This is a genomic window from Anaerococcus sp. C0059F3 (assembly GCF_056590475.1).
Genome location: NZ_JBWPWE010000013.1, coordinates 1 through 48,039, shown reverse-complemented (window position 1 = coordinate 48,039; position 48,039 = coordinate 1). Strand labels below are relative to the sequence as shown.

At 32.8% G+C, this 48,039-nt stretch carries 45 protein-coding genes; 7 read left to right on the top strand and 38 right to left on the bottom strand.

What is annotated here, in order from left to right:
• Nucleotides 1–122: 122 nt before the first annotated feature.
• Genes AC1EJ5_RS08805 through efp form a run of 16 tightly spaced genes read right to left on the bottom strand, consistent with a single transcriptional unit; the run spans nt 123 to nt 12,711 of the window.
• The gene (locus AC1EJ5_RS08805) at nt 123–2,192 is read right to left on the bottom strand and encodes a bifunctional 4-hydroxy-3-methylbut-2-enyl diphosphate reductase/30S ribosomal protein S1 (RefSeq protein WP_479815753.1); all 2,070 of its coding nucleotides are present in this window, start codon (nt 2,190–2,192) and stop codon (nt 123–125) included.
• Nucleotides 2,179–2,784, bottom strand: coding sequence for a lysophospholipid acyltransferase family protein (locus tag AC1EJ5_RS08800; protein ID WP_479815751.1), 606 nt, complete (start codon nt 2,782–2,784; stop codon nt 2,179–2,181). Before AC1EJ5_RS08800 ends, AC1EJ5_RS08805 begins: the two co-directional genes overlap by 14 nt.
• Entirely contained in the window at nt 2,774–3,427 is a 654-nt protein-coding gene (cmk, locus tag AC1EJ5_RS08795; RefSeq protein ID WP_311486182.1) for a (d)CMP kinase, read from the bottom strand. Before cmk ends, AC1EJ5_RS08800 begins: the two co-directional genes overlap by 11 nt.
• The gene (locus AC1EJ5_RS08790) at nt 3,424–4,638 is read right to left on the bottom strand and encodes a BaiN/RdsA family NAD(P)/FAD-dependent oxidoreductase (RefSeq protein ID WP_479815749.1); all 1,215 of its coding nucleotides are present in this window, start codon (nt 4,636–4,638) and stop codon (nt 3,424–3,426) included. The genes cmk and AC1EJ5_RS08790 overlap by 4 nt, the downstream gene beginning before the upstream one ends.
• A gap of 27 nt (nt 4,639–4,665) precedes the next feature.
• Entirely contained in the window at nt 4,666–5,361 is a 696-nt protein-coding gene (locus tag AC1EJ5_RS08785; RefSeq protein ID WP_479815747.1) for a pseudouridine synthase, read from the bottom strand.
• A complete protein-coding gene (scpB, locus tag AC1EJ5_RS08780; protein ID WP_479815745.1) occupies nt 5,351–5,875 on the bottom strand; it encodes an SMC-Scp complex subunit ScpB in 525 nt (174 codons plus the stop codon). Before scpB ends, AC1EJ5_RS08785 begins: the two co-directional genes overlap by 11 nt.
• On the bottom strand, nt 5,872–6,570 hold the full coding sequence (locus AC1EJ5_RS08775; RefSeq protein ID WP_223420429.1) for a segregation and condensation protein A: 699 nt from the start codon (nt 6,568–6,570) through the stop codon (nt 5,872–5,874). Before AC1EJ5_RS08775 ends, scpB begins: the two co-directional genes overlap by 4 nt.
• Nucleotides 6,560–7,108: an NUDIX hydrolase gene (locus AC1EJ5_RS08770; protein ID WP_308749147.1), complete on the bottom strand. Its 549-nt coding sequence runs from the start codon at nt 7,106–7,108 to the stop codon at nt 6,560–6,562. The genes AC1EJ5_RS08775 and AC1EJ5_RS08770 overlap by 11 nt, the downstream gene beginning before the upstream one ends.
• A complete protein-coding gene (recN, locus tag AC1EJ5_RS08765; protein ID WP_308749146.1) occupies nt 7,101–8,789 on the bottom strand; it encodes a DNA repair protein RecN in 1,689 nt (562 codons plus the stop codon). Before recN ends, AC1EJ5_RS08770 begins: the two co-directional genes overlap by 8 nt.
• Complete coding sequence (locus AC1EJ5_RS08760; protein WP_223420432.1) at nt 8,789–9,241, bottom strand: arginine repressor; 453 nt, start codon at nt 9,239–9,241, stop codon at nt 8,789–8,791. The genes recN and AC1EJ5_RS08760 overlap by 1 nt, the downstream gene beginning before the upstream one ends.
• Before the next feature lie 8 nt (nt 9,242–9,249).
• Nucleotides 9,250–10,080 carry a polyprenyl synthetase family protein gene (locus AC1EJ5_RS08755; RefSeq protein WP_223420433.1) on the bottom strand — a complete coding sequence of 277 codons (831 nt, stop codon included), beginning with the start codon at nt 10,078–10,080 and terminating at the stop codon, nt 9,250–9,252.
• Entirely contained in the window at nt 10,070–10,255 is a 186-nt protein-coding gene (gene xseB / locus AC1EJ5_RS08750) for an exodeoxyribonuclease VII small subunit (protein ID WP_223420434.1), read from the bottom strand. The genes AC1EJ5_RS08755 and xseB overlap by 11 nt, the downstream gene beginning before the upstream one ends.
• The gene (xseA, locus tag AC1EJ5_RS08745; protein ID WP_479815741.1) at nt 10,248–11,432 is read right to left on the bottom strand and encodes an exodeoxyribonuclease VII large subunit; all 1,185 of its coding nucleotides are present in this window, start codon (nt 11,430–11,432) and stop codon (nt 10,248–10,250) included. The genes xseB and xseA overlap by 8 nt, the downstream gene beginning before the upstream one ends.
• Nucleotides 11,429–11,815, bottom strand: a complete 387-nt coding sequence (locus tag AC1EJ5_RS08740; protein ID WP_479815739.1) for a transcription antitermination protein NusB — start codon at nt 11,813–11,815, stop codon at nt 11,429–11,431. The genes xseA and AC1EJ5_RS08740 overlap by 4 nt, the downstream gene beginning before the upstream one ends.
• Nucleotides 11,815–12,144, bottom strand: coding sequence for an Asp23/Gls24 family envelope stress response protein (locus AC1EJ5_RS08735; protein WP_223420437.1), 330 nt, complete (start codon nt 12,142–12,144; stop codon nt 11,815–11,817). Before AC1EJ5_RS08735 ends, AC1EJ5_RS08740 begins: the two co-directional genes overlap by 1 nt.
• Nucleotides 12,145–12,153: 9 nt before the next feature.
• Nucleotides 12,154–12,711 carry an elongation factor P gene (gene efp / locus AC1EJ5_RS08730; RefSeq protein WP_223420438.1) on the bottom strand — a complete coding sequence of 186 codons (558 nt, stop codon included), beginning with the start codon at nt 12,709–12,711 and terminating at the stop codon, nt 12,154–12,156.
• A 155-nt stretch (nt 12,712–12,866) separates the two neighbouring features.
• Between efp and AC1EJ5_RS08725 the strand changes: the two genes are divergently transcribed.
• Nucleotides 12,867–14,030, top strand: coding sequence for a tRNA(Met) cytidine acetate ligase (locus AC1EJ5_RS08725; RefSeq protein ID WP_479815737.1), 1,164 nt, complete (start codon nt 12,867–12,869; stop codon nt 14,028–14,030).
• Nucleotides 14,031–14,045: 15 nt separating this feature from the next.
• Here AC1EJ5_RS08725 and AC1EJ5_RS08720 read toward each other — a convergent pair whose 3' ends face one another.
• The 11 genes from AC1EJ5_RS08720 to AC1EJ5_RS08670 all read right to left on the bottom strand — a co-directional run bounded on the left by AC1EJ5_RS08720 (nt 14,046) and on the right by AC1EJ5_RS08670 (nt 31,779).
• The gene (locus AC1EJ5_RS08720) at nt 14,046–14,531 is read right to left on the bottom strand and encodes an ATPase (protein WP_223420440.1); all 486 of its coding nucleotides are present in this window, start codon (nt 14,529–14,531) and stop codon (nt 14,046–14,048) included.
• 8 nt (nt 14,532–14,539) lie between these two features.
• Nucleotides 14,540–15,022, bottom strand: a complete 483-nt coding sequence (gene coaD / locus AC1EJ5_RS08715; protein ID WP_223420441.1) for a pantetheine-phosphate adenylyltransferase — start codon at nt 15,020–15,022, stop codon at nt 14,540–14,542.
• Entirely contained in the window at nt 15,019–15,561 is a 543-nt protein-coding gene (rsmD, locus tag AC1EJ5_RS08710) for a 16S rRNA (guanine(966)-N(2))-methyltransferase RsmD (RefSeq protein WP_308749142.1), read from the bottom strand. Before rsmD ends, coaD begins: the two co-directional genes overlap by 4 nt.
• Entirely contained in the window at nt 15,561–17,552 is a 1,992-nt protein-coding gene (locus AC1EJ5_RS08705; RefSeq protein WP_479815734.1) for an ATP-dependent DNA helicase RecG, read from the bottom strand. The genes rsmD and AC1EJ5_RS08705 overlap by 1 nt, the downstream gene beginning before the upstream one ends.
• Nucleotides 17,545–19,113 carry a DAK2 domain-containing protein gene (locus AC1EJ5_RS08700; protein WP_479815732.1) on the bottom strand — a complete coding sequence of 523 codons (1,569 nt, stop codon included), beginning with the start codon at nt 19,111–19,113 and terminating at the stop codon, nt 17,545–17,547. Before AC1EJ5_RS08700 ends, AC1EJ5_RS08705 begins: the two co-directional genes overlap by 8 nt.
• 7 nt (nt 19,114–19,120) lie before the next feature.
• Nucleotides 19,121–19,474 (bottom strand): Asp23/Gls24 family envelope stress response protein, encoded by a 354-nt coding sequence (locus AC1EJ5_RS08695; protein ID WP_223420445.1) that lies wholly within the window; start codon nt 19,472–19,474, stop codon nt 19,121–19,123.
• Nucleotides 19,475–19,664: 190 nt separating this feature from the next.
• Nucleotides 19,665–23,192, bottom strand: coding sequence for a pyruvate:ferredoxin (flavodoxin) oxidoreductase (nifJ, locus tag AC1EJ5_RS08690; protein ID WP_479815730.1), 3,528 nt, complete (start codon nt 23,190–23,192; stop codon nt 19,665–19,667).
• A 308-nt stretch (nt 23,193–23,500) separates the two neighbouring features.
• Nucleotides 23,501–27,025: a pyruvate:ferredoxin (flavodoxin) oxidoreductase gene (gene nifJ / locus AC1EJ5_RS08685; RefSeq protein WP_479815728.1), complete on the bottom strand. Its 3,525-nt coding sequence runs from the start codon at nt 27,023–27,025 to the stop codon at nt 23,501–23,503.
• Between the two features lie 132 nt (nt 27,026–27,157).
• Complete coding sequence (gene hprK, locus AC1EJ5_RS08680; RefSeq protein ID WP_223420448.1) at nt 27,158–28,159, bottom strand: HPr(Ser) kinase/phosphatase; 1,002 nt, start codon at nt 28,157–28,159, stop codon at nt 27,158–27,160.
• Between the two features lie 3 nt (nt 28,160–28,162).
• On the bottom strand, nt 28,163–30,013 hold the full coding sequence (gene uvrC, locus AC1EJ5_RS08675; RefSeq protein ID WP_479815726.1) for an excinuclease ABC subunit UvrC: 1,851 nt from the start codon (nt 30,011–30,013) through the stop codon (nt 28,163–28,165).
• Nucleotides 30,010–31,779, bottom strand: coding sequence for an aminopeptidase P family protein (locus tag AC1EJ5_RS08670; RefSeq protein ID WP_479815724.1), 1,770 nt, complete (start codon nt 31,777–31,779; stop codon nt 30,010–30,012). Before AC1EJ5_RS08670 ends, uvrC begins: the two co-directional genes overlap by 4 nt.
• 197 nt (nt 31,780–31,976) lie before the next feature.
• On the opposite strand from AC1EJ5_RS08670, the gene ychF reads away from it, so the two are divergent.
• Together ychF and AC1EJ5_RS08660 are read left to right on the top strand one after the other, a co-directional pair.
• Nucleotides 31,977–33,074: a redox-regulated ATPase YchF gene (gene ychF / locus AC1EJ5_RS08665; RefSeq protein WP_479815722.1), complete on the top strand. Its 1,098-nt coding sequence runs from the start codon at nt 31,977–31,979 to the stop codon at nt 33,072–33,074.
• The gene (locus tag AC1EJ5_RS08660; RefSeq protein ID WP_479815720.1) at nt 33,067–33,693 is read left to right on the top strand and encodes a thymidine kinase; all 627 of its coding nucleotides are present in this window, start codon (nt 33,067–33,069) and stop codon (nt 33,691–33,693) included. The genes ychF and AC1EJ5_RS08660 overlap by 8 nt, the downstream gene beginning before the upstream one ends.
• Nucleotides 33,694–33,724: 31 nt before the next feature.
• Here the strand turns inward: AC1EJ5_RS08660 and map are convergent, their stop codons facing one another.
• Together map and AC1EJ5_RS08650 are read right to left on the bottom strand one after the other, a co-directional pair.
• Nucleotides 33,725–34,531: a type I methionyl aminopeptidase gene (gene map / locus AC1EJ5_RS08655; RefSeq protein WP_348938260.1), complete on the bottom strand. Its 807-nt coding sequence runs from the start codon at nt 34,529–34,531 to the stop codon at nt 33,725–33,727.
• A gap of 41 nt (nt 34,532–34,572) precedes the next feature.
• Nucleotides 34,573–35,370 carry a nitroreductase family protein gene (locus AC1EJ5_RS08650; RefSeq protein ID WP_479815718.1) on the bottom strand — a complete coding sequence of 266 codons (798 nt, stop codon included), beginning with the start codon at nt 35,368–35,370 and terminating at the stop codon, nt 34,573–34,575.
• Nucleotides 35,371–35,466: 96 nt separating this feature from the next.
• On the opposite strand from AC1EJ5_RS08650, the gene AC1EJ5_RS08645 reads away from it, so the two are divergent.
• A complete protein-coding gene (locus tag AC1EJ5_RS08645) occupies nt 35,467–37,263 on the top strand; it encodes an ATP-dependent helicase (RefSeq protein ID WP_479815716.1) in 1,797 nt (598 codons plus the stop codon).
• Between the two features lie 56 nt (nt 37,264–37,319).
• Here AC1EJ5_RS08645 and AC1EJ5_RS08640 read toward each other — a convergent pair whose 3' ends face one another.
• On the bottom strand, nt 37,320–38,594 hold the full coding sequence (locus AC1EJ5_RS08640) for a bifunctional folylpolyglutamate synthase/dihydrofolate synthase (RefSeq protein WP_479815714.1): 1,275 nt from the start codon (nt 38,592–38,594) through the stop codon (nt 37,320–37,322).
• Nucleotides 38,595–38,656: 62 nt separating this feature from the next.
• Between AC1EJ5_RS08640 and AC1EJ5_RS08635 the strand changes: the two genes are divergently transcribed.
• Together AC1EJ5_RS08635 and AC1EJ5_RS08630 are read left to right on the top strand one after the other, a co-directional pair.
• Nucleotides 38,657–39,364, top strand: coding sequence for a heparan-alpha-glucosaminide N-acetyltransferase (locus AC1EJ5_RS08635; RefSeq protein WP_479815712.1), 708 nt, complete (start codon nt 38,657–38,659; stop codon nt 39,362–39,364).
• 82 nt (nt 39,365–39,446) lie between these two features.
• The gene (locus tag AC1EJ5_RS08630) at nt 39,447–39,578 is read left to right on the top strand and encodes a glycerol-3-phosphate transporter (RefSeq protein ID WP_311486159.1); all 132 of its coding nucleotides are present in this window, start codon (nt 39,447–39,449) and stop codon (nt 39,576–39,578) included.
• 72 nt (nt 39,579–39,650) lie between these two features.
• Here the strand turns inward: AC1EJ5_RS08630 and AC1EJ5_RS08625 are convergent, their stop codons facing one another.
• The 8 genes from AC1EJ5_RS08625 to AC1EJ5_RS08590 are packed head-to-tail and all read right to left on the bottom strand — an operon-like array spanning nt 39,651 to nt 46,469.
• Nucleotides 39,651–40,247: a DUF4230 domain-containing protein gene (locus AC1EJ5_RS08625; RefSeq protein ID WP_479815710.1), complete on the bottom strand. Its 597-nt coding sequence runs from the start codon at nt 40,245–40,247 to the stop codon at nt 39,651–39,653.
• Between the two features lie 54 nt (nt 40,248–40,301).
• The gene (gene trmB / locus AC1EJ5_RS08620) at nt 40,302–40,928 is read right to left on the bottom strand and encodes a tRNA (guanosine(46)-N7)-methyltransferase TrmB (protein ID WP_479815708.1); all 627 of its coding nucleotides are present in this window, start codon (nt 40,926–40,928) and stop codon (nt 40,302–40,304) included.
• Between the two features lie 42 nt (nt 40,929–40,970).
• The gene (locus AC1EJ5_RS08615; protein WP_348938247.1) at nt 40,971–41,858 is read right to left on the bottom strand and encodes a DegV family protein; all 888 of its coding nucleotides are present in this window, start codon (nt 41,856–41,858) and stop codon (nt 40,971–40,973) included.
• Nucleotides 41,859–41,909: 51 nt separating this feature from the next.
• Complete coding sequence (gene brnQ / locus AC1EJ5_RS08610) at nt 41,910–43,253, bottom strand: branched-chain amino acid transport system II carrier protein (RefSeq protein ID WP_479815705.1); 1,344 nt, start codon at nt 43,251–43,253, stop codon at nt 41,910–41,912.
• A 56-nt stretch (nt 43,254–43,309) separates the two neighbouring features.
• On the bottom strand, nt 43,310–43,660 hold the full coding sequence (locus AC1EJ5_RS08605) for a Spx/MgsR family RNA polymerase-binding regulatory protein (protein WP_479815703.1): 351 nt from the start codon (nt 43,658–43,660) through the stop codon (nt 43,310–43,312).
• Between the two features lie 46 nt (nt 43,661–43,706).
• Nucleotides 43,707–43,991, bottom strand: a complete 285-nt coding sequence (locus tag AC1EJ5_RS08600) for a DUF503 domain-containing protein (RefSeq protein ID WP_223420706.1) — start codon at nt 43,989–43,991, stop codon at nt 43,707–43,709.
• Between the two features lies 1 nt (nt 43,992).
• A complete protein-coding gene (locus AC1EJ5_RS08595; protein ID WP_479815701.1) occupies nt 43,993–45,771 on the bottom strand; it encodes a phosphatidylglycerol lysyltransferase domain-containing protein in 1,779 nt (592 codons plus the stop codon).
• The gene (locus AC1EJ5_RS08590; protein WP_223420465.1) at nt 45,768–46,469 is read right to left on the bottom strand and encodes an alpha/beta fold hydrolase; all 702 of its coding nucleotides are present in this window, start codon (nt 46,467–46,469) and stop codon (nt 45,768–45,770) included. The genes AC1EJ5_RS08595 and AC1EJ5_RS08590 overlap by 4 nt, the downstream gene beginning before the upstream one ends.
• Nucleotides 46,470–46,565: 96 nt before the next feature.
• Here AC1EJ5_RS08590 and AC1EJ5_RS08585 point away from each other — a divergent pair, with 96 nt between their 5' ends.
• Nucleotides 46,566–47,933, top strand: coding sequence for a leucyl aminopeptidase (locus tag AC1EJ5_RS08585; RefSeq protein ID WP_479815699.1), 1,368 nt, complete (start codon nt 46,566–46,568; stop codon nt 47,931–47,933).
• Nucleotides 47,934–48,039 lie beyond the last annotated feature (106 nt).

Below are 48,039 nucleotides of genomic sequence, written 5' to 3'. Positions count from 1 at the left end.
CTAAATCCCTCCACCTGCATAGCAGGTGGTTTTTTGTTTCGCTCTCTTTCGTTCGCTCAACTCACTAAAGTAGACAAGTAAAAAAAGAGATGAACTAAGTCATCCCTTTTTAATTATTAATTTTACTCAGCGTCTTCTTCGATAGAACCTAGTAAATCTTCAGATCCTTGTTCTGATAAAGCTTGAGCAAGCATATCACCAAGGTTGTTGTTTAGGTCATCATCACCAAAGGCTTTTGAGTTATCTCTTTCAACTTTTCTTCTTGGTTTATCGTTGGTTCTAGCTTGTTTTCTTGGCTTTCTTTCTGGTCTTTCTGGTGCTTCTTTAAGAGCCTTAATAGAAAGTCCAACTTTTTCTTCTTCTTTATCAATTGAGATTATTTTAACTTCAATTGTATCACCAACATTTAATTCATCTGATGGTTTTTCTACGTGTTCCCAAGAAATTTCAGAAACGTGTACTAGACCTTCAACACCATCTGCTACTTCAACGAAAGCACCGAAGTCAAGTAGGTTTACAACCTTACCTTCAACTACATCGCCAACTTCGTGTTCGTTAACAAATTTTTCGAATGGTTTTTCAAGAAGTTGTTTACGTCCAAGAGAGATTCTGTTTTTCTCTTTGTTTAGTTTTAGAATCTTAACTTCAATGTCATCGCCTACATTTAGAACATCTGATGGATGTTCTACTCTTGTCCAAGCAATGTCAGAAACGTGAAGTAGACCATCAAGACCATTTACTTCTACGAATGCACCAAAGTCAGTTAGTCTTGCAACTTTACCTTCCACTACTTGGCCTTCTTCAAGCTCTTCCCAAAGGTCATCTAGTTCTGCTTCTAAAACATCTTTTCTAGATAAAACTAGTCTATTCTTTCTTTCATCGATGCTGATAATCTTAAGATCCCATTCTTCACCAACGAATTTCTTTAAATTTTTAACGAAATATGTTGCAATTTGGCTAGCTGGTACAAAACCATTTACGCCATTAACTTCAACTGTAAGGCCACCCTTATTAAAGCTTGTAACTTTACCGTGAACTAGTTCATCATTTTCGTATTTTTCAGCTAGTTCTGTCCAAGCTTTCATTCCTTCTACTCTTCTTGTAGAAAGGGATACATTGCCTTCACCGTCGTCAAGTTTGATAACATATACATCAATGTCATCGCCAACTTCAAAACTGTTTTTTGGATCTTGTTTTTCTTCTTCAGTCATTTCGTCTAGTTTAACAATACCATCTGCACGATATTGGATGTCAACAAATACTTCATCATCCTTAACGTTGATTACTGTACCTTTGATTACCTCTTTTGGGTAAACCTTCTTTAAACTATCCTCTAGACTGTTCATAAATTCTTCTTTTGTGAATTCATCCATACTACTTACTACCTCCTCGATAATCGACTCAGGCGTAGACGCTCCTGCGATTATTCCTAATTTTTTAAATTTAGAGAGCTTTTGCAAAGGTAGATCTTTAACAGTTTCAATCCTAAAAACATTTTTGCAAAACAAACTAGCTACTTGATATAGCTTGTTTGTATTAGAACTATTAAAACCACCAACTACAATCATGCAATCCACTTGACTCGCAAGTTTTTTTGCTGAGTCTTGCCTTAACTTAGTTGCATTGCAGATTGTGTTTTCTATTACTACACTATCATTATTTTCTTCTAACTTGTTAGCAATATTTCTGAAAAACTCTAACCTATTTGTGGTTTGGCTTACCACATATAGCTTATCATAATTCTTAATATTTTTTGCTTCAGTCTCATCTCCAACTATTATACCCTTATTTATGCAAGAGTCCATAGCAATTATTTCTGGATGATTTTTATCTCCAACAATTATTACTTGATAGCCTTCATTTTCTTTTTCTGTAATTTTTTTATATATATTAGTAAGAACAGGGCATGTTGCATCGTAAAGCTCATTTCCATTTTCAATAAGCTTTTCTTTTAGAGCTTTACTTTCTCCATGGGCTCTAATAACAATCAAGCTATCCTTGATATTTAGAGCTTCCTCGTGATCAATAACAGTTAGGCCTCTCTTTTCGAAATCTTCAACAAGCTGGGGATTGTGTATTAAAGGACCCAGGCAATAAGCCTTTTTCCCACTTTCAAGTGCCTTTTCTGCTAAGTCCACACTTCTTTTTACGCCAAAACAAAAACCAGAATTTTCTGCTTTAATTATTTCCATTATTTTCTCTTCCTAAGACATTTCTATGTTCATAAATATTTTCAAATATTTCATCACTTATCATACTCATAGCTTCTTTATTTTTTATTTCCTGAAATTTTATAATCTCTATAGGCTCTTTCACGTATATATCCACTCTAGAAAACAACTTATAATTTGTAACAATCTCAATTGGAAGTATATCTGCTTTGGCCTTTAGGGCAATAAAGCCAACACCTTCGTGCATATTTTCACGAGAAATTTGTTTTACTCTTGTGCCTTCAGGAAAAATCCCTAGAGTCTTCCCGTCTTTTATTAGTCCTATTGCATATCTTAAAGCTTTTAGGTCATTACCATGGCGATCGATAGGAAAAACTCCCGCTGCCTTTAAAATATTTCTTAAAACTGGAATTTCAAATAATTCTTTTTTTGCCATAAAATTAAATTTTATGGGCAAGCCTAAGGCTAGAAAAAAAGGATCTAGGTTTGACCAATGATTAGCACAGGCAATTATAGCTGGATTTTCTGGTATATTTTCCTTACCATGAACCTTTATCCTAAAAAATGGGAAAAATAATACTCTTAAAATAGCAACTACTATATTATAAAACATCATCTTTCTCCATATACGATAGTATTTTATCAACTGTTTGATTAATGTCTAAATTAGAACTATCTATAACCACAGCACCTTCAGCTATTTTAAGTGGTGCAACTTTCCTATTTGAATCATAATTATCCCTTTTTATGATAGCTTTTTCAATTTCCTCAACAGTCATGTCAGATTCTCCCTGGTCAAAACGTCTTTTCGCTCTAGTAATAGCAGATGCAGTTAGATAAAACTTATACTTAGCATCGGGAAAAACTACGCTTCCAATATCTCTACCATCAAGTATAAAGGATGTATTTTCTGCAATTTTTCTTTGGAGGTCTACCATTTTCTCCCTTACATAAGATCTCGCAGAAACCCAAGAAACATTTGCTGTCACCTCATCGTTTCTTAGCTTATCTGTCACATCAATTCCATTTAATAATAATCTATTATCCTTAAAATCAATACTTATTTCTTCTAAAATCCTTTTAAGTATTTCATCGTCTGTTTGTTCATCAAGATTATTGTCTAGAAAATATTTTGTAACAGCCCTATACATAAGACCGGTGTTTAAGTACTCTATATTTAATTTTTTTGCTATAATTTGAGATATAGTTGATTTTCCAGATCCACTAGGTCCATCAACTGCAATTATATAAGTCATGTATTCTCCTTAATAAAAGTTCCAGCAGCATAGGCTGTTGAAAAATATGTTTGTAAATTAAATCCGCCTGTGAGACTATCTATATCTAAGATTTCTCCGACAAAAAATAAGCCATCTATCAATTTAGACTCCATATTTTTGGGATTAATATCCTTTAAATCTACTCCTCCCCTTGTTACAACAGCCGATTCAAAAGAACCCAGCCTAGCAAAGTCTATTTTGAAATCTTTTATATATGTTACTATAGCCTTTCTATCTTCTTTTGTAAGTTCACTTACATTTTTATTAAAGTCAATTTTTCCCAATCTTAAAATCTCTTCTAAAAAGGAAGAGTTAATAAGGGATCTAAGAGCATTTCCTAGAGTCTTTTTTGTATTATCTCCTATCATGTCTAAGATATGCTTTTCTAATTCATTATAAGTTAGGTCTGGTAAAAAATCTATAGAAAATTTCACTATATTTTTCCCTAATATGAATGAACTAGCCTTGAGTGCTGCTGGTCCAGTTAGGAAATTTCCATTTATCAATAAATCTCCACTAACACTTATGTTTTCATCTTTTGTTTTTATATTCAAACTCACATTCTTGAAGGACTGTGCCTTTAAAGATAATTTATTATTTATAAAAATGGGCACAAGTACCGCCCTTGGATAAATAATTTTATGTCCTAATTTACATGCCAATAAGTAACCATTTCCGTCAGAACCTGTCTTTGGATAAGACTTGCCACCTGTTGCAATTATTAAATAGTCAAAAGTATAGGTCTTATCATTCTGATCAGTAAGATAAAAAACTTCATCCTTATAAATTTTTTTGATCTTTGTATTAGTTTTTAAGTCAATTGATTTTTCTTTAATTTTATTTTCAAAAAAACTAACAATATCAATTGCCTTTTCGCTTTTTGGAAAAACTCTGCCATCTTCTTCTATAATTGTCTCCAAACCATTTTTATTTAGGAAATCTATTAAGGCATAATTATCAAAATTTGTAAAAGCCGAGTAAATAAATTTTTTATTAGTTACTACATTTTCTAAAAAATCTTCAAAATATGCAGAATTTGTAATGTTACACCTTCCGCCACCAGTCATTAAGAGTTTCTTTCCTGCTTTATCATTAGCCTCGAATATGGTTACGTGATTATTTTTATTTTTTGCACATATTGCTGCCATAAGGCCTGCAGGCCCTCCGCCAATTATTCCGATTCTTTTCATATTTATCCCACAAAAAAAGATAGTCTCCTATCTTCTAATTTCTTCTACAAATTTTAATTCTTCATCATTAAAATATCTGTACTCTTTTTCCTTAAGGTCAGAAAGTTTAATTTTACCAATCCTAATTCTCTTTAAATTAATTACATTAGCATTAAAAACCTTAAACATCCTTCTGATCTGCCTATTATAGCCTTGATGAATTATTACCCTGTATGTATTGTCCCCCAAGTATTCTAGTTTAGCATCTGAGGTTTTTTCCCCATTTCCAATATCTAATCCCTTTTCAAATCTTTTTTCTTGATCTTTTATTAATTTCTTGTCAATTTTAACAGTATATTCCTTATCAAGTTTAAATTTAGGGTGGATTAGGTTGTTGGTAAAATCTCCATCATTAGTTATTATCAACAGGCCTTCACTATCCTTATCTAGCCTTCCAGCAGCAAAAAATCTCTCATCAATATCTATAAGATCATTTAGGTCTTTTTCATTATATGGATCAAAGTTCGATGTGATAAAGCCAACAGGCTTATATAATTTTATATAAAACTTTTTTTCTATTTCTAAAAGTTTCCCACTAACTTCTACCCTATCTCCGTCATTAACTTTAATACCTGGCTCAATAATAACTTGTCCATTAATTTTAACCTTGCCGGCAATAATAAGCTCATCAGCCTTGCGTCTTGAAGTGTATCCTGAATTGGCTATATATTTGTTAATCCTCATTATTATCAATCCTTATCTCAGGTAAGTCTTTAAGAGAATTTAGGTTGAAATATTTTAAAAACTCAGAAGTTGTACCATAAATAATAGGTTTACCAATCTTATCTAGTCTTCCTTTTTCTGTAATTAGTTTTTTATCTATAAGAGAATCTATTGTTGATTGGGAATTAACCCCCCTAATCTTATCAATTTCTACTCTTGTGATTGGCTGTTTGTAGGCAATTATCGATAGGGTCTCAAGAGTTGAATTTGTTAATTTTTTTTCTGATTTTGAAAGAAGTGACTCAAAATACTTATCACTTGCCTTTCTGGTTGTAAACTGATATAAACCGTTGAAATTTCTTATAATAAGGCCGCTATCTAAGTCTTCTCTCTCTTTTATCATTTCTTCAAGGCTTTTTTTAATATCAACCTTAGAATAATCATATAAAATTTTACTTATTTCGTCTATACTTATAGGCTCTGCCCATACATATAGGACCTCTTCTATAAGGCCCTTTAAGTAAATATCAGTCATTTAACCCTCTTAACAATTTTAAATGAATTTATCTCTGTTTGCTTTATATATATTTCATTTAACTTTACCATCTCTAATAAGGCCAAAAAGGTTGCAATACATTCTGCTTTAGAGTTTATCCTCCTAGTAATATCTACAAGATTTAGCTCCTTTGAAAAGTTTAAAGTTTTCCTAAGACTCATTAAGTAGGTATTAACATCAGGTATTTTTACCTGTTCAAAAATCTTTTCTTCACTCTGTTTTTCTTTTTCTAGCCTTTTTATCAATTTAGAAAATTCTTGTGATAATATATCCACATCTTGAGAAATTACTAAAGTTTCACTTTGAAATGCTGAAAGGTCTTCTTGATATTTCGAGTGAATCTTTCTAGCTTCTTCTTCTAAGGTTTTAAAATCGTCTTGGACTGACTTTATTTTTTTATATTCTATAAGATAAGATAAGAAGTCTTCTTCAAGATTTTCATTTTCTGCCTTAGGCAAAAGTTTATTAGCCTTAATTGTCAAAAGTATCGATGAAGTATATATAAATTCAGATAACATTGATATATCAATATCCATCTTAGCCATTTCTTCTAAAAATGGGTTTGTTATCTCTTCTATTTTTACATCGTAAATATCTATTTTTTCCCTGTCGATTAACTTTAAAAGTAAATCAAAAGGACCTTCAAAATCTTCAAGCTTAATATTAAGCTTCATTTATTCTTCTTAGAGCATAAAAAATAGCAATAATTGATTTAGCATCAGTAATCTCACCATTTTCTACCATTTGATATAAATCAGTAACTAGATAAGACTTACTTGTTAGATTTTCATCCTCATCTAAGTCTAGGGATGATTCCACCAAATCTTCTGCTACAAAAAATGACAATTTATCATTGGTAAATCCAGGAGAAGCGTGCATATCAAATAAATAGGTCACCTTTTCTGGGAAATATCCAACTTCTTCTTGAAGTTCTCTTTTAGCTGTTTCAATTGGTAACTCACCAGGATCAACAAGACCTGCTGGGATTTCTAAAGTTACCTTGTCAATCGCCTTCCTATATTGACTAACCATCCATATCTTATCAGGTCCGTCAAAGGCTATAATTCCTACTCCCTTTTGATGGTCAACAATCTCCCTTTTTGAATATCTCTTATTCTCAAGTTCTACAGTTTCTACCCTTAATTTAAGTATCTTTCCATCGTAAATAGTATCAGACTTTATTGTCTTCTCATAAAACTTTTGTTCATTCATTTCTTAGATCCTCCGCCATTTCTAAAATCTCTCTGGCTGATTTAATAGTAGTTTCTGTTATATCTACCCCACCAATTAGCCTGGCTATTTCAAGGGTTCTCTCGTCTTCTTTTATATTTTTTGAACTAGATATAGTAAAGTTGCCGCAATCTTCCTTGCTAATTAAAATATGATTATTTGCAAGTGATGCTATTTGTGGTAAGTGGCTTATAGCTATAACCTGTCTTTTCTTTGATAAATCTAGGATCTTTTCTCCAACGATTTGAGCAGTCCTACCACTTATACCTGTATCTATTTCATCAAATATCATTGTATCTATATCATCAAAACTTGCAAAAACTTCCTTGAAGGCAAGCATAATTCTTGAAATTTCTCCGCCTGAGGCCGTCTTGGTAAGAGATGTTAAATTTTCTCCCTTATTTGTTCTAATTAAAAAGTCAATATCATCAAAGCCAAGCTTATCGATACTATCTTTCTTTTTAAGGTCGACTTTAAATTTACCATTTTTTATATTTAATTCCACTATTTCTTTATTAAGAGATTTTTCAAGGCTTTCTATCTTCTTAAGTCTAATGTCATGAATTTCTTCGGAGTTTTCGACCATTTTTTCATCAACATTGGCTAAAATACTAGTTAAGTTGTTCCTTAGATCATCAATTTGGTCTAATTCTTCTAGCCTTTCTTTCATTGATTCATAATATTCTTTAATATCTTCAATATTATTTCCATATTTCCTCTTAAGGTCAAATAGTTTTTTATTTAGTTCTTCCAAAGTCTCTAATTTTTCTGGATCAGTCGATAAAAAATCTACATAAGAATCAGCTTCTGAATAAATATCATCAAGTTCATCTGATAAAGAAACTAGCCTATTATAAAGTTCAGACGACTTGTGATCTATTTCTATGAAATCTCCAATATTTGAAGATGCTTCACTTAATAGACTGCTTATAGATGGCTTGTCATAATCATTTGAGTCAATAAGTTCAAGTGTCTTATAAAAGCCTTCCTTTAAACTAGTTATATTTGTAAGCCTCTTATATTCATGCTCTATCTCTTCTTCATCTATATTAAAAAGATCTATACTATCAATCTCATCAATCTGATATTTTATAAGATCTCTTTCTCTTGTCAATTCTTCATTAGTAAGATCAAAATCTTTGAAACGTCTAAGATAATCATTTTTTTCCTTATATAGGTCGGACAAATTCTTTCTTAGTTCTCTAGTTCTTTGATCATTTTGATAAGAATCAATAAGGTCAATGTAATTAGCTTTATTCATATAGATATTAGAATCGCCCTGCTTATAAATATCTATAAGATCATCACTTATTTCTTTAAGAATATTAATATTTGATAGTCTGCCATTAATCCTTATACTTGATGAATTTTTACCAATATTTCTGGTTATTATTAGCTTATCATCATCAAAGCTTATGCCAAGGTTTACAAATTTATTGATTAAAGAGTCTTTTAATATAAAAACGGCTTCTATAATTGTCTGATCTTTGAAATTTCCTATAGTATCCTTACTGGCTCTTTTGCCTAAAAGTAGGTTTATTGCCTCGAGTATTATGGACTTGCCAGACCCTGTCTCGCCAGTTAACACATTAAATTTATCTTCAAAAAAAATATGGTCTTTTTTTATTATGATAAAATTATCTATGTAAAGCTCAGCAAGCATTATTTGATAAGATTCCTAATTTCTTCTACAAGGGCATCAATTGATTCAAAGTCTTTTGGAGTGATAAATATTGTATCAATTCCTGTAACCATACCACCAATATTTTCCAATTTCTCATTTGTTATATATTGACCACAAACAGTTGCACAATAAGAAATTGTTTTAATTACAATCATCTGGGCTGATTTTTCTACTGAAAGCACTGCTTCCTTAAAAATCTTCTCAATTCTTTCTGTAAGTGTATCGTATACAGCATCTACTACAGTATATTTATATTCATAATCATCACTTTGAACCTTTGATATCCTAAGCTCCTTAATATCTCTAGAAATAGTTGCTTGTGTAGCGTTTACTCCTTGAGATTTTAACATATCAGAAAGTTGGCTTTGGGTTCTGACGTCATTATTCTGAATAATATCTAATATTAATCTTTGTCTAGTATATTTTTTCATAATTTCCCCTAATAACTTCGACTTGACAGGTAGTCAATTAAAAATGATAATACTTCATTATTTTGAAAATCTTTTATTGAATCTTTTGCTCTATCATTAACTTTTTCCAAAAGCACTATTGCTTCGTCTTTTGACATAACATTTATGATGTTTAATTCATCTTCATATGTATCTTCTAATAAATCATCCTGAATTTGAAAGGCAAGACCTAAGTTTTCTGCAAAATTTTCTATTTTTCCTATAGTTTCCTCATCTACCCCAGATACAATACCTGCAGGAACACAAGCCGCTTTAAATAAATCCGATGTTTTTTTCTTATACACATCTAAAAGATAATCTAAATCATAGGACGCGCCCCTTCTTAAATCTATGACCTGGCCTCCTATCATTCCAAACCTAGACGCTCTTTGAAGCATATACGAACCTGCCTTAATGAATGAAGCATTGGATTTTGCTAAATCAAATAATATTATAGCAGCTTCATTTAAAAGTGCATCGCCTGTGAGAATTCCTATATCTTCACCATATTTTTTGTGAACACTAGGCTGCCCCCTCCTAAAATCATCATTATCCATTGCTGGAAGATCGTCGTGAACAAGAGAATAGGCATGAATAAATTCTAAGGCTAGGGCAAGTTTATAGTCATCTTCATCTGTAATTTGTGAAAACATTTTCTTGGTTTCTAGATACAGAAAAGCCCTTATCCTCTTTCCACCATCTGTTGCATAGGCCATGGCCTCTTCTAAGATATTGTCTGGACTAAAATAAGATTTAGCTTCCTTATCTATTATATCCTTATCTTCATTAAAAATTTTCAAAAACTTTTCTTTATTCATCATTACTTATAACTTCCACCTTAGCCCTATAATCCACAAGCTTTTCTTCAAGTTCCCTATACATTTTCTTGGCTTGGTCATAGAGCTTAATTGATTCATCTAGATTGTCCCTATTATTTTCAATTTTATCTAAAATTTCTTCTATTTTTTTATATTGGTCTTCAAAAGATTTATCCATCAATTATCCTCGCCTTTAATTTTCCGTCACTGAATACTAGGTCAAACCCATCGCCTATCTTTAAACTGTGAGCAGAATAGATATTTGTACCATCAAAATTTATTTCAATTTGATTCTTTCTCATATCTATAAGCTTTGTTAAGTAGTCAAATTTATGAGTTAGGTTGTTTAGTTTAGTTCCGTTATAGGTTAATAAGCTTTCCATAGCCATGTCAAGATTTTTGTTTATAGACCTTAGATCTTTAAGCCTATCATCAATAAGTTTTCTTGGTGATGAATTTTCTAACTTTGATTCTAGAATCTTAAGGCTCAAACTCCTCATATCCAGAGTCGATTGTATCTTTGACCTTGCTCTTACAAATTTTTCTTTTAAAAATTTTTCATAGTCTATGTAGTCAGCTATAAGGTAAGACCCTGCTTCTGTAGGAGTTTGTAGACTCAAATCACTCGTATAATCTATTAATGTTGTATCAATATTATGTCCTATAGCAGAAATAATAGGAGTTTTTGCATCATGGACTGCTTCTATTATTTTTCTTTGGTTGAAGCTTGAAAGGTCTTCATTAGACCCTCCGCCTCTGGTGATAACAATTACATCGAGGCCTAGTTTATCAAGCCTATTTATTGCTTTAGCTACCAAATCCTCAGCTTGGTCACCTTGAACTTTGACTGGATCTAAATAGATATGTATGTCATTTGCCCTGCTATTAATCATAGCTAGAAAGTCCACTATAGCTGCCCCATCTTTTGATGTAATAAGACCCACTTTTTTAACTAATTTTGGGATTGACTTTTTGTTTTTACTGTCAAAATAGCCCTTAGCTTTAAATTCCTCTTGCATTTTAAGAAATTCTTTAAATTCTTTTGATAAACCAACATCCTCTATCTCAGATGCTACTATAATTAGTCTTGATGAGTAATTATTGAAAGATAAGTTTCCCCTGATAATTACTTCCTTACCAGGGCTAAAATTAAAACTTATATTCTTATCTTCATAATAATAGATTACAGCATCAATGATGTCAGTTCCTTCCTTCAAGGAAAAATAAAGGTGGTAGTTATTAAACCTCACATTGCAAAGCTCACCGATCAAATTAATTCTCTGAAAAATTGGATCATGTTTGATATTTGATTTTACATACTCATTAAATTGCTTTACACTTAAGGGTTTTCTCATTTATTTTCATTTCTTACGATATTGCCTAAAATTAGGTTAACTACCTTATAGTCATCTTCAGCAGAAAACTTCTTAGCTAGGTTAACTGCCTCATTAATAGAAACTGATACTGGTATATCTAAAAAATAGATTTCATTTATAGATAAGTAAATAATAGACTTAACCACTCTACTTAGTTTTGGCATACCTTTAGGAAGATTTGTCTGCAAAATTTTATCAATTTCTCCAAAATTATTCTTGTATGATTTGATAGAATCGACAATAAAAGTTTCATCCCCACTAAGGTCGTGGTTTGCTAATATTTCTACATCATCTTCAATTTTATTAATTGTGTCTTGAAAAATGAGTTTAAAAACCCATTCTCTTTGGTCAGTTCTCTTCATTAGATTTCTAATTTACTAATATTAACGTTAATTTTGCTAACGATAAGACCTGTCATGGTCTCAACTACATTTTTGACATTTTCTTGGATTTTTTTAACTGTTTTTCTTACATTGACATTCTTATCTAATGAAAGGTCAAGATCAATAACAAGATTTCCACTAACATTTCTAATTGATGTTTTTGTTGTTTTCGCTTGGAGTGAATGAATAAATCCTTCATCAGAATTTTCTTCATAAACTCCATAAACATCATTGGCTGCTTGGATAGCTATTTGATCTAAAACCTCATCAGCTATTTTTACTGAACCATCTTTGAAAGTATTTGACATTAATATCTCCTAAGCTCTTGATAGATATTCGCCGCTTCTTGTATCTATTTTAATTACATCGCCTTCATTTACGAAAATTGGAACATTTATTACTGCTCCAGTTTCAACTGTAGCTGGTTTTGTTACGTTAGTTGCTGTATCGCCTTTAACACCAGGTTCTGTCTTTACTACCTTTAATTCTACAAAGTTTTGTGGATCAATTGAGAATGGCTTGCCTTGGTAGAACTTAATTAAAACTGTATCATTTTCTCTAACGTAGATAATTGCATCCTTAACATTGTCTTCTTCAATTCCTATTTGTTCGAAACTTTCTGGGTCCATAAAGTAATATAATTGACCATCATTGTATAAATATTGCATTTCTTTTGTAGAGATAATAGCATTCTCAAATTTTTCATTTGGGTTAAAGGTTACGTCTTTTGCACCACCATTCATTACAGATCTAATTTTTGCTCTAACAAAGGCAGCTCCCTTACCTGGTTTAACGTGTTGGAAATCTACTACTTGATATACATCGTTGTCGTAAACGAATGTTACACCTTTTCTTAAATCATTTGCTGAAATCATAATTCCTCCTAGTTGATATTTCTTTAATTATTATACCATAATCACCCCTTAATTGAAAATTTTATTCATAAATATCAAACAAATTCCATCAATAAATATCTCCTAGTGATAAGTATCTGAAAAGTTAGTATAGTAAGATAAATAAAGGAGTTCGTATGAAAACTTTAGGAATAATTTCAGAATTTAACCCCTTTCATAATGGGCATAAATATTTATTAGATAAGGCAAAAAAAGAATTAAAAACTGACCTTGCTGTCTCTATAATGAGCGGTGACTTTGTTCAAAGAGGTGAGGCTGCTATTATGGATAAATTTTCTAGAGCTAGGGTCGCTATCAATTGTGGCTTTGACCTAGTAATTGAAATGCCAAGCTTTATAACTCTTCAATCCGCAGAATTTTTTGCTAAAAAATCAGTAAATATTTTAAATAAAGTGGATATTGATTATTTGGTCTTTGGTATCGAAAACATAAATACAGATGATTTTTTAAAAGCTTGTAAAGTAATAATTGAAAACGAAAAGAATATTGACTCTAAAATTAAATCACTAATTGCTAGTGGTCTTTCCTATCCAAAATCTCATAATAAGGCACTTCTAGATTTTGTTAGTAGTGATTTTTTATCATCTAACAATATCTTGGCCCTTGAATACATGAGAGCCCTTTATAAAATAAATTCAAAAATCAAGCCCTATCCAATTAAGAGAATCAAAACAAAAAACAAAGATCAAGGTATAAATGACAAAAATTTTGCATCTTCAACTGCTATTAGAAATAATTTAGGTCTAGATATTAAAAATCTGATACCAAATGAATCGTATAGTGAACTTTCAAATTTTATGAATGAGTATAAATATTTTGATTATGATTATATTTACAAGATTTTTAAATATAAAATTCTTATAGAAAAATCTGATATGAGCAATATTTTAGGTTATGAAGATGGCCTTGATAATTACTTAACTAAGATAGCTATAATCAAGGATTCATATAAAGATTTCCTAGGTCAGGCCACATCACTAAGATATACAAAATCTAGAATTAAAAGACTTGTTTTAAATTATATTCTATCTTATACTGTTGATTTAAATGATTATGACATATCCTTTATTAATATTCTTGCCTATAACAAAAAGGCAGCAGAAAATTTTAAAAATCTAAGTAAAAACTTAAACATTGTTATTAATAAAAGCGACTTGAAAAATTTAAGCAAGTCAGATTTGCTAATTTACAATAAAATAATCAGAGCATCAAACCTCTATAGCCTAGGAATAGCAAGAGAAATCGACTATGATTTTAGACACAATAATAGACCTATCTAATGATAGGTCTAATTTTCATTTGTTTTCTAGAATTTTGTTTTTGTTTTGTTCAAGTTGTTGTGCAAGTTTGCTAAAGTTTGCTGCAGAACCTGTAAATAGTCTATCAACATAGTCATAAGATTGTTGTCTTATTTTCTTAGCTTCAGCTGCTGCTTCTTGAAGAATTCTGTCAGCTTCATTTCTTGCTTGTATGGTTAGTTCATGTTCACTTACCATTTTTTGGTATTGGCTCTTAGCTTGTTCCTTAAAGTTTTTGATTTCACCTTCTGCTTGGCTAAGTCTATTATCAGCTTCTGCAGATGCCTCAGATAAAATCCTATCTTTTTCGTCAGTAACCCATTGAGCTTGCTTGATTTCTTCTGGAAGAGAGTCTTTCATCTCGTTTAAGATTTCATAAATCTCATCTGGATCTACTGCTATTTTTTTTGAAAAAGGTACAGAGCTTGCCTCATCCATTATATCTTCCATCTCAAGAATAAGATCAGTAATTTTGTTTGCCATTTTTCCTCCTAATAATTAAATTTCTCTTTAATTTTCTTTTCAACACTCGGACTTACAAAGGCTGATACATCGCCTTTAAAAGCAGCTATCTCTCTAACACCACTAGAGCTAACGAATGAATATGAAGGGTTGCTTAAAAGAAAGATTGTTTCAAGCCCTTCATATAAAGTCGAATTGACCCTTGCAATATTTTTTTCATATTCATAATCTGTCACTCCCCTAAGGCCTCTAGCTACAAGCTTTACATCTATGCTTTTAGCAAAGTTTACTAAAAGACCATCGAAAGAATGAATTGAAATATTAGGTAAATTTTCTTCTTTAATTGCCTCTTCTATTATGCCTTTTCTCTCATCGACACTAAATAAAGAGTTTTTATTTTCGTTATATAATATAGCAACAATCACTTCATCAAACATTTTGCTTAGTCTTTTGATAATGTCCATATGGCCCTCAGTAAGGGGATCGAAGCTACCTGGGTAAATTATTTTCATTTTGTATAAAATTTTATAAATTTCCTTCCATAGGATTTATCTTTTAAAACATGCAAACCATATTTTTCAGAAAAATCCATGTCCATACTAGATTCAGTAATAACTATACCTTCTTCATTCAATAAGTCATATTCTTTGATATAAAACAAGGATTTATCGATGAAATCAGTTTCATATGGTGGATCAAGAAAAATATAATCAAATTTAAAATTTTTATCTCCGAAATCTTTTAAACACCTAATAAAATCATTTTTGTATGTAAAAACATCCGAAGAATTTATCTTATCTAAATTTTGTTTGAGGATAGAAAAATTAGAATAATTTTTCTCGTTAAAATATACTTCCTTAGCTCCTCTAGACAAAAATTCTATACCCATTTGACCTGTACCTGCAAATAGGTCTAAGGCCTTGAAATCAGGCTTAAAAGGATAAAGCATATCAAAAATCGCTTCCTTTACCTTATTATCAGTAGGTCTTGATGTTTTTGATTTAGGGCTTAATAGATTGTATCCCTTGTACTTTCCTGCTACTACTTTCATTAGTTTAAAATAATATCCTTATCTTCATCAAAATAATCTTTTATATATTCTAGATTTACACCTTCAAAAGAATTTTCTTTCAAATAATCAAAAATCTCAAAGGTCTTATCAGTCTCTTCTTCGGTCATTTTTAAGTATTCTATCTCAGAAAGATTTTTACCATGCTGGATAAGGGATAAAATTTTGCCCCCACCTCTTAATTCATAATCTTTTTGAGAAATAACAAAACCGTCATTGGAATCAACCAAAATATTTAGCTTACTGTTTGGATTTGTATCCTTACTTATAAGATAACAATAAGATTCATATGATCCTCTACCAACCCTACCTCTAAGTTGGTGGAGCTGGGATAAGCCAAAATTATTTGAGTTGTAAATAACCATGGTGTTTGCATTTGCTACATCGATTCCGACTTCTATTACAGTTGTGGAAACAATAATATCTATTTCATGATTATTAAACTTAGCTAAAATATCTTCTTTTATGCTAGGCTTTAATTTACCATGGAGTTTTTCTACCCTGTAGGGTTTGAAAATTTTCTTATATTTTTTATAAAGGTTTTCTACAGAATTTGTATCTTCTGCATCAATATTTGTTGTTACTACGTAGACTTGCCTACCTTCTTCAAGGCTATCTTTTATGTTTTCAAAGACAATTTCTTGATGGTCTTCATTTATAATACTAGTAAAAACTTCTGCCCTTCCTTTTGGAAGTTCGTTTATTATACTTAAATCAAGCATCTTATTGATTCTAAGACTTAAGGTTCTTGGGATTGGAGTAGCAGTCATTGTGAGATAATTTGTATTTATACCTTTTCTGGCAAGTTCTTGCCTTTGCCTAACTCCAAACCTGTGTTGTTCATCATTTACAACTAGTCTTAGGTTTTTAAAATCAACATCGTCTTCAATTAAAGCGTGAGTCCCTACCACCATGTCTATAGACCCGTCTTTAAGTCGTCTTTTTATTTCATCTTTTTCCTTTGTGGAACCAGTTAAAAGAGCAAGCTCTACACCAAAACTATCCATAAAATCCTTATATTTTTCAAATTGTTGGATTGCAAGGACTTCTGTAGGTACCATCATGGCTGACTGATAGGAATTTTTTGCAAAAACAAGCATTACAAGCATAGCAACAATAGTCTTTCCTGAACCAACGTCACCTATTAAAAGCCTATTCATTGAAATTTCTTTACCAGAATCTTCTAATATCTCTTTTAGAGATCTTAATTGGGACCTAGTTAAAGAAAAATCGAGTTTCGATAAAATTTCATCCAAATTATAAGTTAAACTTATCCCTTGCTTTGTTCTTTGTAGCTTTCCTACATAGTCTAAGAAAATTAATTCCTTTAACAAATCTCCAATTTTTATATTAGATTTAGCCTTTAATAAGGTATCAATATCTTTAGGGAAATGGACTTCATTTAAAGCTTCATCCCTATCCAAAAGGTTGAACTTTTCTTTTATTCCTTTAGATAAAATTTCTTCCCTTGGTTCAAAATTTTTTAGAGCTTCTTTTATAAAAGAATTTAAATTTTTCTGACTTAGGCCAGATGTAAGTGGGTAGATAGAATAGATCCCACCTATCTCTTCACCATCCAAGTCTTCAAATAACGGATTTACAGCTTCGTAAAACCCGTCTTTATAAGTGACTTTTGTATAAAATTTATAGGTCGTATTTAATTTTATTTTCCTAATTGAAAACCTATCATTAAACCAAACGACCCTAATTTTCTTAAAATCACCTTCTGCAAAATACATATAAGAAATTGTCATATTCTTAAGTCTTTTGACATAGGGTTTAGAAATTGCCTTCCATTCAAAATAGTAAGACCTTGTTGGACTAGCCTTTAAAACGCTTGACTTAAGCCTCCTATCCTCGTATTCTCTCGGATAGTAGGAATATAGGTCACTTATTGTATAGATATCAAGTCTAGCAAGGGCCTGAGCCTTTTTAGGTCCAATTCCCTTTAAACTTGTTACTTCTCTACTCAAGGGTAGCTTGGTAGTAATAAACTGGCTGACCACCATAAACTAATTCGACATCTATATCCTTATAATCTTTTGAAAGCTTCTTAACTAGGTCTTTAGCCTTTCTCTTGTCAGCTTCCTCACCATAATATAGGGTTATTAAAGATATGTCGTCGTCTTTGTCTATAGCAATTTTGATTGCTTCTCTTGTGGTTTCTTCAATATTAGATTTAGTCGCAACAATATTGCCATCTAGGATTCCTATATAGTCATCCTTTTTAATTTCAATATTATTTACACTTGTATCTCTAATAGAAATAGAAACTTCTACAGTATGCATATCAGCAATTGCATCAGCCATATTTTCAATGTTTTCTTCTATATCATTATCTTCGTCAAACTCAAGCATAGCTGTGAAGGTCTCAGGTATTGATCTTGTTCCTAAAACCATTGCATTTTTATCAGTCAATTCACAAGCTTGTTTTGATGACATAATAATATTCTTATTATTTGGGAAAATAATTATATTTTCAGCAGCAATTTCTTCGATATTTTTATAAATATCTTCTGTAGATGGGTTCATGGTTTGACCACCAGAAATAATCTTATCTATATTCATAGATCTTAATATCTCATCAAAACCCTCGCCTCTTGAAACTGCAATGAATCCGTATTTTTTCAAATTTTCTTCTTTTGACTCATTAACTTCTACATGCGGATCTGTATTTTCAACTTCAAGCTTAACTAGAAGTCCATCAACTAAAATCTTTGATATTATTTGTTGTGGATATTCAGAACGAGCTTCAGCCTTTAGATGACCATCCTTATACTCATAATCAAAACTAGTTGATATAGAGTCAATAGCATCGCTTATATTTTCAAATTCATCTTCTTTGATAACAAGTTCGAATTTAATTATATAAGATCCTTCTTCAACGCTTGCTTGAGATGAAAGGTCAATATCCCTATCAATATCTCCATTAAGGGCATTGAGAGCTCCTCTTAGAAGGAAGATTAAACCTTGCCCACCTGAGTCAACTACTCCAGCCTCTTTAAGAACGGGAAGTTGTTTTGGTGTATTATCAAGAGCTATCTGACCTTCGGTAATAATTTCAACTAGATAATCATCTAGGTCCTTGGAGTCATCAAAAGCTTCTTCAGCCTTTTCAGCCATTTTTCTTGCAACAGTTAGAATAGTACCTTCTGTTGGTTGCATAACAGCCCTATAAGCAGTTTTAGCTGCATTTTTAAATATATCTTTTACTTCCTCAGCGCCGATTTCATCCTTACCTTTAAGAGTTTTTGACATTCCCCTTACAAGCTGGGATAGGATAACTCCAGAGTTTCCTCTAGCGCCCATAAGAGTACCTTGACTTAAAGCTTTAGCAATTTCTTCAACACTTAATCCGCTGGTTTGGTTTACCTTATCTACACCAGATTTCATGGTCATATTCATGTTTGTACCAGTATCCCCATCAGGAACTGGGAATACATTTAATTCGTCCACAAAAGACTTATTCTCTTCTAAATATTTATAAGCTCCAATGACCATTTGTTGGAGCATACATGCATCAATAACTTTCATACTTCTCCTATCTATTGATTCCTTGAACATAGATATTTACTTCTGCAACATTAACATTCAAAGATTTTTCAATATTATATTTAACATTTTCGATTATATTTTGACATACCACAGGTATTCTTATTCCATATTCTAAGAATAGTGAAATGTAAATAGCAACTGTACCATTATCTCTTCTTATAACCTCAACGCCTCTTTGCATGTTATTGACTCCAAGAAGCTTATATATCCCATCTTTAGCAGATCTAGATGCAAGGCCTACAACTCCATAAGATTGCATAACGCTTGCTACAGCTATATTTGCTATAACAGAATCATCGATTGTTACTTTTCCTAAATTATTTACATATCTGATCGTCATAATACCTCCAATGTGTATTAACAGTATATATCCATTTTGTTTTATTATACCATAAATTTGCCAAGCTGATAAATTATTGACACTTATATGGTACTTGTTATCATTATATAAGAATTAATTAGGTAAATTATGTATTTTTTTGCAAAGAAAAAACCGCCACTAATTGGCGATTCTTTCTTGCTTATAATATTTATTTGTTAGCTAGTTTTTTGTAAGCTTCATATCTTTCCTTAGCAGCTTTTTCAGCTTCTTGGTAAAGCTCGTCAGCTGTTTCTGGGAATGATCTCTTAAGTGATGAGTATCTTACTTCACCTTGAATAAATTCTTGGAATGATCCGCTTGGTTCTCTAGAGTCAAGTTGGAATGGATTTTTGCCCTCGTCAGCAAGTCTTGGGTCAAATCTCCATAAGTGCCAGTAACCAGCTTCTACAGCTTGTTTTTCTCTAAATTGTGATTTACCCATACCAATTCTGATACCGTGGTTAATACATGGAGCGTAAGCAATTATGATGGATGGACCATCATAGCTTTCAGCTTCTTTAATAGCTTTTAGAGTTTGGTTTTGGTTAGCACCCATAGCAACTTGTGCAACGTAGATATATCCATAAGAAGTCATCATTAGACCAAGGTCTTTCTTTCTAACTTTTTTACCAGATGCAGCGAATTGTGCTACTGCTGATAGTGGTGTAGCTTTAGAAGATTGTCCACCTGTGTTAGAGTAAACTTCTGTATCGAATACGAAGATATTGATGTTTTCACCACTTGCTAGTACATGGTCAACACCACCAAATCCGATATCGTAGCTCCATCCGTCACCACCAAAGATCCATACAGATTTTTTGATCATGTAGTCTTTTAGTTTAAGGATGTTGTTTAGATATTTCTTAGCTTCTTCGCCTTCTACTTCTTCTTTAACATTTAGGATAGCTGCTGTAGCTTCTTTAGAAGCTTTTACATCATCTTTTCCTTCTAACCATGCTTTGAATGGTTCGTTATATTGAGAATCAAGACCTAGTTCAAGGAACTTAGCCATGTTATCTTCTAGTAAGTGAGTATTTGCTTCAGCTGCAAGTTTCATACCATATCCGTATTCAGCAGCATCTTCAAATAGTGAGTTACCCCAAGCTGGACCCTTACCTGTTGCAAGGTTCTTTGTATATGACATAGCTGGTGCAGAAGCTCCCCAGATTGATGAACATCCTGTAGCGTTAGCTATATACATTCTATCACCAAATAATTGAGTGATTAATTTAGCGTATGGAGTTTCACCACAACCTGCACATGCACCTGAGAATTCGAATAATGGTTGTTTGAATTGGCTTCCCTTAAGAGTCATGTCATCCATAACATCTTCTTTGTAACCAACTACTTCGTGAGCATATGTCCAGTTGTCTTTTTCTTTTTCTACTTCTTCTTCGAAAGGTTTCATTAGAAGAGCTTTCTTTGGAGCTGGACATACGTCAGCACAGTTACCACAACCTGTACAGTCTAGTGGAGAAACTTGGATTCTGAAGTCATATCCATCCATGCCCTTACCAATAGCTTTTTTAGTTTCAAAGCCGGCAGGTGCATTAGCTTTTTCATCTTCTGTTACTAAGAATGGTCTAATTACTGCGTGTGGACAAACGTATGAACATTGATTACATTGGATACAATTGTCTATTTGCCATTCTGGAACGTTAAGAGCTATACCTCTCTTTTCGTAAGCAGTTGTACCTGATTCAAATTCACCGTTTTCAATACCTTCAAAAGCAGAAACTGGAATGTCATCTTCTTTTTGTTCAAGCATTGGTTTAACGATGTTTTTGATGAATTCTGGAAGTTCTCTTTCTTCTTTAACTTCATCAACAGCGTCTTTCCACTCAGCTGGTACTTCTACCTTGATTGGAGCTTCAAGACCTTGGTCTACTGCGTTGTAGTTCATATTTACAATATCTTCACCCTTGTGACCATAAGATTTAACTATTGATTCTTTAAGGAATCTAACAGCGTCTTCTACTGGTATAACTTTTGTTAGGTTGAAGAATGCAGATTGCATGATCATGTTTGTTCTTCCACCAAGACCGATGTTTTGAGCGATATGGCTTGCGTCTAGGATGTAGAAGTCGATGTTCTTTTCAGCAAGAACTCTCTTCATCTTAGCTGGAAGATGGTTTTCAAGATCTTCAACTGACCAAACAGTGTTTAGTAAGAAAGTACCACCTTCTTTAATACCTGCTAGTAGGTCATATTGGTTAACGTAAGCTTGTTTTGAACATGAAATAAAGTCAGCTTCGTCTAATAGGTATGTTGAAAGAATTGGTTCTTTACCAAATCTTAAGTGAGATACTGTTAGACCACCTGATTTTTTAGAGTCATAGTCAAAGTAACCTTGAGCATACATGTCTGTATTGTCACCGATGATCTTGATAGCTTGTTTGTTAGCACCTACAGTACCATCAGAACCGAATCCCCAGAATTTACATCTGCTTGTGCCTTCATGTCTAACTTTGAAGTCATCTCTTGGAAGAGATTTGTTAGTAACATCATCTGTGATTGATAATGTGAAGTCATGTTTTGGTTGGTCTTGGTCAAGGTTGTCAAATACTGCTTTAACGTCTGCTGGAATTGTATCTTTTGATGAAAGACCGTAGATACCGCCAATGATTAGTGGTCTTACTTCTTCATCATAATAGCATGCTTTAACGTCTAGGTAAAGTGGGCTTCCAACAGCACCTTTTTCTTTTGTTCTGTCAAGAACAGCGATTTTCTTAACTGAAGCAGGTATTGCTTTTAGCAAGTGTTCTTTAGAGAATGGTCTGTAAAGGTGAACTTCTACCATACCAACTTTTCTGCCTTCTTTTAGAAGAACGTCGATAGTTTCTCTTGCTGTTTGACATACAGAACCCATAGCAACGATGATATTTTCAGCATCATCAGCACCATAGTAATTGAATAAACCGTAGTTTGTATCAATAAGTTCATTGATTTTGTTCATATAGTTTTCAACTATACCAACTATATCTGTATAAGCGTGGTTGCTTGCTTCTGTTCTTTGGAAGAAGATATTCTTTTCAGCTGTACCCATGTGTTTTGGTCTTTCTGGGTTAAGTGAATGGTTTTTGAATTCTTCTACTGCTTCGTAGTCAAGTAGTGGAGCTAGGTCTTTGTAGTCCCATACTGCTACTTTTTGAATTTCGTGACTTGTTCTAAATCCGTCAAAGAAGTTGATAAATGGTAGTCTACCTTCTATAGCTGATAAGTGAGCTACTGGTGATAGGTCCATTACTTCTTGAACTGAGTTAGATACAAGCATAGCACAACCTGTTTGTCTTGCTGCCATTACGTCTGAATGGTCGCCGTAGATTGATAAAGCATGTGTAGCTATTGTTCTTGCAGATACATGGAACACGCCTGGTAGTCTTTCACCAGCTATTTTATACATGTTAGGAATCATTAATAATAGACCCTGACTTGCTGTGTATGTAGATGTAAGTGCTCCTGCTGCTAGTGAACCGTGCATAGCTCCTGCTGCACCTGCTTCTGATTGCATCTCTTTAACTTTAACTTCTTGACCAAATAAGTTTTTACGTCCGTTTGCTGCCCAAACGTCAACGCTTTCTGGCATTGGTGAAGAAGGTGTGATTGGATATATAGTAGCTACATCAGTAAACGCGTATGATACGTGTGCTGCTGCTGTGTTACCATCCATTGTCTTCATTGCTCTAGTAACTGTCATCTAGACCTCCTAATATAATTATAAGCAATTATCGTTAACACTACTATAAGTATAATTAATTATATATTTTTTGTCAAGGGCATAGAAAAATATTTTCATTTTTATTCAAAACAATTTTTTGTTCGCTATTATAAGCACTTTATAAAAGAATGATTTTTATACACTTTTATATTTAAAATCATTTTTGAAGTATTAGTATATGAATAAATATGCCTATAATTAAAACTATTATGAATAATATTTTATTTCTTTAAAGTTGTACACGGTCATAAAAAGAAGCAAGCATCCGCCTGCTTCTTTATTTAAAATTATTTTCCTGCTAATCTCTTATAGGTATTGTATCTTGCCTTTGCAGCTTTTTCTGCTTCTTCATAAAGCTGATCAGCAGTCTCTGGGAAAGATCTCTTAAGTGACGAATACCTAACCTCTCCTTGGATAAATTCTTGGAAAGATTCTGTTGGTTCCTTAGAATCTAATTGGAATGGGTTCTTACCTTCATCTTCTAATCTTGGATCATATCTCCATAGGTGCCAATAACCAGCATCTACTGCTTGTTTCTCTCTGTATTGTGATTTACCCATACCCATCCTAATTCCGTGGTTGATACATGGAGCGTAGGCAATAATAATTGATGGGCCATCGTAGCTTTCAGCTTCTCTCATAGCCTTCAAGCATTGATTTTGATTAGCTCCCATTGCTACTTGGGCTACATAAATATATCCGTAGGTTGATAACATTAAGCCAAGGTCTTTTTTCCTTACTTTCTTACCAGAAGCGGCAAATTGAGCAACTGCAGCAAGTGGTGTTGCCTTTGAGCTTTGTCCACCAGTGTTTGAATATACTTCTGTATCAAATACCAAAATATTGACATCCTCACCGCTAGCTAGAACATGGTCTACACCACCGTATCCAATATCATAGGACCAGCCATCACCACCAAAAATCCAAACAGATTTTTTGATTAGATAATCTTTTAAATCGTAAATTTTTTCTATTAGGTCTTGGCCTTTGTCATCAGCAACTCTTTGATCTTTTAGTTTTAATATTTCAGCTGTTGCTTCCTTAGATCCCTTGACATCGTCTTTATTTTCTATCCAACTTTCAAAGGCTTGGTTAAGTGGAGTGTCAAGTTTAAGATCTAAGAAGTCTTTCATATATACTTCTAATAAATATTTATTAGAGTCTGTAGCAAGTTTCATACCATAACCGTACTCAGCATTGTCTTCAAATAGTGAGTTTGCCCATGATGGACCCTTGCCTTCACAGTTTTTAGCATAAGAAACTGAAGGTGCACTTGCGCCCCAAATTGATGAACATCCTGATGCATTGGCAATTAGCATCCTATCTCCGAATAATTGGGTGATTACTGTTGCATATGGAGTTTCTCCACAACCTGCACATGCACCAGAAAATTCAAGTAGTGGTCTCTTAAATTGGCTGCCCTTTACAGAAGAATCATCCATTACATCTTCTTTATAGCCAACCACTTCATGGGCGAAAATCCAATTATCTTTTTCTTTTTCAACTTCAACTTCAAATGGTTTCATTAATAGGGCTTTTTCTGGTGCTGGACAAACATCAGCGCAGTTTCCACATCCTGTACAATCAAGTGGTGAGATTTGAATCCTGAAATCATAACCATCCATGCCCTTACCAATAGCTTTCTTTGTTTCGAATCCAGCTGGTGCCTTAGCCTTTTCTTCTTCTGTTACTAAGAATGGACGAATTACGGCGTGTGGGCATACAAATGAACATTGGTTACATTGGATACACTTATCAATTTGCCATTCTGGAACATTTAGGGCAACTCCCCTCTTTTCGTATTGGGTTGTAGCTGTTTCCCATGCACCGTTGTCAATATCTTTGAAAGCTGAAACTGGTATTTCATCTTCTTTTTGTTCTTCCATTGGTTTTACAATATTTTTAATAAAGTCAGGAAGGTCTAATTCTTTTTTATCTTCATCTTTAGCATCAAGCCAAGAATCTGGAATATCAATCTTTTCATAAGCACTAGCACCCATATCAACAGCCTTATAATTCATGGCAACAATGTCTTCACCCTTGTGACCATAAGCCTTTACAATAGAATCTTTTAGGTATTTCATAGCGTCATCGGTGTCAATTACCTTAGTTAGGTTAAAGAAGGCTGATTGCATAATCATATTGGTCCTAGAACCAAGTCCAATTTCTTCTGCTATATGGCTAGCATCTATGATGTAGAAATTAATCTTATGTTTAGCTAAATATCTCTTCATCGAACCTGGCAAGTGATCTTCGAGTTCATTTTTTGACCAAACAGTATTTAATAAGAAAATTCCTTCATCTTTTAATCCTGCAAGAAGGTCGTAATTAAATACATAGGCTTGTTTTGAGCAAGAAATGAAGTCTGCTTCATCTAATAAATAGGTTGAAAGAATTGGTTCCTTACCAAATCTTAAATGAGATACTGTTAGACCCCCTGATTTTTTAGAATCGTAATCAAAGTAGGCTTGAACATACATATCTGTATTATCACCTATAATTTTGATGGCTTCCTTGTTTGCACCAACAGTTCCGTCAGAACCAAAGCCCCAGAACTTGCATCTTGATTGGCCTTCGTGTCTGATTCTTAAGTTTGTTCTTTCGAGAGATTTAAAGGTCACATCATCATGAATTGCAAGAGTGAAGTCTTTTTTCATTTCTCCTTTAAGATTGTCAAAAGCTGCTTCTATATCAGCTGGAATAGTATCCTTAGATCCTAGTCCAAACCTACCACCGATAATTTCCGGTTTATTTTCTTCATCATAAAAAGCTGTAACAACGTCTTTATATAGTGGTTCGCCGTCAGCACCTTTTTCCTTAGTCCTATCAAGAACAGCAATCCTCTTAACTGTTTTTGGAATAGCTTTTAATAAGTGTTCTTTAGAGAAAGGTCTAAATAGGTGAACTTCAACTAGACCAACTTTTTCACCCTTTTTCCTTAGTTCATCAATAGTTTCCCTAATAGCTTGGCAACCAGAACCCATGGCAATTAAGATCCTGTCTGCTTCAGGATCACCATAATAATTAAATAAACCGTAGTTTGTACCTATAAGGTCATTAATTTTATTCATATACTCTTCAACAATGCCAGGAAGTTCCTCGTATATTGTATTTGAAGCTTCTGTTGCTTGGAAAAATATATTTTTCTGAGCTGTACCCATAGTCTTTGGTCTTTCTGGGTTTAGTGATGTATTTTTAAATTTCTTAACTGCATCATAGTCAACTAATGGAGCAAGGTCTTTATAGTCCCAAATATCAATTTTTTGGATTTCGTGACTTGTTCTAAAGCCATCAAAGAATTGTAAGAAAGGAATTCTAGCCTTAATTGCTGATAAATGAGCAACAGCGCCTAGGTCCATTACCTCTTGGACAGAGTTAGCTGCCATCATAGCCACACCAGTTTGTCTAACGGCCATCACGTCAGAATGATCGCCATAAATTGATAGGGCGTGGGTTGCAAGAGTTCTTGCTGCAACGTGGAATACACCAGGCAGACGTTCTCCTGCTATCTTATAAAGGTTAGGAATCATTAATAAGAGGCCCTGGCTAGATGAATATGTAGTAGTAAGGGCACCGGCTCCTAAGGCACCGTGCATAGCTCCAGCTGCTCCACCTTCTGATTCCATTTCTTTAACTATAACTTCTTTACCAAAAATATTTTTTCTTCCATTGGCTGCCCAAACATCGACGCATTCAGGCATTGGTGATGATGGTGTTATAGGAAATATAGTTGCTACTTCTGTAAATGCATAGGAAATATGAGCTGCAGCCGTATTTCCATCCATTGTTTTCTTAGCTCTTTTTATTGTCATAAATACCTTCCTTCTTTTATTTCTAAATTAAAGAAATATATATTATAGGAAAATTTATAATCCTATATTTTTATTATATAGGAAAAAGTTATCCTTTACAAATATTTATCCACAAAAAAAGGAGCTATGCTCCTATAATTCTGTTTCTTCTTCAACTCTTTCAGGATGAAAAATACTATCTGTCATCACCCTTGCAGCATTATATCCAAAAGCTTTTTCCCTTTGGTTCATGGCTGCGACTTCGATTATAAGGGCGATATTTCTACCTGCCCTAACTGGTACAACTAGGTGAGGAAGCTTAATTCCTAAAAGTTCGATATAATGTTCATCAATACCAAGCCTATCGTACTCGTAATCATCCTTCCATTGTTCTAGCTCAATCACCATATCCACTTCAGCTTGCATCTTTATAGCACCCGAACCATAAAGTCTACGAACATTTATAATCCCAAGACCCCTTAGTTCCATGAAATGCCTAATATTTTCTGGAGCTTCTCCAATGATTTTTTTATCAATAGCTGTTATGTCAACCATATCATCAGCAACTAACCTGTGGCCCCTAGCTACAAGTTCTAGAGCAGTTTCAGACTTACCAACAGATGATTTTCCCATTATTAAGACACCAATACCAAAAACTTCTAGGAGTTCACCGTGAACATTAGTTGTAGGTGCTAGTTGGTATTCTAGCTGATCAGATATATCTGAAATTAACTTTGTTGTTTTGGCAGGCGACCTCAAAAGAGTAATGTTATAATACCTAGCAAGGTCAACAATATCCTCATTTATTTCCCTATTAGAAGAAAAAATTACTGCAGGTATATCATAAGATAAGATGCCCCTAAATCTCTCATATTGCATCTTACTATCAAGACTTGTTAGGTAATTATATTCAACAGTCCCAATTACTTGGAGCCTCTTATATGGAAATCTCTCCATGTAACCTGTTAGCTGAAGACCAGGCCTATTTACATCTGCATTTTCAAGGACAATCTCATCATAATCTGTAGATGAGCTTATTATTTCAAGACCCAGATTTTCCACAACTTTATATAGGTGGACTGTCTTATCACTTGCACCTGAGTTTACTTCTGTTATTTCATCGCTCTTATCTTTTATATCATTAAATTCTGTCATTAACTATCCTTTCAGCCTAAAATACTTATAGATTTCGAGTGCGGCTTCCTTTCCAACTAAAGGCACTTCCATAAGTTCTTCAACGCTTGCTTTTTTAATATTAGTTATTGTTTTAAAATGCTTATACAAGTTAGCCTTGGTTTTCTTGCCTACTCCCTTAATATCGTCAAGCTCTGATTTTTTCATGGATTTTCTCATAAGAGACCTATGGTAATTTATAGCAAATCTGTGAGCTTCCTCTTGGATTTCATAGATTAATTTATAAACTGGATCTCTCCTTTTAATAGGAATTTCCTCGTTGTTATAAATTATCCCCCTAGTGGTGTGCTTATCATCTTTAACAAGGCCTGCCACTTCTATTTCAATTTCCATTTCCTTAAAAACTTCCTTGGCAATTGTTACTTGTCCTTTACCACCATCCATCAAAATTAAATCAGGTAGCTTACCAAATCCTGTGTGAATACTTCCCTTTTCAATTTCTTTCTTTGCATTATTAAACCTGCGGGTTAAGACTTCTTTGAGTGATGCGTAATCATTAGGTCCCTCAACTGTTTTTATCTTGAATTTCCTATATTCCTTTGGTGCTGATATGCCATTTTCAAAGACAACCATAGATCCAACAGATTGGACCCCTGAAGTATTAGAAATATCGTAGGCCTCTATCCTGTTTATCTTTTCTATATTTAATATTTCCTTTAATTGGTTAAGTCCAGAAGATTTATTTCTTTCTTTTTTGTCAATTCGTTTTTCGTGTTTAATTCGCATATCTGTGGCATTTCGGCTAGCCATAGTAACAAGTTCAAATTTCTTACCCAATTTTGGTTGATGGATACTAACCTTAGATCCCTTTTTCTGACTTAAGTAGTCTGTAATAGTTTCTAAATCACTAGGCAAGCTTTGAACGAGAATTTCTTTAGGAATAAATAATAGGTCTAAATAAAATTGCTTGATAAATGAAGATATGATATCTGCTTCTTTTTCAGCAAAGTCATTTTTGATAATAAAGTGTTCCCTATCAACTATATGACCCTTTCTCATGAAAAACACTTGGACAACTATGATAGACATACCCTTGCTAAAGGCGATTATATCTACATCTTCACCTGTGGTTTCTGTGACGTATTGTCTTTCATAAATTATAGAAAGTGCCCTATAATAATCCCTATACTTTGCGGCCATCTCGAAATTAAGCTTAGCGCTTTCTTCATTCATTTTTTGGAGAACCTTGTCAGGAATAGCCCTGTCTTTCTTATCAAGAAAAAGCCTAACATCCTCCATATTTTTTAGGTATCTCTCTTCATCTTCAGCACCTATGCATGGTCCATTACACTTTTTTATAAAATAATTTAGGCAGGGCCTATCAAGGCTTTGACCCTTGTCGAAATTTAAATTACATGTCCTAAAGGGATAATAATCATGAAATAGATCAATAGCATCATTTACTGCATAGGCATCTGGATAAGGGCCAAAATAATCTGCCCCATCCTTATGGACTTGCCTTACCTTTTGAATTCTCGGAAATTTTTCTTTATTTATCTTTATATAGGGATATTGTTTGTCATCCCTTAAAACAATATTGTATTTGGGTCTATTTTTTTTAATTAGGTTAGACTCAAGGACCAAGGCTTCCACTTCATTTTGAACAATAATATATTCAAAATCCGCTATATGGCTAACCATGGCAAGGACCTTGGCTCCCTTGTTTTTGTTGTTGTCAAAGTACTGTCTAACCCTATTTTTTAGAGAAATAGCCTTGCCGACATAAATTATTTCGCCTTGGTCATTTCTCATTATATATACACCAGGTTTTTCTGGCAGTTCTTTTAATTTTTCTTTAAGTTCTTTACGACTCAAATTTCCTTACAACTCTCTTTCAAGTAATCTAAGTCATGACCTTCAAGGTATGGACTTAGAAGTTCGTAACATTTTTTATTATAGGCATTTACCCAATCAATTTCTTCTGTACTTAGCATCTCTGTCTTTATCGGTCTAGTATCAAGAGGTACATAAGTTAAAGTTTCAAATTCCAAGAAATGACCAAATTCATTATCAAAGGCTTTTTTAACATAGGCTTCATTTTCTATCCTAATACCATGACTGTTTTCTATATAAAGGCCAGGCTCAATAGAAGTTGTCATATTTTCTACAAATTCAACTTCATTTCTTTCCGAAATTGCCTGTGGGCCTTCATGAACAGTAAGGACAAAACCAACCCCATGTCCTGTGCCGTGGAAGAAGTCCTTACCAGCCTTCCAAAGTGGGTATTTGGCAATCATATCTAATCTAGAACCCTTAGTCCTATTTTTAAACTTAGCTAAAAATAAGGATAAAAATGATTTTAAAACTAGGGTGTAATCAGTCTTTTCATCTTCTCTTAGACTTCCTAAGGCAATTGTTCTAGTAATATCTGTAGTTCCTTCTTTGTAATGTCCACCTGAATCAACAAGGATTAAGCCTTCATCTCTTATAGTTTTAGAACCAGTTTTGGATGGAGCATAATGAACTATAGCTGCATTTTCCTTATAGCCAGCGATAGTTTCAAAGGAATCTTCAATAAAACTTTCATTTTCAGCCCTTAAGTCATGAAGTTTATTTGATGCTACAAGTTCATTTAGAGATCCTGTTTTCGCCCCAACTTCTAGCCAATTAAAGAATTTTACAAGGCTAACTCCGTCTAGGATATAAGCCTTTTTAATATTTTCTATCTCTGTGTCTGTCTTTACAGATTTCATGAAAGTAGTTAGATTTGTACCCTGACTTATTTTGACATTTGCATTTATAGCATCATACACGGCAACATTTGTCCTCGCAGGATCTAGGTAAATCCTGTTTTTGCCAGGAATATTTTTTAATAATGTATAAATATGATTATAAGAATAAATTGTTACCCCATTTTCCTCAAGATAGGCACGTACACTTCCGTCTATCTTGTCCTCATCTATGCATAGGTAGGCCTTATCAAGAGATACAAGCATATAGGAAAGGATAACTGGATTAAAGTCAACGTCGTTGCCTCGGATATTTAATAAATAGCAAATATCTTCTGGTGCACCAATAAAAGTGTAATTGCAACCATTATCTGACATTTTTTCTCTTAAAATTCCAAGTTTATCTTTAAGACTTAAACCACAATATTTTTCATCATGGATCCAAGCCTTGTCTTTTGGCAATTCTGGCCTATCTTTCCAAATTTGAGAAATATAATTAAGATCTGAAACTAAGATCCTTGCTCCCATATTTTCAGATAAATCTTTATAACCTGTTACAGAATAGCATTCGCCATCAAAGCCAATTTTCCCGAATTCTGCTATATTTTCATCTAAGTATTCTAAGATTGTAGGATAGCCCTCTACCCCCATCTTCATAAGCTCGAACTCAGAAGAAGCTAATTCCTTCTGGGCTTGGAGAAAATATCTAGAATCTGTCCAGAGTCTTGCCTCTTTTAATGTAATAACAGCTGTTCCTGCAGAACCAGTAAAACCTGAAATAAATTCTCTAGTTTTGTAATGATCAGCCAAATACTCTGATTGATGAGGATCAGAACTTGCAACTATATAAGCATCAATTTTTCTATCTTTCATCAAAGATCTTAATTCTTCTAATCTTTTATTTATATTCATCCTTTTCTCCTAATCATTAAATTGGGCAAATTTTCCTTGCCATATGTCTTAATAATATTTTATCATAGTTTAATATTATTTCTATATACAATTATACCAGACTTAAGTCTTATTATAAGCATGAATTTGATTGATTTTTTCTTTAAATCCATTATAATATAAGCGTTATAAAAATTAAAAAAGAGAGAGTGAATAAGATGAAACTAGGAATTGTCGGCCTACCTAATGTTGGCAAATCAACATTATTTAACGCCATAACAAAAGCAGGTGCCCTTGTGGCAAACTATCCATTTGCTACTATTGATCCTAATGTGGGTCTAGTTAATGTGCCTGATGAGAGATTAAATGTTCTATCTGAAATGAGTAAATCTAAAAAGATTGTTCCAGCTGTTGTTGAATTTTACGATATAGCTGGTCTTGTAAAGGGTGCTAGCAAGGGTGAAGGACTTGGAAATAAGTTCTTATCAAATATTAGAGAAACTGATGCTATCGTTGAAGTTTTAAGGTGTTTTGATGACCCAAATGTAACCCACGTTGACGGTTCTGTTGATCCATTAAGGGATATTGAAACAATAAATTTAGAACTTATCTTATCTGACCTTGAACTTGTTGATAAGGTTTTGGAAAAGAAAAGAAAAGTTGCTAGAGCTGATAAAAGTGCTAGAGCAGAAGTTGAAGTTTTAGAAAAAATAGTAGCTGTCCTTGAAGAAGGCAAGTCTGCAAGGATTCTTGACCTAAATGAAGAAGAAAAAAAACTCTTAAGGTCTTACCAACTTTTGTCAACCAAACCTATTATTTATGTATGTAATGTCAACGAAGAAGACGCTGCAAATGATGGTGCTAGCAACAAGTACGTGGATATCGTAAGAAATTTTGCCAAAAACGAAGGAGCTGAAGTTTCTGTAGTATCTGCCAAAATTGAACAAGAAATATCAGAGCTTGAAACCGAAGAAGAACGAGCAGAGTTCTTAGAAATGATTGGATTGACTGAATCTGGCACAGATAGGGTAATAAAGGATTCTTACAAGACTTTAAACCTTATTTCCTACCTAACAACTGGTGAAGTTGAGACTCGTGCTTGGACAATTACTAAGGGAACTCGTGCCCAAGATGCTGCAGGTAAAATCCACTCAGACATAGCTCGTGGTTTTATCATGGCAGATATTGTTTCCTATGATGATTTAGTGGCAGCAGGAAGTGAGGCCAAGGCTAAGGAAGCTGGCAAACTCCGCATGGAAGGCAAGGACTACATCATGCAAGATGGCGATGTAGTGGAATTTAAGTTTAATGTATAAAAAAATGATTAAAAAGCAGGGCAAACTTATAGTTCACACAGGGTCAATGTTTTCTGGCAAAACTACTTCCCTATGGAGAGAACTTTACAGAATGACCATTGCAAATTATAAAACTGTTGCCTTTAAACCAGCTGTTGATAACAGAGATAGCGATAAAAAAATTGTCTCTCACGACAACCTATCCCTTGATGCAATTAAGATTGAAAACCTCAATGAAATAATAGACTATGTTAAGAAAAACGAAATTGATGCCATCGGCATCGATGAACTCCAATTTTTCCCTAATGAACCTAGCGAAGTTGTGGATATTTTCAATAAACTTATGTCTAAAAACATCACTATTGTTGTATCAGGGCTTGATATGGATTATAAAACAAAACCATTTGAGATAATAAAGGAAATAATGCCTCTGGCAGATGAGCTGATTAAGCACCACGCCATCTGTGCTTCATGTGGTGAAGATGCTTGGGCCTCCTACAGGAAATCCACTGATGATTCCAGGATTCAAATAGGATCAGAAGATGTATATGAACCTTTGTGCAGGTCTTGCTACAACGAAAAAATGAGCGAAAGAGAAAAAACTAAAAACCAAATTCAACTTGATTTGGACAAGCAATAAAAAATCTACCCTTGATGGGTAGATTTTTTTCTTAAAATTTATAGTTCTTAATAAATTCTAAATCTTCTTCTGTTAATTTATATAAACTTTGATTTGTAATTATTTCTGGGCCATCATCATGGATAATGAGTTGGTGTTCAAATTGACTAACTTTTGAGCCGTCAACAGTTCTTGCTGTCCATCCATTATCATCAAGCTTCATATGCCAATCTCCAAGGGCAATCATTGGCTCAATAGTAAAGACCATACCAGCTTCTATCCTTGGTCCCCTACCAGCCTTGCCGTAATGTGGAACTTGTGGGTCTTCGTGCATTTCCTTACCAATTCCGTGTCCGATAAAGTCACGAATTACAGAAAATCCATTTTCACCTTCTACATATTCCTGAATTGCAGCACCAATATCACCAATCCTATTGCCAGGAATTGCAACTTTAACAGCCCTATTTAAGGCTTCTAGGTTTACGTCAACCAGTCTTTGGTCTTCTTCGCTCATCTTGCCTATGGTGTAGGTCCAGCATGAATCAGCAAGGCCACCGTCAAGGTTAACTACATTATCTATTGATAAAATATCCCCTTCCCTAAGAGGTCTATCGTTTGGATAGCCGTGGCAAATCTCATCATTAACTGATGTGCATAAGGTAAATGGAAATCCTTGGTATCCTAATTGAGCAGGGATAGCTTTTTTATGGTCAACAATAAATTTATTAGCAAATTTATCAAGGTCATTAGTTGTTAGGCCTGGTCTGATTACTTCTTTTAAGGCAAGATGGGTTTGACATAAAACCTCAGCTGCCTTTCTCATTTTTTCAAAATATGTTTCGTTATAAATTCTAATCAATATTTCACCCTCCTAAAAAGGACGCCTTGGCGCCCTTTATCTTATAGTTGTTTGCTTGCTATATAGACGTATTTGTCATCATTAATTTCTGGTTTTATATCCCATTTTGATCCCATAGAGATAGATTCACCAAGCTTATCAAGGTAGTACATGATAATACCTGCGTCAAGTAAATTTACTTCTCCCTTGTAATCTTCGATATAAAGTTTAATTAAATCATCAACTAGAACAAATCTCCAAGGTTGAGCGTTGTAAGCTGATGGTGCAAATCTTGCATAGGCAAAAATTTCATCTAGACCTCTTTGTTCAAGGTCTTCATTCGTAGCTTTTTTACCAATTTGGTCTATAAATACAAATTCACCTATACCCTTCCTGTCATCGAATTGGTGTTCTCTAACAGTTTCATCTACAGGATAACCTATAGCAAGAAGAAGTCTAACTTGTCCTTTATCATAATCAAAAGCAGCTTTTTTTACAGAATCTTCCACATCTGCTACTGTTATCCAGCAATTGCCAATTCCCATCTTGTCTAATTCTGTAATTATTTCTTCAACACCATAAGCGCCCTTAACAATACTTGCAGGATCATCATTTAGGATAATTAGGGCAAGGTAAGCTGGAGCCTTAATCATAACTCCTTTGTAACCGGCCTTTCCTTCTAGGGCCTTGAAAACTTTTTCTCCATCAGTTTGAACTATAAAAGCTAGGTCATCCTTACCTAATTTTATAATTTCAGAATCAATTATCTTATCGAGTTTTTCTAGATCCGCTTTTTTAAGATCCATATCTTTGAAATCTCTTGTTGAAGTTCTAGATTTTAAAAATTGTGTTGTAAGCATATTTTCCCCCATATTTTTATTCTACTTCTATTATTATACTATTCCTATCTACTATTTTATCATATTTTTCAAAAAAATATATGGTATCATGATAATATGATATTAACAGATGTACAAAATAAGGCAGCAAACTTTGTAGATGGACCCTGCCTAGTCCTTGCAGTGCCAGGTGCTGGCAAAACTACAATGCTCCTTGAAAGAATCAATAATTTAAGTAAATCTATCCCACAAAATAAGATTTTAACCTTAACCTTTTCGAGGACTCAGGCAATCGATATGAAAAATCGCTTTGGATCTGATGATACAAACATAATGACTATCCACGCTTTTTGCTACCTAATTATAAGAAATTATTTAAAAAAATTTCATAGAGAATTAAGACTACTTGAATCAACGGATGCCTATAATAAATACGACCTAGTAAGACGTATCTACCAGGATATTAATAATAAAAAAGTTTCAAGAGAAGATGTTTTGACATTTTTTACAGAAACATCCTACATGAAAAATGCAATGCTTGATGAATCTTATCTTCAAAAAGTTAGGATTAAAAATATAGAAAAAGTCTATGAAGTCTATGAAGATTTTAAAAAATTAAATAACTACATAGACTTTGATGATATGCAGACTATCGCCCTTAGACTTCTTGATGAAAATCCGAGACTTTTAAAATCAATCCAGAACAAGTACCAATACTTTCAATTAGACGAAGGTCAGGACACCTCCCTCTTGCAATTTGAAATTTTAAATCGAATCGTAAGCCTAAATAATAATTTAATGGTGGTTGCTGATGACGACCAATCAATCTATTCTTTTAGAGCAGCGAATCCAGATTATCTCTTAAATTTTAAGGATTATTATCCGGGTGCAGAAATTTTTATTATGAATGAAAATCATAGGTCAAGCAAAAATATAGCAAGCCTTGCAGGAGAATTTATTAAATATAATAATTTTCGTTATAAAAAAAATCTTATCAGTAAAAAAGAAGAAGGAGAAAGAGTTCTTATAAAAACTCTAAAAGATTCTTATGATCAGTATGATTTTATCAAGAAAAATATAGATTTCTCAAAGTCAAATTCGATTTTATTTAGAAATAATATTTCTGCCATAAATCTGGTGACTTTCCTGCTTGAAGATGGGATAGATTTTGCTATTAACGATGATTTTTTGGATTTTTTCAAATCTCAAATCATCGATGATTTCTTCGATATAATCAAGTTTTCAGATGATTTTACGAATGTAGAGACCTTTGAAAATATTTATTACAAGATAAGGACCTTTCTCAAAAAAACTGAAGTAGAAAAACTTAGAACGAAACCTATAAACCAAGATATTTTTGATTTTTTCTACGAAATTTTAGATTATGACAGGAAAAATTCTCTTTATGATATAGAGAAAAAACTTATTCATATACGTAAACTTCCTCTATCAAGGAAAATTTCCTACATTTACAAATACCTTGGTTACAAGGAGTACTCATCTCTGAAGGCAAATAAATTTGCTGAAGAAGTAATAAATAAGGACCTTTTTGTTGAAAGTTTGGTAAATTTCACCAAAGATATTAACTCTATAGAAGAATTTGATAGGGAAATTCTAAAGCTTAAGAAAAAAATAAGGTTAATGCCACAATCTAACCTTGTTCTTCAAACTATACACAGATCAAAGGGGCTAGAATACGACAGTGTATTTATTGTTGATATGAACAAAAACGAGTTTCCAATCATCGATTATGAACAAAATCCTGAAAAAAGCTTAGAAGAAGAACGAAGGGTCTTTTATGTTGGCATGACTAGAGCTAAAGAAAAACTATTTATCCTTTCTACCAAAAAGAGAAATAGCAAAAAAACTTTACCTTCAGAATTTTATACAACTGTAAAATATTTAAATAAATAAAAAATCGTCCTCAGAATTTATCTTCGGACGATTTTTCTATGATGTATTTTAATATTTTATTTTTCTATAAATGATAATATTTTACCCACAAGATAAAGAGACCCACACCAAAGAACCAAATCTTTTTCTCCTGCTTGTTTTAAAGAATATTCATAAGCTTTTTTGTTATCTTCAATAATTACAATGTCTGAAGCAAAATCACTAGCTTCTTTTTCTATTTCTTTTGTATCAAGAGCTCTTGGATTTTCATCTATATAGGTTATGATTAGCTTATCAGAAAGACTTGCAATATCCCTTATGATGTCCTTGTGGTCCTTATCTTTTAAGATTGAAAAACCAACAATTAACTTGTCGCAGTCAAAATTTTTAAGACTTTCTAAAAGTGCGGCTATTGATTCCTTGTTATGAGACCCATCTAGGAGAACCCTTGGATTTGTGCTTACTAAATCAAGCCTTCCAGGATTATAAGTTTCCTTTATCCCATCTTTTATATCTTCTTCACTAAGATTAAAGTCATCTTTAAAATAATCTAAAACCATAAGGACTAAGCTGGCATTATAAATTTGGTGTTTACCTCGGAGAGATGTTTGTATATCCTTATAGGACATAAAATCAAAAATATTTCCCTTATTGGAAATCTCTTTTATTCTTATTTCATTTTTATTAAAGGTAAATAATTCTGAATCTTCTGCCTTAGCTTTTTCTTTTATAACTTCAAAAGCTTTCTCGCTGGTTTGTGGATAAACAAAAACAGGGCGGTTCTTTTTTATAATACCTGCCTTATTTTCAGCAATTTCTTCAATAGTTGATCCTAAAACATTCATATGGTCCATAGAAATTGAGCAAATTACAGATGCTAAAGGATCTTTTATTATATTTGTAGAATCAAGACTGCCACCAAGACCTACTTCAATAACAGCCACATCTACCTTTTGTTCATAAAAATATAAATAAACCATAGCTGTAAGAAATTCAAAATAAGTTATATGGTAACCTTCCTCATCACATTTTTCAGCTACAGGTCGAATCCTATCTATAAGGTCACAAAAATCTTCATCGCTTATATCGACCCCATTGATTGAAATTTCTTCATTTATCTTAACCATGTAAGGAGAAGTAAAAATTCCGCACTTAAGATTTTTTGAAAGAACATTAGCAAGCATCTTTGCTGTAGAACCTTTGCCATTTGTCCCTGCAACATGAATTACTTTTATCTTATCCTGAGGGTTGCCAAAGGCTTCCATTACTTTTATTATATTTCTAAGAGTATGGTCTTCCCCTGAAGATCCTCTCCCATATAAATAATCTAAATAATCATCAAAATTTTTCATATTTCCTCCAGAAACTTTATAAGTTTATTTTACCATATGTTATAATAAAGGGAGGAGATTTTATGAAAAGAATACAAATTATAGATACTTTTAGGGGCTTTACCATAATTTCAATGGTCCTCTTTCACCTATTTTACAATATAAACTTCTATTGGACCTTGGACTTTTATGACGGAACGGTTTTTAATAGGATTTGGCAACTCTCAATTGCGGTATCATTTTTTATCATTTCAGGCATCACATCTAGCTTTTTAAGTCCAAAGAAAAATATAAAAAGAGGATTAATTACTAGCTTAATTGGCTTTGCTATCACACTAATCACATATTTTTTTGCAAAAGAACAATTAATTATTTGGGGTGTTTTAAACGGACTGGGCCTATCAATGGTAATCGCTGGTTTAATACAAAATTTAATTAGCCCTAGGCTTTGGCCAATATTTATACTTGCCTTTGCATTTTCCTATAAAATTCCAGCTGGACTTTTATGGGATAATAGTTTTTTTAATGGTCTTTATCAAATGAATTTATTTCCTATGGGCTTTCCATCATTTGACTTTTATTCAAATGACTACTTTCCATTAATTCCCTGGCTTTTTGCTTTTTTAGGAGGCCTTTCATTGGGGAAATTTTTACAGGAGAAAAACGTTTATAATTTTGATATAAAAGAAAATTTGCTAGGAAAAATCGGTAGATATTCAATGCCAATATATCTCACTCACCAAATAATCCTATATCCCTTGGTTAGCCTAATCTATAAGTTAACTTTGTGATGTAAGTTGATTTTTATCCATATAGGCTTACAATAATATATAATTAAATACAAGAACAGAAAATTTAAGTGGAGGAAAATTTATGGACCGTATAAAAAAATATAAAGAAGACTACCCAGCATCTTATTTTATCCTAGCATCTATCATAACCCTCGTTCTAGTTTATAAGTTTGGTTATGCAATAGGAAAATTTGTAGCACATCTTGGATTATAACTATTACTTTAAGAGATTAAGTTAAAAATACTAATAAAAATGCCCTTAGAATCTATATTCTAAGAGCGTTTTTTAGTTAAATTCAATTGTATATTCTTCTAATAATGGATTTATCTTTAGAATTTCTACAATAGCTTCCTTGGTTTTTTCGTCTGCCTCTTCTAAAAATCCCTTTTCTTCAAGTTCTTTTTCGATCTTTTTCATTTCATCTTTCCTGAAATCAGAAAAGTCTTTCACTTCTAGTTGATTGAATATTGAGTGTTTCTCATCAAAAATAGTTAGAGAATCTTCGTCTATTACGTGGTTTAAAATTTCTGCATGTGGAATTTGGATATTGATTTTTTTATCATCTTCATTTAGGCTTACCTGAGCTTCCTCGAGATTAATCCCTGCATTTACCTCGCCGTCATAAGAAATTATAAATTTCTTTTGGGTAAAAGGTAATTTCATTCCATAAAATTCTTGTTGGTTTTCAAAAGATCCTACATTTGTGTATTTATACTTAAGTGTTGTCAATTCCTTAACCGAAAGAATTTGATTTTTTATAATATCTGATGAAACCTTTGTCTCTGTTTTTAATAAGCCACCTTTCATACCAATAAAATATGATCCGAAAATTATTACTATAAGAGCCAAAAGTCCAAAAAACATTTTTTTAGCTTTTTTCATTTTTTCTCCTTGAATTTGTATTTACTTAAACTTTACTTTATTTTTCTTAATATTCTATTTAAATTTTGCTATTAAATGAAAAATCGGCATATTTCTATTTCTAAATTTTCGCTCGTACTCAGTTACAATAGAATTTTCCTCAGCAAGATCCCTATTAACTTCAATTATTTCCATGCCAAAGTCTTCCATGTAGGCTAGGCTGGCATCGAAAAATTCTTCATTATCTGTCTTAAGCTCAATTTCCGCCCCGGATTTACAAATAACTTGGTATAATTTCAGAAAGTTTTCATGAGAAAGTCGTCTTTTGTTGTGGCGTTTTTTAGGCCATGGGGTTGAGAAATTCAAATAAATCTTTGATATTTCACCATCTTCAAACATATCAAGAAGTTCTTCTGCCTTGCCAACAATTCCGTAAACATTTGAAAGCTCTTCTTCTTCAATTTTTTCACAAGCACTTACAAAGGCGTTTGTATTCATTTCAAGTGCAAGGTAATTTATATCAGGATTTTTCTCTGCTTTATTTACTATAAAATCTCCTTTACCTGCTCCAATTTCAAGTTCTATTTCATTATTATTTCTAAATATATCATGCCAATTTCCCTTATAATTTTTTGCTTCAAAAATTATGTAATCACTTTCTTGCATTTTTGGTATGGCATGCGGTTTGTGTCTTAGTCTCATATATCTCCTTACAAAAAAAGAAAGCCGCATAAGCGACTATCCTTATTCATCTTTTTCTTTTCCCCAGAAGCCAGCGCCAACAAGTCCTGGTCCTACGTGACTTCCTACAGTCGTTCCTATTTCATATATTTTAATTTCACCTGAATAATCATCAAGTTCGTCTAAAAGTCTTTCTCTAAGATCTTCAGCATCTTCTGGAGCATAGGCATGGACAATGTAGATTTCGTTTTTGTATGGGAAATCTCTTATCAAACGATCAGATATTTTATTAACCAAGGCCTTCATAGCTTTTTTCTTAGTCCTTATCTTGTCTCTAACAACTATCTCACCTTTTGTATTAGTATCCATTATTGGACAAATATTCAAAAGATTGCCGAAAGAGCCTGCAGCCTTAGATACCCTGCCGCCTCTTACAAGGTATGTTAAATCAGAAGTAAAGAAAATAGAATTTACCTTATACCTATTTTCCATTCCCCAATTATATACTTCCTCAATTGAAAATCCTTCTTTTCGCATCTCATTTAATCCAAGAACAAAAAGTCCTTCACATGAAGTAGCTGTCAAACTATCTAGAATATAGATCTTTCTATCTGGATATTTTTCTTCAAGTTTTTCTTGGGCCATATAGGCTTGCTGGACCCCTCCAGTAAGGCCTGACGATAGGGTAACGTGAAGTATATCCTTGTCTTCTTCAAGTAATTTCTCAAAAAATTCTATATACTTTATATAGGTTATTTGACTCGTCCTTGCAATAGCACCGTCATTTAATTTTTGATAAAAGTCATTTAATTTTACCGTAAGACCTAAATCATCAATATAATCAACATCATCTATTTGAAAAGGAAATCCTATCCATTTTATATTTTCTTTTTCGAGCACTTCTCTTGGGATATCAACAGTAGAGCTTGCGCTCAGTATAAAATCACTCATATTAACCTCTCAAAAAATCTAATAAGTATCATACTTTTTATTAATTTTAATTCAATTTAAAGCGCGTTTCTTATCAATTATTAGTGCAATTCCAAAAGCAAGCAAGCTTGGTAAAATCCATGCAAAACCTATATCATAACCCGGAAGAATCTCACTTGATATATCAATAACTTTTGCCACATAACTTGACTTGCTGATAAAGTCAGGACTTGCCTTCAAAAAGTCTAAAAAAGCAAATAATGCGGTAATTCCTAGGCTCACTTGATATACAAATTTTCTCTTTCCTATAAATATTGAAATTATAGAAAGACCTATCAATACTATTGATATTGGATAAATAAACATAAGCACTGGCAAAGACAAGGCTATTATTTGTTTAAGGCCCAAATTAGCTATCAATAGTGAAACAAAGGAAAATATTATACAATATGACTTGTACGAAAGTCTATTTTTAAACATCTCTTCAAACATCTCAGAGCATGCGGATACAAGACCAATTGCTGTTTTTAAACATGCCACAAATACAATTATCGAAAGTAGAATGTGGCCAAGATTTCCTAGATAGTGTTCAGAAATATTTGATAAAATAACAGCCCCATTTTCGAACTGATCTAATATGTTTGCAGAAGCTCCTCCCATATAGGAAAGACCTGCATATATTAGTGACATCGCAAAAAGACAAACAATACCTGACTTTAATGTCTCAAGAGCCATTGATTTTTTATCTGTTACTCCCAACTCTTTTATATTTGATATAATAATAATAGCAAAGGCTAAACCAGCTGGAGCATCTAAAGTATTATAACCATCAACAATACCCACTGGTACAGGGTTCTTTGAATACTTAAGGTCTGGGGATGATATTCCTACTGGACCCATAGGTCTAAAAATAGTTAAGATTAATAAAAATGACAACAGAATTAAAAATAATGGTGTCATAAATTTTCCAATAGTATCAATAAGTTTTGCTTTTTTGATTGAAAAATACAAAACTAAGGCAAAAAATACCAAGGAAAAAATCAAGAGCCCAAACGAATTGTAAAAACTCTCATTGCCTTCAAAAACAACCTCGTATGTAGTCGTAGCTGTCCTTGGAATAGCAAATCCAGGACCTATTGTTAGGTATAAAAGTGTTGTAAAAAAGTAGGCAAACTTTCTTCCTGCAGCCTTTGATAAATCAAATAGACTCTCACTATCACTTGCTGCGGTTGCAACTACTGCAAGGATTGGCAAGCTAACTGCCGATAGCAAAAATCCTATAGTTACTAACGAAATATTGGCTCCTGATCTTTGGCCTAATTCTAGTGGGAAAATCAAGTTTCCAGCACCAAAAAATAAACCAAATAACAAGGAGCCAACTAATAAGTTTTCTGATAAAGTTAATTTTTTTCTCATATCTAACCCCTAAAGTTTTTAATATGATACACCTTTATCAGTCATTTTGCAATGTTTTATAAGGCTTCAACGTATTTCCTAACGTCAGGACCAACAAGAATTTGTCCATCATCTAAAAATAGAATTGGCCTTTTTACTAGCATTCCATCAGTGGCAAGCTTTTTGTATTTCTCATCAAGGCTCATTTCATCAAGCTTATCTTTGAGATTTTCTTGCCTATAGATCATTCCAGAAGTATTGAAAAATCTCTTTATATCGTAATCTGTAGCCTCGTGCCATTTTTTGATTTCTTCCTTGGTCGGATTTTCTTCCTTAATGTCTCTTACTTCGTATTTTAAGCCTTTTTCATCCATTGTCTTTAAGACACTTTTGCAAGTTGAGCACTTGCTATAACAAATTATTTTCATATTTCCTCCTATGATTCAATCTTTTTTATAATTACCCCAAGTTAGCTTATAATAATCTCTGTATATTTTCTTCTAGGATTTCAACCTGATAATTCTCCTCTATCCTTTTTATGACTTTTTCTAAAAGAGATTTTGAAAAGTCATTGTCGTTTGAAACAGATACAAAAGCAAGACTTGCCATATTTACAAATTCATGGTCACTAACTTCAGATGCAGATATAGACAAATTATTCCTAGCATAGTCTAAAATACTTTTTACAGTTCTCCTCTTATCCTTAAGCGAGAAACTATCATAAATTTTTATTCTTACTTCTAATAAATATAAATAAATTTTAATCCTCCTTAATTTTTCCCTTATCTGCTGCGATTATAGCAAGTATAGATGTAATTATAAAATTCCCTTTTGCGAAACAAGTGTATCTGCTTTCCCATTTTGTAGCATATTTTGATTTATAATTACGAAGCCCCTTAAAAGGATAAAGACTATCTGCGTATTTAAATATGAAAGATGCTATTCTTTCAGAAAGATAAGCTGATTTATAAATTCCTACATTTGAAAGAGGAGCCATGCCAAGATTAAAATACTTAAAGCCATTATCTTGAGCATAAATAAACAAGTTTAAAAATAAATAATCCATCATGGAATTAACATTCATATCCGTATCATAACGCATAAGGTCAATTGTCATGATATTTTCGTCGTAATTTGGCATAATACTAGTAAAGGCTGTTATTTCTTGATTTTGATCAAGGACTAAGGCAAGACTTGACTTGTTCAAATAATCTCTGTCGAAAAATCCCATGGTAAAGCCCTTTTCTTCACGTCCCTTAAGCCACTTATCTGAAATTATCTCTAATCTATCTAAAGTTTTTTCATCATAAGGAGGATTTACAATCTTAAACTCATATCCATCCTTTTCAAACCTATTTAAAATATTTCTAAGACTTGACTTTTTCCTTCCAGCTAAGCTAAATTCATCCAGATCTAAGAAGGCATTTTCACCAAACTTCATAAAGTCATATCCATAATCATGGAGCATAAGAGTAAAATCTCTTCTAACTTCATAAAAAATTGGATTTAATGATAAAACTTGGCATTTATTTATAAAATCATTTAGGCCTTCCTCAAGATATTCACTTTTTCCAATTGGCTCTCCCATTACAATTATCTTATTATTTACAATTTGGTAGGTAAAGGCTAAGACTTTTCTATTTTCTTTTTCATAATAATAGATGTATTTATCACCCAAAAGGCCAAGACCTGCTGAAGTTGATGAATTCTCATTATTAGCTGATAAAAATTCCTTATATGCATCCAAATCTGGTTCGACTAAGAAATCGTCATGACCTTTCATAAACTTTAGCAAAATCCTTAAAACCAATCCCATAGCTAAAAAGGTAAGGGTAAAGAATATAGATTTATAAGCAATAGGAAAATTTGTCAGTGGCCTTGCGGCAAAGGTGTTTTTAAAATACATAATGACCCAAAAACCGCCAAGGACCAAATCAATCAAGATTTCTTCAAAACTGTATATAAAACTTTTTTTGACTATGACATCCCTAGTATAGTATGCAGTCAATCCGATTATCCCGAGTGGTATCAGAGCAATTAAGGTCTCTCCTACTAGATACAAATATATTCCTGTAAACCCTAACAAAGGATAAAGGATTTTTAGAGATTTTTCCTGCCTAGAAAATGAAAACCTAGAAACAACTATAAATAAAAATCCTATCATAAGCTCGACGAAGGACCTTATAAGTCCGACTGTTACAAAAGAAAATTCGTTAAAAGGAAAATACTCTAAATATTCGCTAAAATCGGCACTTAATATAAAAGCAAGTCCATAAAATCCAATAAAGGCTGAGTTTATCTTTTGTATAGCTTCCTTGAAAAGTCTGGCTGCAGTTTCTCCGTAGGTGTCTTTTATTTTTATAAATACATCTTTAAAGTTTAAAAATACCTTAATGAATAATCCTGAAAGAGCAAAACCAATTATAAGTCTTAAATAAATATTTAATGTAGACTTGGCCAAATAATATAACGAAAATATTATTAATATCAAAATCAAAATATTAATTAAACTTTGCCTGTATTCTTTAATTTTTTTCATATTTTTCCTTTCATAAAATCATAAACCAATTTATTAAAAATTTCTGGAGCAGTTCTTGCCAACCTGTGTCCTTGGTTTTTAAGAATAACTAGTTTTGACCCATCGACATTTTTGGCAATCTTTTTTATATGGGAAATCCTAATTAAATCTCGAGAACCAGCTATAATTAATGTATCATTTTCAATATTTCTTAGGTCATCTATATCAATTTTTAAGTCGGATAATAAAAGTCTTGCCACCCTCTTATTTCTCCTAAAAAATGGTAAAATTGTCCAAAATATATTTTCTAAAACCATAAGGACCTTAGCAGGAAAAGTAATCCCCTTAAACCTTGCATTTGGTGCATTAAGAATCATCTTATTTACGTAATTCGGATAGAGTTTATGAAATATCAAACATAAATTTGCCCCATCAGAAAAACCCAATAAACTAGCTTTTTTTATGCCAAGTTTATCATATACTTCCTTAAGGTCATTGGCTAAGAGTTCAAAATTCAACTTGCTTTTTTCATTAGTCGAAAATCCATGGTCTCTAAAATCAATCAGTATTAGATGAAAATACCTTGATAAATAACCTATCTGGTATTCAAAATAAGTCATATCACCATCATTTCCATGGAGAAGAAACAAATCATCACCCTGACCATATTCCTTATAATATATCCTTGTCTTATCCCTTAGAATTATCTCGTTTTCCATAAGAACTCCTCACCTATATTATATCCTATTATTTAGTAAAGTAATAAATAAATGAATATATTTTAAAAAATTGTATGATAAAATTAGGAGGAATATATGAGTTCTAAAATTACACATAATAACAATAATAAAATTCAATTCGCCTTTAAAAACCAAATTGAAAACAAATATTTTAAGGCTAATAAAGGTGAAATTTTTGCAAATGACGGAGTAATCTTACTTGGTCTTGGAGATGAAGATAAGCTTAATAAAGAAATTTTTAAGGAAGCTATCTGCACACTTGGTAAATTTCTTAAGGATAAAGACCTTAATGAAATTTCTATAAATGAAAATCCAACAAAGCTTGATGATAGAACATTTGCCTTAAGTCTAGTTGAAGCATTAGTAGTTTCTGCTTATGACTTTAACTTTTATAAGTCAGATAAAAAGGAAAATAAATTTGTTAATGTAAATTTTGACGAAAAATTAAACAGCTATGACAAAGAAATCGATGAACTTATCAAGGTTCTTGATGGACAATTTTTGGCAAGAGACCTTGTAAACCTTAGATCAAATGATATTTACCCAGAAAGTCTAGCCCAAAAAGCTAAGGAAAATCTTTCAGGACTTGGTGTAGATGTTAAAGTTTACAATAAGGATCAAATCCTTGATATGGGTCTTACTGCTTTTTATGAAGTAGCAAAAGGTTCGGATAAGGAACCTAAATTTATTGTTATGGAATACCTCAAAGGTGAACCTGGAAAAGCTCCTCTTGCCCTTGTTGGCAAAGGCCTAACCTATGACGCTGGTGGATATTCTATAAAAACATCAAAGGGAATGAAGACTATGCACACCGATATGGGTGGGGCAGGATCTGTGATTGGCGCCATGAATGCAATAGCCCTTAATGAACTAAAAGTCAATGTGGTTGCTATTGTTGCATCCTGTGAAAACCTAATTTCGGGAAGAGCCTATAAACCTGGTGATATTATAAAGGCCCGCAATGGCATGACAATTGACGTTGATAATACTGATGCTGAAGGAAGAATTACCCTCGCTGATGCTGTAAACTACGCAGCTACAGAATATAAACCAGCTATGATTGTTGATCTAGCAACCCTAACAGGCGCAGCCCTAGGTGCCCTTGGAGAAACATACACAGCCTCTATTACCAATGATGAAGATGCCTTCAGAAAAATCCTTAAGGCGAGCAAGAAAATGGATGAAAAAATTTGGCTTTTACCAAACGATCCATTCTATAAAACTTATAACGAATCAGATGATGCTGATGTTAAAAACTCTGGTGGACCACTTGCTGGTTCAATAACTGCTGGTCAATTTATAGAAAACTTTGTGGAAGGTTATCCTTGGGTTCACTTAGATATAGCAGGAACCGCTCATTTATCTGCACCACAAGGTATAAATGGCAAGGGTGCAACAGGTGTCCACGTAAAAACCCTTTATGAACTAGCCAAAGAATTTTAATAAATAAAAAATAAGCCCTCCTTACTTTTATAAAGTGACCCCACAAAGTTGGACCTAATACCAGAGTTAGAACTAAACTAGCTCTGGTATTTCTTTGTTCTTTCCT

What these genes read in the sequence shown, in the direction of transcription:
- AC1EJ5_RS08605 (WP_479815703.1), bottom strand. Translation starts at nt 43,660, where the DNA reads ATGAAAATAATTTGTTATAGCAAGTGCTCAACTTGCAAAAGTGTCTTA.
- AC1EJ5_RS08775 (WP_223420429.1), bottom strand. Translation starts at nt 6,570, where the DNA reads ATGAAGCTTAATATTAAGCTTGAAGATTTTGAAGGTCCTTTTGATTTA.
- AC1EJ5_RS08790 (WP_479815749.1), bottom strand. Translation starts at nt 4,638, where the DNA reads ATGAAAAGAATCGGAATAATTGGCGGAGGGCCTGCAGGCCTTATGGCA.
- AC1EJ5_RS08725 (WP_479815737.1), top strand. Translation starts at nt 12,867, where the DNA reads ATGAAAACTTTAGGAATAATTTCAGAATTTAACCCCTTTCATAATGGG.
- AC1EJ5_RS08785 (WP_479815747.1), bottom strand. Translation starts at nt 5,361, where the DNA reads ATGAGGATTAACAAATATATAGCCAATTCAGGATACACTTCAAGACGC.
- cmk (WP_311486182.1), bottom strand. Translation starts at nt 3,427, where the DNA reads ATGACTTATATAATTGCAGTTGATGGACCTAGTGGATCTGGAAAATCA.
- coaD (WP_223420441.1), bottom strand. Translation starts at nt 15,022, where the DNA reads ATGAAAATAATTTACCCAGGTAGCTTCGATCCCCTTACTGAGGGCCAT.
- nifJ (WP_479815728.1), bottom strand. Translation starts at nt 27,025, where the DNA reads ATGACAATAAAAAGAGCTAAGAAAACAATGGATGGAAATACGGCTGCA.
- efp (WP_223420438.1), bottom strand. Translation starts at nt 12,711, where the DNA reads ATGATTTCAGCAAATGATTTAAGAAAAGGTGTAACATTCGTTTACGAC.
- AC1EJ5_RS08670 (WP_479815724.1), bottom strand. Translation starts at nt 31,779, where the DNA reads ATGAATATAAATAAAAGATTAGAAGAATTAAGATCTTTGATGAAAGAT.
- AC1EJ5_RS08770 (WP_308749147.1), bottom strand. Translation starts at nt 7,108, where the DNA reads ATGAATGAACAAAAGTTTTATGAGAAGACAATAAAGTCTGATACTATT.
- nifJ (WP_479815730.1), bottom strand. Translation starts at nt 23,192, where the DNA reads ATGACAGTTACTAGAGCAATGAAGACAATGGATGGTAACACAGCAGCA.
- AC1EJ5_RS08760 (WP_223420432.1), bottom strand. Translation starts at nt 9,241, where the DNA reads ATGAAAAAATATACTAGACAAAGATTAATATTAGATATTATTCAGAAT.
- AC1EJ5_RS08645 (WP_479815716.1), top strand. Translation starts at nt 35,467, where the DNA reads ATGATATTAACAGATGTACAAAATAAGGCAGCAAACTTTGTAGATGGA.
- AC1EJ5_RS08735 (WP_223420437.1), bottom strand. Translation starts at nt 12,144, where the DNA reads ATGTCAAATACTTTCAAAGATGGTTCAGTAAAAATAGCTGATGAGGTT.
- AC1EJ5_RS08740 (WP_479815739.1), bottom strand. Translation starts at nt 11,815, where the DNA reads ATGAAGAGAACTGACCAAAGAGAATGGGTTTTTAAACTCATTTTTCAA.
- xseB (WP_223420434.1), bottom strand. Translation starts at nt 10,255, where the DNA reads ATGGATAAATCTTTTGAAGACCAATATAAAAAAATAGAAGAAATTTTA.
- rsmD (WP_308749142.1), bottom strand. Translation starts at nt 15,561, where the DNA reads ATGAAAGTAGTAGCAGGAAAGTACAAGGGATACAATCTATTAAGCCCT.
- AC1EJ5_RS08800 (WP_479815751.1), bottom strand. Translation starts at nt 2,784, where the DNA reads ATGTTTTATAATATAGTAGTTGCTATTTTAAGAGTATTATTTTTCCCA.
- AC1EJ5_RS08635 (WP_479815712.1), top strand. Translation starts at nt 38,657, where the DNA reads ATGAAAAGAATACAAATTATAGATACTTTTAGGGGCTTTACCATAATT.
- AC1EJ5_RS08755 (WP_223420433.1), bottom strand. Translation starts at nt 10,080, where the DNA reads ATGATGAATAAAGAAAAGTTTTTGAAAATTTTTAATGAAGATAAGGAT.
- AC1EJ5_RS08805 (WP_479815753.1), bottom strand. Translation starts at nt 2,192, where the DNA reads ATGGAAATAATTAAAGCAGAAAATTCTGGTTTTTGTTTTGGCGTAAAA.
- AC1EJ5_RS08585 (WP_479815699.1), top strand. Translation starts at nt 46,566, where the DNA reads ATGAGTTCTAAAATTACACATAATAACAATAATAAAATTCAATTCGCC.
- AC1EJ5_RS08720 (WP_223420440.1), bottom strand. Translation starts at nt 14,531, where the DNA reads ATGGCAAACAAAATTACTGATCTTATTCTTGAGATGGAAGATATAATG.
- trmB (WP_479815708.1), bottom strand. Translation starts at nt 40,928, where the DNA reads ATGAGACTAAGACACAAACCGCATGCCATACCAAAAATGCAAGAAAGT.
- hprK (WP_223420448.1), bottom strand. Translation starts at nt 28,159, where the DNA reads ATGACAGAATTTAATGATATAAAAGATAAGAGCGATGAAATAACAGAA.
- AC1EJ5_RS08700 (WP_479815732.1), bottom strand. Translation starts at nt 19,113, where the DNA reads ATGAAAGTTATTGATGCATGTATGCTCCAACAAATGGTCATTGGAGCT.
- brnQ (WP_479815705.1), bottom strand. Translation starts at nt 43,253, where the DNA reads ATGAGAAAAAAATTAACTTTATCAGAAAACTTATTAGTTGGCTCCTTG.
- scpB (WP_479815745.1), bottom strand. Translation starts at nt 5,875, where the DNA reads ATGACTGATATTTACTTAAAGGGCCTTATAGAAGAGGTCCTATATGTA.
- AC1EJ5_RS08660 (WP_479815720.1), top strand. Translation starts at nt 33,067, where the DNA reads ATGTATAAAAAAATGATTAAAAAGCAGGGCAAACTTATAGTTCACACA.
- AC1EJ5_RS08625 (WP_479815710.1), bottom strand. Translation starts at nt 40,247, where the DNA reads ATGAAAAAAGCTAAAAAAATGTTTTTTGGACTTTTGGCTCTTATAGTA.
- AC1EJ5_RS08650 (WP_479815718.1), bottom strand. Translation starts at nt 35,370, where the DNA reads ATGCTTACAACACAATTTTTAAAATCTAGAACTTCAACAAGAGATTTC.
- AC1EJ5_RS08640 (WP_479815714.1), bottom strand. Translation starts at nt 38,594, where the DNA reads ATGAAAAATTTTGATGATTATTTAGATTATTTATATGGGAGAGGATCT.
- AC1EJ5_RS08595 (WP_479815701.1), bottom strand. Translation starts at nt 45,771, where the DNA reads ATGAAAAAAATTAAAGAATACAGGCAAAGTTTAATTAATATTTTGATT.
- xseA (WP_479815741.1), bottom strand. Translation starts at nt 11,432, where the DNA reads ATGAGAAAACCCTTAAGTGTAAAGCAATTTAATGAGTATGTAAAATCA.
- recN (WP_308749146.1), bottom strand. Translation starts at nt 8,789, where the DNA reads ATGCTTGCTGAGCTTTACATAGATAATTTTATCATAATAAAAAAAGAC.
- AC1EJ5_RS08630 (WP_311486159.1), top strand. Translation starts at nt 39,447, where the DNA reads ATGGACCGTATAAAAAAATATAAAGAAGACTACCCAGCATCTTATTTT.
- AC1EJ5_RS08615 (WP_348938247.1), bottom strand. Translation starts at nt 41,858, where the DNA reads ATGAGTGATTTTATACTGAGCGCAAGCTCTACTGTTGATATCCCAAGA.
- AC1EJ5_RS08695 (WP_223420445.1), bottom strand. Translation starts at nt 19,474, where the DNA reads ATGACGATCAGATATGTAAATAATTTAGGAAAAGTAACAATCGATGAT.
- ychF (WP_479815722.1), top strand. Translation starts at nt 31,977, where the DNA reads ATGAAACTAGGAATTGTCGGCCTACCTAATGTTGGCAAATCAACATTA.
- AC1EJ5_RS08590 (WP_223420465.1), bottom strand. Translation starts at nt 46,469, where the DNA reads ATGGAAAACGAGATAATTCTAAGGGATAAGACAAGGATATATTATAAG.